Origin of the sequence: Campylobacter sp. P255, assembly GCF_003627915.1 — a bacterium.
Classification (GTDB): Bacteria; Campylobacterota; Campylobacteria; order Campylobacterales; family Campylobacteraceae; genus Campylobacter_D.
In genome coordinates, this window is record NZ_NREN01000003.1 from 1 (window position 1) to 57671 (window position 57671).

Consider the following 57671-nt stretch of genomic DNA (forward strand, 5'->3'; position numbering starts at 1 on the left):
TTGTAAGATGATAATATATCTTTAAAGATCTAGCTTAAAACTAGATCTTTAAAAACTAAGGAGTTATCTATGAATGTTTGCTTTTACAAGTGTAATTATGCTCCTTGATAGTTAATGTTTGGAAACTTAAACAAAAAATAAAAAATAAATCTAATAAAAATATAATCAAAATAACATCACATTTATGATGATTTAGCTTAAATTTTATTAATCATATATCTTTTAATTATACTCAACCATTAAAGTATTTTGTAAAGATATTAAATTAAAGCTGCGAGCAAGTTATTTGCTTACCATTTAAAAAAATATTTTGATTTTTTGATGTAGAAAATTTTGGTATATAAGCATAACCACTAAAAGGATCGATCACGATACACAAATGCTGATCTTGGTAATTAGACAACTTAATAACACAATCATTATCCAAAGAGCTTAATTTATCATAACTTCGGTTTGCATTTTTTAAAGGAGTATATAAACGACCATAATCATCAAAAATCAAACGTGTAGTTCCTTTGCAAGCACCTTCAAACAAAACCTTAACGATACCATAGCTTTTTTCGATATTGTACTTTACATTTGCTTTGAAATCATTCTGATTAATGACGCCACTTTGACCTGAATTCATTAAGATATTTGGATTAATCAAATCCACCGCTATTTCTCTATCTTTATTGATCATATGTTTTCCGATATTTGCATTTCCATCGCCATTTTTGTCTAAAAAAATAGTATAGGTTTGCTCATTATTAGTGGCTGATTTAGAACGTATAAAATACAACTGCCATTTTGCTTTATACCATTCTCTTTTTGCGATATTAAATTCTTTTACTCTAAAATCATTTTGTATTAATGCTAGATGTCTTGTGTATTTAATATCATTTAAAATTTGTTCAGCACCCAAACGTAGATAATTAGGCTTAAAATAAAAATATGATATTGAAAATAAAATCGAAAGTATAACACAGACAAAGACTAATTCCACTAGAGTAAATGCTGTTTTCATTTAATATGATAATAAATTCTATACCTACCCAAATCAACATATAAATCACTAGGATTTTTATCAGAATAAAGCTCTAATTTCCCTTCATTAATGCCATAAAATTGAAGTCTAAGTGCTAGTTCTTTATCTTGGGTGGAAATTTTTGTTATGTTTTGTTCTTTTAAAGAAGATGCTAAATTTTTTGCAATATGATAATCATATGCAAAATGTTTTTTTGGATCTTTTAGCAGATAATAAAACACTTGATTGAAAATAATGCCCACATAAAAAAACAACAAAAACACCAAAGAACATTCGATAAAAATTTTATGTTTTAAACGCAATTGCGGCATTCTAGAGCGATATGAGGACATTAAATAGCGAATTAACAATGGAGTACATACCACACAAAATGGTAAAAAATCCTCTAAAAACAATCTTTGTCTTATCGAAAATACTAGGCAAAAAATAAATGTCGTTGCACTAATAAACCACAAAAGTGGTTTATGGCCTTGTAAAAGTATCCTATAAACAACATAAAAAAAATAAAGAAATATCAAAGGCGAAAAGCATGCTGCAAAAATACCTAAGGTATCTAAAAAATACCCTTTAGGCTTACCACTTGCATCAAAGCCATAAAAACTCATTGCAACCGCAAATAAAATTAGTGAACAGGCTATGAGCAATTTGTCTTTTGTATAAATTGCATAAAAGAAAAAAGATAAATATAAAATTGCAAAATTACCATCTATAAATAATACCAAAACGAGTAAAAAATAAAACATAAGGTTTTTTTTGTATTCAAATAAAACCAAAATCAACAAAGTAAAAAAAATCACTATGCTAGATTCATTCACCAGTAAAGCACTAGCTACAGTACCTGGAAGCAATATAAAAAGTACAACAGATATCAATGCATCAAAAGAAGTTTTGGTATATTTTAAAGCTAGTATATAAAGCAAAACACAACTTAAAGAGTGTAGAAAAATAAAAGGGATTCTCAAGCCAAAATCATTTTGACCAAAAAGAACTGTACCTATTTTAGCGATCATAGCAATAAAGCTATGATCATAAAAATAAATTTGCGCCTCATTATAGCTTATGGAGAGGGTGTTTACTCCATATAATAAAGCGCAAAAATCAAAAAATAAAATGGCAGTTAAATACCTTTTCATTTTTATTAGTCAAGTTTTACAGGACCATTGCTTGCGTGCGATTGTAAAAATCTTAAAATTCTATTTTTTTCCTCATCGGTGATTTTTGCAAATCCTTGCATAGCAGATAAATACGCATCCCACTCTTCCATTAAATGCTCTTTTGGCTTGTGTGCTGCATGGCAACTTGTACAAGTATCGTAATAGGTTAGTTCTATTTCATCCCAAGCAAGAATTTCTTGATCGGTTAGATCCTTGCTCTTAACTAAAAATTCCATTTCATTGCTTGCATTTTTAGTATTCAAAGTAAGTAAAAGATAAATACCTTCTTTAGTAAAGGCTAAGCTTTTTGGGTTAGACTCAACTACTTCTCCTTTTACTTTTATCAAAGAATACTCACCTTCTTCTTTGATAAGCTCTACTTTAGATCCTTCATAAATTTGTCCTACGACTTTTTTACTAGCAGTATCTAAAAGATCTACTTTTTCATTGAAAACAAACATATCTTTAGCAAATAAAGCGCTGGCTAAAAAAGTTAAAGTTAGAATGATTTTCTTCATTATTAAGCTCCTATGATTTCAGGTGGTGTAGTTGAGTTATAAGGTTTTATAACTTCTTTTAATTTTTTAATACCAACAAGACAAGTATTTACACTAGTTGCTTGCGCCATGGTTGAAGTTGGTCTTGAACTAGTTAAAACATTTACATGGCCTGCATTACATCTTGGCTTACTATCACTTACATCTTCAGGATCATACCATGCGCCTTCTTGGATACTAATCACACCTTCCATGATATTATCAGTTACAAAGGCACCTGCTAAAAGCGATCCACGATCATTATATACTTCTACAACCTCTCCATGAGTAATACCAAGTTTTTTTGCATCGTTTGTATTAATCATTACAGGTTCTCTACCTTGAATTTTATACAAATCTCTTACCCAAGTATTATCAAGCTGAGAGTGTACTCTGTATCTTGGGTGTGGACTTACTAAATGGAAAGGATGTTTTTTTACTAATTTTTCATTACCTAGCCATTCAGCAGGTTCAAACCAAGTTGGATGTGCTTTAAAATCTTCTAGGTTGTATTTTTCAAATTTTGGAGAGTAGATTTGAATTTTTCCACTTTCTGTAGCAAGTTTATTCGCTACCGGATCTGCTCTAAATTCAGAGTGTCTTACAAAGTTGTATGCCTCTTTTGGCGTTTCAAAGTGAATAAAACCTTGCTTCCAAAAATCAGCAAATTCCATATAATAAGGACAATCACTTCTACCGTAAAAACCTTCAAGCCATTGTTGTTTAGTTTTACCACCGGTAAATTTTTTATGTTCTCTTTCGCCTATTCTTTTTGCTAATTCTTCAAAAATATCATAATCATTTCTACTTTCAAAATAAGGTTCGATTACTTTTTTCATAGCATAAACATAATCTTGCGAATAAGAACCACCAAAGCTGATATCGTCTCTTTCTAAAGTCGTAGTTGATGGTAGTACAATATCTGCCATTTTTGCCATAGGTGTCCACCAAGGCTCATGTACAATCAATGTATCCAATGTTCTTAGCGCTTTAATAAGCTCATTAGTATCTGGGTGGTGACCCAATACAGAAGCACCAACTACATACATCATTTTGATTTTTGGATAGGTAATTTCTTTACCTTTAAATTTCACAGTTTTACCTGGATTTAAAATCGCTTCTGAAACCCTACTTGCAGGAATATTCGTATCAAGATTATTTTTACCTTGTGGTAAACCTACTGGCAATCTTACACCAGAGAATGCTTGTCCACCACCTGAATAATGCATAGAAAAACCAAATCCACCACCAGGTAAGCCCACTTGACCTATCATTGAAGCTAACACCATTAAAGTCCAGTCTGCTTGCTCTCCATGGTGTGCTCTTTGCATTGCCCAGTTACCTGCTAAGAAAGTTCTGTTTTTAACAAAAGTATCTGCTAAAGCTGTGATTACTTTTTCTTCTACACCAGTGATATTTGCAGCCCAAGCCGGAGTTTTATCAATACCATCTGATTTTCCAAGTAAATAAGGCAAGAATTTATCAAAACCATCAGTATATTTTTCTATAAATTTTTTATCATACTTTCCACTTTTGTATAGATAATTCATCATACCAAGCATTAAAGCAACATCGGTATTTGGACGAATTTTAATCCACTCTGCATTTAAAATTTCTGCTGTTTGAGTATATTGAGGATCAATTGTGATAAATTTGATTTTTGATTTGCTGTATTTTTTATAATAATCATCATTGCCACGATTTGCAACTTTAAAATCAATTTGATTACATTTATAAAGATCAGCGCCCCATAAAACATACACTTGGGTATTTTCCAAAATAACCTCATGTGAAGTTTGTAATGAATAAACTTCCAAATCCCCTACTATACTAGCATTTACTTTACCAGCAGCACCATTACTATACTCACCATCAGTACCAATATGTCCACCTAAAGCGGTATTGAAAAATCTTCCTGCAACAGAGTTACAATTGTGCAATAAGCCTACATGTCCCCAAGCACCATAACTTGCGTTGAATAAATTTTCAATAGGAGTTTCTTTTAATTTTTGCAATACAAGCTCTAAAGCTTTCTCCCAACTAACTCTTACAAAAGGCTCTTTACCTCTTAATTTAGGTCTTTTTTTACCTTCTAAAAAACTTTTTCTTACACAAGGATATTTCACCCTAGTATCAGAATAAGTTCTATCAATGATCGCATCAGTGATAATAGAAGGATGTTTGTCAGATTGTTGTGGTGTAACTTTTACAAGTTTGCCCTCTGAATTTACTTCAGCCCAAATAGCCCCAAAATGTGTTGCGTGAGGAATTTTTTTAGTATCATAAAATTTAGTTCCTTCGCTCGCAGCCAACAAAGGATTTACTGAAGCAACTGCTGAAGTAGCAGCAAGTCCTTTTAAAAACTTTCTTCTAGTTAAACTCATAAGACATCCTTTCTTTAATAAAATAAAATTAAAATAATATTATAACATGTATATTTTATTTAAAGCTAAATTTTAATACTCCAAAAAAAGTCTATCCATTCTTTAGCTTCTTTGATGTAAAATTCAGGAATTAACAATGCCGATGGTTTATAAAAAACACTTGCAACTTTAAGTTCTAAGTGAGGGTATTTTTCCATTAAAACTCTTTTGATTTCTATCATTGTTTCACCGCTATCAATAATATCATCTACTAAAAGAATTTTCTTATATGTACTAAGATCAGGAATATTAAAAATTTTAATCGTATCTAATTTTTGCGTATCTTCATAATGGATTGAATTTAAAGAAAATAAATTTCTATTTCCCATACCTTCAGCTAAAAAATGCCCTAAAGTCATACCACCTCTTGCTATAGCAAGCAAAACATCTGGATTAAATTCTTCTTTAATTTTACGTGTAAAAGGGATAATTTCTTTTTGAAATTCTTCATAAGCATAATAATACATAATCACTTCCTATAAAAATTGTAATAAAAATACTAGCAATGAAATCGCACTTAAAACAATAATACCAAGATTAATTTTATCAAATTCTTTTTGCATAAGACGCATCAATAAATACGCAATAAAACCAAATGCAAAACCCGTAGTAATAGAATAAGTCAATGGCATCATAATAATAATAAAAAACGCACTCACTGCAATCGCTTTGTCTTTAAAATTAATACTTGCAACTTCCATAAACATCAAAACCCCAACAAGCACTAAAATAGGATAAATCGAATTTGCAGGAATAGCCTTAAACACAGGCAATAAAAATAAAGTAAAAACAAAACATATAGCAGTAACTAAAGCTGTAAGACCTGTTCTACCTCCTGCTTCTACCCCTGCTGAACTTTCCACAAAAGCAGTTACAGTAGAAGTTCCAACTACTGCACCCATAGCTGAACTTGCCGCATCAGCTCCCAAGGTCTTACCTAGTTTTTTCTCACCTTGTTTTGGATCATCAAAAATTTTCCCTCTTGAACCTACACCAGTAATAGTACCTACGCTATCAAATAATTGTGTCACAAAAAATGTCAATACTACTGGTATCATACTAAGTTCCAAAGCACCTTGGATATCAAGCTTACCAAAAATTGCACTTAAGCCATTATCTCCACTGATTATGGGTAAAGATAAAATTTGTTCTGGAAACTGCGCTCCATCAATACCAAAAATCCAAGCACACAAAGCACTCACAAAAACAGCTAAAATAAATGCTGCTTTAATTTTCCATGCCCAAAAAACAAAAACCAAAAACAAGCCAAATAGACCAAAAAGCACCTTAGTACTTGAAAAATCTCCCAAGCCCACCAAAGTCGCTTCGTTTTTAGTGATAATTCCCATTTGCACAAGACCCATAAAAGCAATAAAAGTCCCAATACCTGCTGATATTGCTTTTCTTAAGTCATTTGGTATACTTTTAATAACCCAAATTCTAAAATTAGTAAAAGATAATAAAGTAAAAATAACACCTGATAAAAATACCGCACCCAAAGCACTTTGCCAAGGAACTTGATAGGTATTACAAACACTAAATGTAAAGTATGCATTTAAACCCATACCCACACTCATAGCCACAGGAGTGTTAGAAAACAAAGCACTAAAAGTCGTTGCTATAATGGTCACCAAAGCTGTTGCAACAATCAAAGCTTCTAGTGGCATACCTGAATGACTCATAATATTTGCATTTACTGGTATGATATAAATCATAGCCAAAAAAGTAGCAATACCTGCATAAATTTCAGTTTTTACATCGGTTTTATGCTCTTTAAGTTTAAAAAAATCCATTTTTATCCTTAATATGTTTTTAACTCATTATACAAACTATCACGCTCTACAGCAATATAACCTGAACTTTGAATCATCTCCACAAAGGTTTTCATGCTAAGTCCATTTGAACTTTTTGCACCACCTGCGCTTTGTATGCTTTCTTTTTCTATAGTACCATCTAAGTCATTTGCGCCAAAATCTTGAGCCACCATAGCTAAATTTATACCCATAGTCGCCCAATAAGCTTTGATGTTTTTGATATTATCAAGCACTATCCTTGCAATAGCTAAAGTTTTTAAAATTTCTACTGAACCTAGAGGTTTTTTTCCTGTGATAAAACTATTATCTTGCTGCCAAACCAAAGGAATAAAAGCATTAAATCCACCCGTTTGGTCTTGAAGCTCTCTTAATCTAATCATATGGTTAATTCTATTTTCTCTACTTTCTATATGCCCAAACAACATAGTTGCATTACTCTGCTTGCCTTTTTCATGCCAAAGTTTGTGAATTTTTAGCCAATTTTCGCTACTTACTTTGCCGTGGCAAATTTTTTTTCGAACTTCCTCATCAAATATTTCAGCTCCACCACCTGGCATAGAATCTACGCCATATTCAAGCATTTTTTCAATTACTTCTTCATAACTCATACCAAAGGCTCTACTTAAAAAATCTACCTCTGCAGCAGTCAAAGCCTTAATATGTAAAAATGGATATTTTTCTTTAATCATTTTGAAAATTTCTAAATACCACTGCCACGATGTATTTTTATTGTGTGCTGAAACAATATGAATTTCTTTGGTATCTCTTTGAACCGTTTCATCAATAATTTTCATAATTTCTTCATGCGTCATAGTATAAGGATTAGGATTTTTTCTATGTGCTGAAAAAGCACAAAATTTACAAGTATCTGCACATATATTGGTAGGATTAATATGGCGATTGATATTAAAATAAACCTTTTTTCCATGTAAGTTTGTGCGAATTCTTTGTGCGTATTTACCCAAAGTAAAAAGCTCAAGATCCCAAAGCTTATTTGCCTCTTCTTCATTCAATCTTTCTTGATTTTCAAGTTTTTCTATAATTGTTTGCATATTTTTACCATATTTTAAATTTAAAACTACAATTATAATTTCTACTTACTTAAAATTTAATACAAAGTATTTTTGGTATGATATAAAAAACAAAAATAAGGAAAATTTTTCACATATGCAAATGCAAAAAATTCAAAAACTCAAAAATTCTTTAAAAGACTATGAGGCGTATTGCTCAAGGCTTTTTTTAAAACAAGGTTCCTTTAGCTTTTACCATTCTAAGGAAATTGATCGCTTTATAGAAGATGTTTATGAATTAACATTAAGTGATTTTTTTGATGATTTTTTTCCGCACAATGATAAAGTTCCATTTTGTATTATTGCTATAAAACAATACGCCAGAATGAACTTAAGCATAAAAGAAAATGTAGAATTACTACTTATATATAAAGACATTAAAGCATATAATATCAAGCCCTTAATGAAAGCATTTATTGCTTCATTAAACGATATCAATCTTAACATTAACTACCAAATTTGTGAGATCAATGGGCTTTATAATATCGCCAAAAATGAACTCAAACAAAATATCTTACAACACCGTTATATATGCGGATCTAAAATTTTATTCAAGCAAATCAAAGAAAAAATCAATCAAGCACAAGATGAACTTAAAGAAGATTTTGCATTAAAAATATTGCAAGAGTTTAACCCATTTATTCAACCTCTAATCAAACAAGAATTTGATATCAATAAAAATTTTGGCGGTTTAGACGAACAACTAGATATAGAAAATTTAAATATTTTATTTAAAGACTCACCTAAAAACTACATGTTAAATTTTATCAACGAAAAAGAGTTAAGCGAATTTAAGCTTGCGAGTGATTTTTTGTTTTCCCTCAAATGCGCTATGAATCTTTTAGAAGGTAAAAATACTAATTTGTTCTTAATACAAAACTCACAAGAGCTTGCTAGTTTAATGCAAAAAAAAGAAAAGAAAAATTTAGATCTTAAATCCATACTTATCCAAAAAGCCATGCAAAGCATGCAAACATGTGGAATTTACACACATTTTTTAGCAAGGTGTATCCAAGAAAAACACTATAAAGAATATAATTTTTACAAAGATCAAGATGATACATTGGACATCTTAGAACAAAAAGATCAACTAGATTTGATTTTAAACGAACTTTTGCAGCTAGATGATAAACCTTACAACTTTGACATTAAATTTGTTTTTGCTTTAAAAAGAGCACAAAATAATGGAGAAAATTTAGAATTATTTAAAAGAATTTTAGAAAGAAATCATTCTTATAGCATCTTAAAGCTTCTTGCTGATGCAAATATCTTAAAAGATTTTTGCAAACCTCTTACTCAAAGCAAATTTTTACTCGAAGAAGAAGGAATTTATAGTGCATTAGATAGGGCCTTGCTTTGCTTAAAATACTTTGAAGTAAAAAATTATGATTTTGAGAAAAATACACTTTTAATCATCAAACTCACTATAATTTTAAGTGCTATTCACGAAGAAAATGAAATTTCTTTAGCTAATATCTACAGAGCTTATGTAGGGAAATTTCAAGTAGAAAATGAACTTTTAGATTTTGGACTAAGATTATTTAAAAACTTTAACACTTTTAAAGATATCATAGAAAAAGAAGATATTTACAATTCTACTATTGTTTTAAATTTTATCTCTAAACTAAGCGACATTAAAACCTTAAAAATCCTACATCTTTTATCATTTTGTAATGCCAAAGCATTAAACATAGAAAATCATTTTTATTATAAAAGTTTAGAACGATTATTTCAAAATGCTCTAGAAGGCTTTGAAGATGAAAATTTGATTGATGAGAGTCAAAGAAGAGTTAAAAAAGAACAAACTTTAAAAAGAAGTAAAGCTTTTATAGAGCTTGATGAGCATACGCAAAACAATATTACGCATATTAAATCCAATCTCTTTTTTATTAAAAATAGCTTTGAAAAAATCATCAAAGTTACACAAATAGCACAAAAAGAAAATTTCATTTTTTGGCTTGACAATCAAGACAATTTTACTTTAGAACTAATCATGAATAGAAAAAATAATATTGAAAATATATTGAATGCCCTAAGCTCTTTAAACCTAATCTTTATGAGCTTTTTCGAGCTATTTGATGAAAAAGTTTATCTTAAATTTGAATATTCAGATATAGTAAGCGATAATCAAAAACAAAGTTTAGAAAATTTACTCAATGCCAAATTACATTTAAAAGTACAAAAAAAAGCAAAAAAACCAAACATTAAAAAAGATGAATTAAAATTAGATATGAATTATTCCAAAAGCTATGCCAAAATAACCCTAAACACCAAAGATCAAAAAGGTTTAATGGCTTATGTGATGGACGTACTTGCAAGATACGATATCATCTTAAGTGCGGCAAAAATTCAAACAATAAAAGAAAGAACGCGAAATGTTTTGATTTTGCATAAAAATGAAAGTTTGCAAGATCATAAAAATCAAATTCTTAAATCCTTAATAAGCGAGTAAAACATGTGTGGAATAGTAGGCTACATCGGAACAAAAGAAAAAAAACAAATCATACTAGAAGGTCTAAAAGAACTTGAATATAGAGGCTATGACAGTGCTGGTATAGCAGTGATGAAAGATGGGGAGTTAGATTTTTTTAAAGCGGTTGGAAAATTAGAAAATTTAGCTAACAAAACAGCTAATTTTAGTAGTGATGGTTTTGGACTTGCCATAGGTCATACACGTTGGGCAACCCATGGTAAACCTACTGAAATCAATGCACATCCACACTTAGGTCAATACTCTTGTGTAATCCACAATGGAATCATAGAAAACTACCAAGAATTAAAAACAAAACTCTCACAAGAAGGAGTTAGTTTTTTAAGTCAGACTGACACTGAAGTTATTGTGCATTTGTTTGAATATCACGCAAGCAAACTAGAACCTTTTGAAGCATTTCAAAAAACTATAGCTGAATTAAGAGGTGCTTTTGCTATATTACTTGCAAGTAAAAAAGATCCTAATACAATTTATTTTGCTAAAAATGCTGTGCCACTCATCATTGGTAAAAATGGCGATGAAAATGAATACTATTTTGCTTCTAGTGATGCGCCTTTAGTTTCTTTGGTGGATAAGGTAGCTTATCTTGAAGATGGGGAATATGGCTATGTTAATCCAAAAGAATGCAAAATCTGTAGCGGTCAAATTTGTATTCAACCTACTTTTGTACCACTTAGCCAAGATAAAAGCTTTGCGCAAAAAGATGGTTATAGATTTTTCATGGAAAAAGAAATTTACGAGCAAAGTAGAGTTTTAGGTGAAGTGCTTATGGGTCGCTTACAAGGTGATCAAATTGTATTTGAAGATATAGATGCATCACTGCTGCAAAATATAGATGAAATCACACTTTGCGCTTGTGGTACAAGCTATCATGCAGCATTAAGCGGTGCTTACTTACTTGAAAGACTTGCAAAGGTTAAAACCAAAGTAGAAGTTGCGAGCGAATTTAGATACAGAGAAGCCATTATAGGTAAAAACACTCTTTTTGTAGTGATCTCTCAAAGTGGAGAAACAGCAGACACACTAGAAGCCCTAAAAATAGCTAAAGCACAAGGAGTTAAAACTCTAGCAATATGCAACGTGGACAACTCCAATATAGTGCGCTTAGCTGATATATCTTTACTTACTAGAGCAGGCATTGAAAAAGGTGTAGCTTCAACCAAAGCTTTTGCTACTCAAGTTGCTACTTTATGGATGCTTGCGATCTATCTTGCACAAAAGGCAAACTTAGATATGAGTAAAGAAATCAAAGCTCTAAGAAGCCTACCTAATATCGTTAAGGTTGAACAAAGTCTACATGAAAAAGTACATAGAATTTCAAAAAGATACTTGCATGGCCATGGCTTTTTCTTTATAGGAAGAGATGTGTTTTACCCATTAGCACTCGAAGGGGCTTTAAAATTAAAAGAAATTTCGTATTTACACGCTGAAGGCTATCCTGCAGGAGAGATGAAACACGGACCTATTGCTCTAGCAGATAGTGAACTTTTTACCGTTGCTTTAATGCCACAAAATTGTCTTTATGAAAAAACCAAATCCAATGTCGAAGAACTTGCTGCGAGAGATTCTACTTTGCTTGCCATCTCTCCGCTTGACTTTGACTTGAGTGATGACTTTATTAAAACATCAAAACAAGAACACTATATGTGTGAATTTTTTGAAATGATGATAATCTTGCAACTACTAGCTCTAGAAGTTTCAATTAGGCTTGGTAATGATGTAGATATGCCAAGAAATTTAGCAAAAAGCGTTACCGTAGAATAATTTTTGTGTAGTTTTGAAAAAACTACACTTTCTTTTTTAATTTCCATAAATACTTCTTAAATTATAAGCAAACTTTAGGGTTTATTTGGTTTAAATATTACATCTTAATTTCAACACAAGGAAAAATCATGGAATATAGAATAGAACATGATACTATGGGAGAAATCAAAGTCCCTAACGACAAATACTGGGGAGCACAAACTGAAAGAAGTTTTGAAAATTTCAAAATCGGTTGTGAAAAAATGCCAAAAGTTTTAATCTATGCTTTTGCAAACCTTAAAAAATCTTTAGCTTTAGTTAATAATAAACTTGGTAAATTAGATGATGCAAAAAAAGATGCAATTGTCCAAGCTTGTGAAGAGATTGTAGCGGGTAAATTTGATGATAATTTTCCACTCGCAATATGGCAAACTGGCTCTGGCACGCAAAGCAATATGAATATGAATGAAGTTATAGCTAATCGTGCAACTGAAATCATGGGTGGAGATTTTAGAAAAGAAAAACTCGTTCACCCTAATGACCATGTGAATATGTCGCAAAGCTCAAACGATACTTTTCCAACTGCCATGAGTATTGTTTCAGTAGAACAAGTTGAAAAAAAACTCATTCCCGCTCTTGATGAGCTTATTGCAACTTTTGAAAAAAAAGTAAAAGAATTTGAAGGTATTATTAAAATAGGAAGAACCCATCTTCAAGATGCAACCCCTCTTACCTTAGCACAAGAATTTAGTGGATATCTTTCTATGCTTTTGCACTCAAAAGAACAAATCATTGCTTCACTGCCAACATTAAGAGAGCTTGCAATAGGCGGCACCGCTGTTGGAACGGGGTTAAATGCTCACCCTGAATTAAGCGAAAAAGTAAGTGAAGTATTAAGTCAAATTATTGGCACTCAATTCGTATCTAGTCCAAATAAATTTCATGCACTCACCAGTCACGATGCAATCAATTTCACACATGGTGCTATGAAAGGCTTAGCTGCAAATTTAATGAAAATAGCCAATGATATTAGATGGCTAGCTTCAGGACCAAGATGTGGCCTAGGAGAGATCAATATACCAGAAAATGAACCAGGTAGCTCCATCATGCCGGGTAAGGTCAACCCAACACAATGCGAAGCTTTAACTATGGTTGCAGTGCAAGTTATGGGAAATGATGCAGCAATTGGTTTTGCGGCAAGTCAGGGAAATTTTGAGCTTAATGTATTCAAACCTGTTATTATTTACAACTTCTTACAAAGTCTTGACTTACTAGCTGATGCAATGCATTCATTCAATATCCATTGCGCAGTTGGCATAGAGCCAAATAAAGAAAAAATAGACTATAATCTACACAATTCTTTAATGCTAGTAACTGCATTAAACCCACACATTGGTTATGAAAATGCAGCAAAAGTTGCAAAAAACGCTCACAAAAAAGGTATTTCTTTAAAAGAAAGCGCTATGGAACTTGGCTTAGTTAGCGAGGAGGATTTTGCTAAATTTGTAGATCCAACAAAAATGATAGGCCCAAAAAAATAATCCAAAGACTAGGGGTTTCCCTAGTCTTTTAAAGGTATAGTTATGATTTATGAAAATGATTATATATGGATAGAAAAAGAAGACTCTCAAATTCCTTGGGTAAAAATTTTTACCAAAGAATGCTACAAAGAACTTAGTGACTGCCCTACTTTTTTGCAAAATATACTCTTTCAGTGCACTCTAGCATGCGAAACAAGCTTTAGAGAATACTACAATCCAGAAAAAATCAACATAGCTTCTTTTGCAAACTATGTACCAAGAGTACATTTTCACATTATGGCACGTTTTAAAGAAGATGCTTTTTTTCCTGAATGCATGTGGGGGAAACAACAAAGAGAAATCAAGGATTTAAATTTACCTGATTTTGATGGATTTATTTCTATTTTACTTGAAAAAATAAAAAATATTCAAATTTAAGTCAAACTATATTTATAAAATTGAGTCAAGTTAATTTTATAATACTGTTTATTTTATAAATTTAGCATTTTTATTTCAAAAATGAATGATTTGTCAAAATTGTATAAAAACCAAATTATTTATTCTATTTAACTAAAATATCAAAAAAACAATAGGAAGGTTAACATATGAAACAACTGCTATTTTTATTTACACTTTGCTCATTTGCATTTTCCACACAATGTGAGGTTAAAATAGAGCAAATTCAAAAAGAAATAGCTTATGCTAAAAATTACAATCATCAAGAAAAAGCTTTAAGCTTAGAATTAGCCTTAAAAGAAGTTCAAGCAGATTGTGCAAAAGATCCTCTTTTTTATGATAAAAAATTAGAGGCTAAAAAACTTAAAGAGCAAGAGATAGAAAAAATCGAACAAGAATTAAAAGCATTAAAAAAACAAAAAGATTATATGAGTAAAACAGAATATAAAAACAAAAAACAAGCTTTAAAAGACAAAAAAGATAAAATCAAAAAAGAGATTGAAGAATATATCAACAAACTCTAGTTTAATTCCAAATTTGCCACCATTTTTTATTTTGCTGCTTTAATTTTTGCATTAAAATATCTTGATTTTTTAATGCAAACTCATTTTCCTCATCAAGTTTTAATAGCTCCTTTGTGCATTCTAAAGCCTGTTCGTATTCTTTTAACTGCTCTAAGCATTGAATTTTTCCCACCAAAGCATCGGTGTTTTCATTTACTATCTTTAAACAATCTTCATAACACTGCAATGCATCATGAAAATCACCTAAATTTCTTAAACACTCTGCCTTATAATAATGTGTCCAATTTTGATTTTCATCTAAATTTAAAGCCATATTAAGATATTTTATAGCCTCTTTAAAATCTTGCAAATACACTTTAACCGCACCCATAAAATGATAACACTCGTATGATTTTGGTTCAAGCTCACTTGCTTTTTTTGCCGCTTCAAAGCTTTCATCATATTTTCCTAAAAAGCTTAAAATTTGTGCTTTTTCTATCCAGTACTCCGCAACATCATCGGTTATTTTTAAACACTCATCGATATCTTTTAAAGCTTCATTGTATTTTTCAAGATTTCTTTTGCATTTTGCTCTATGAAAATACGACTCATCATCTTCTTCGTTACTTAAAACCACGCTATCATAACATTTTATAGCTTCTTCAAACATATAAAGATCTTCATAACAAAGCCCTTTATAATACTTTGCACCATTATGGTTTTTATCAATTTTTAAAGCCTTGTTTAGATCTTCTATAGCCTCTTCTTCTAAGCTTAAATTATATTTAGCAATTCCTCGCCAAAAATAAAGTTTAAAATTATTTTTATCCACCTTGAGCGCCACATCACAATAAGCTATCAGCTCTTCATAAGATTCAAGCTCTTTTGCACAATATGCCCTTTCAAATAATACATCTTTTAAATCAATATAATCTTTATATGTTTTTATAAGCTCATTATATTCATCCATAGCTTCTTGAAATCTTTCAAGCCTACTTTTAATCCAAGCCCTTTGTGAAAGAGAATTAACATAATCTTGAGTGCTATTTTCTTTTTTATAGTACTTTATAGCTAACTCACTATCTTCCAAAGCTTCCTCGTATTTTTCAAGATCTGATTTTAAATAAGCCCTATTAAAAAATACATCGGGATATTCTTTTTGATATTTTAAAGCTTTTTCATAACTTATCAAAGCTTCATCATATTTGTCTATCTCGTACAAACTATTGCCCAAATGGTAAAAACCATAAGGAACTGCGTGTTCAAGTTCTGCTAATTCTGATGGAGTAAAATCATGCTTTTTTGCTCTTTCTTGATAATATTTAGCTGCTAAATCAAAATCCTCTATAGCCTCTTCAATCATTTTTAGATTGATTTTAGTATTACCTCTATTAATGTAAGCTTGGGCATATTCTTCATAAAGTTCAATTGTTTTATCATAATATTTCAAAGCTTGCTCATAATCTTGTATATCATATAAAACCCTAGCCAATGCAAAACATGGATACTGTAAATTTTCATCTAAATCGATTGATTTTTTAAAGGCATCTATTGATAATTCTATCTTTTCTAAATCTTTATAAATATGCCCTAAAATCAAATACGCCATAGCATTTTCATTATCTAGCTCAATGGATTTTAAACAATCTTGCAAAGCCCCTTCTAAATCATCAACTTTACGCTTATTGTTGGCCCTTTTATAATACACATCAGCAAAACTCTCATCTTGCTCAATCATCTTAGTAAAAAATTCTATAGCCTTGGAGTAATTTTCTAAATTCTCATATGCTACTCCTTGATAATAAAAAATCTGCGAGGAATCAAAGCCTAAATCTTGACATTTTTTAAAATCAAGCAAAGCTTGCTTTGGATCAACACTAAGCAAGGCAATAGCTCTAGTATAATAGGCAATGTGATACTCTGGAGCTAAATCAATACAAATTTGCAAATCTTTTAAAGCTTTTGTATGTTCATCTAAAAGTATATAAACCCTGGCTCTATTAAAATATGCTAAATGATATGCATTATCTAAGGCTATGGTTTTATTAAAGGCTAAAAGTGCTTCTTGCAGTAAGTCTAATTTAAAATTACACAATCCTAAAAGATTAAACAAAAATACATTACTAGGATCAAATTCCGCAGCTATAGTTGCATCTTCAAGCGCTTCTTGAAATTTCAAACAATTAAATCTACAAAGTGCTCTGTTGTGGTAAGCTTCCAAAAGTAAACGCTCTTTATCTGCATCATCTATAAAAATCATCTTACCATCTTGCGCAAGCGTAATTTCACCCTTGCAAAAAGCAATAAGTTCGCTTAAAATTGTATCACATTTTTCAAATTCTGAATTTTCAAAATGCTCTTTTGCTAATTCTGATAACTCGGTGATTAAACTATCCAATCTCAAACCTAGTTTTATTTTTCTTTATTTAAGCTTTTTAGAAATTCTTCTATGTTGTATTTTGTTCTATAAGTTTCACTCATTAAGTGAATCAAAATATCACCTAAATCAAGTACAGTCCATTCTTCACTACTTTCTATATTTAGAAACTCTTCACCCTTGCTTTTAAGATTAGTTTTTAAATCATCAATCAAAGAAAGCGCATGCCTTTCTCCCATAGTAGTAGCAATCACTACAAATTTAACAAAATAATCCTTATCTTGCATATCAAAAGTTTCTATCAAATCTGCTTTTTTATCATCTAAAATTTGAACAATACTATTAATTCTTTCTTGCATTTTTTTCCTTTTGTTAAATATTTTTAAATTTAGAATAATAAAGCTTAACTTCTTCTTTGATTTGCTCGCAAACTTGTGTTGTTTGTAAGGTTTGCCTTATAAAAGAAGAAGAAATATCCACCTTGGTGTCCAAAGTCTTAAAGCGACTTGGTATAAAAATACCATCTCTTTTAGCTATCACAAATTCTACCAAATTTTGCAATCTTTCAAATTCGTGCCATTTTTCAAGACTTTGCAAATGATCAGCTCCCAAAATAAGATAAAATTGAGAAATTTCATAATGATTATATAAAAAATCAACGCTTTCTATGCTAGGTACTGGTCTTTTTTTAGTGATTTCAAAATCACTGATTTGAACCCTTTTTAAACTCCCCCAAATCGCATTGCACCATTTTAAGCGTCTTTGCTCATCTGCGGTAAATTCTTGCTTAAAAGGACTGATAAAAGTAGGCATGATTATAAGTCGATCAAGCTCTAAATTTTCTAAGGCATTTAAGACTATAGCATTATGTCCTAAATGAGGTGGATCAAAACTACCACCAAAAAGTGCGATTTTCATTAAAGTTTAACCTTTTTTTAGTAGAATTTTATCCACTTAATCATAAAAAGGAAATGAAAATGGCTGTAAAAGTTGCAATAAATGGTTTTGGACGCATTGGAAGATGTGTTGCAAGAATTATCATGAAGCGCGATGATATCGAACTTGTAGCGATTAATGATACCACTGATATTGAACTCACAAAATATCTTTTCAAATACGACACTGTTCATGGGGTATATGATGGTAGTGTTGAAAATGATGGTGATGATTTAATAATTGATAATAAAAAAATAAAAGTTTTAAAAAGTAGAAATGTAGCGGATTTAGACTTTGCAAAATATGGCGCGCAAATTGTACTAGAGTGCACTGGCGCACATTTAACCATAGAAAAATGTCAAGGATTTTTAGACCATGGGGTGCAAAAAGTTATCATGAGCGCTCCAGCAAAAGATAAAACTCCAACTTATGTTTTAGGGGTAAATGCTCACGAATACAAAGGCGAAAGTATTATCTCAAATGCAAGTTGTACAACTAACTGCTTAGGCCCAATTTGTAGAGTTTTACAAGATAATTTCGGTATAGAAAAAGGTTTAATGACAACTATCCATGCTTATACAAATGGTCAAAGCATTATCGATGCAAAAGCAAGAGATAAAAGAAGATCACGTGCAGCTGCTCAAAATATCATTCCAACTTCAACCGGTGCTGCAAAAGCTATGAAACTTGTTATGCCTGAGCTTGATGGAAAATTACACGGTCAAAGCATGCGTGTACCAGTAGCTGATGTGTCAACCGTAGACCTAACTGCAACTTTAAAGAAAAAAGTAAGCAAAGAAGAAATCAACGAAGCCTTTAGAATAGCAGCAAAAAGCAACTTAAAAGGCATATTATTAGTAGATGATGAAGAAAGAGTTTCAAGTGATTTTATTACTTGTTCTTATGGTGCGATCGTAGCAAGCGATCTTACTCAAGTGATTTGCGATGACTTTGTAAAAGTGGTTGCTTGGTATGATAATGAATGGGGTTATTCTTCTCGTTTAGTAGATATGGCAGTATTTATAGCAAAGGCTTAAGATGAGTAGTATTTTATCGATTAAAGATATTGATCTTGCAAAGAAAAAAGTATTTATTAGATGTGACTTTAATGTGCCTCAAGATGAATTTTTAAACATCACCGATGATCGTCGTATTCGTTCAGCTATCCCTACTATAAGGTATTGTCTAGATAATGGTTGTGCAGTTATTTTAGCTTCACACCTAGGACGCCCAAAAGAAATAGCTTCTAAATACTCCTTAGAACCAGTTGCAAAAAGACTTGCACGCTTAATGGCCAAAGAAGTCATCATGGCTAAAGATGTTATAGGCGAAGATGCAAAGAAAAAAGCAAGCGAGTTAAAGCCGAGTGAAATTTTACTTTTAGAAAATTTACGCTTTGAAAAAGGCGAAACCAAAAACGATGAAAACCTAGCTAAAGAACTTGCCTCTATGGCTGAAGTTTATATCAACGATGCTTTTGGAGTTTGCCATAGAGCCCATGCAAGTGTTGAAGCGATTACAAAATACTTTGACAATACACACAAAGGCGCAGGCTTTTTACTTCAAAAAGAAATAGAATTTGCAAGCAATCTCATCAAACATCCTGCGCGTCCTTTTGTGGCAGTAGTAGGTGGCTCTAAAGTAAGCGGAAAACTACAAGCTTTAACTAATTTACTTCCAAAAGTAGATAAACTCATCATAGGTGGAGGTATGGCCTTTACTTTCTTAAAAGCTCAAGGTTATGATATAGGAAATTCACTTTTAGAAGAAGACCTAATTGAAGAAGCAAATAAAATTCTCTTAAAAGGTAAAAATCTAGGAGTAAAAATTTATCTTCCTGTAGATGTTACAGCAGCGCAAACTTGCTCCCAAGAAGCAGTGATGAAATATACTCCTGTGCAAGAAATTCCAGCAGGTTGGATGGGACTTGATATAGGCCCTGCTAGTGTAAGATTGTTTAAAGAAGCACTTTCTGATGCTCAAACTATATGGTGGAATGGACCTATGGGGGTTTTTGAAATTGATAAATTTTCAAAAGGTAGTATAAAAATGAGTCACTATATCAGCGAATCTCACGCAACTACCGTAATAGGCGGTGGCGATACTGCTGATGTTGTAGCAAGAGCAGGTGATGCTGATGAAATGACTTTCATTTCAACTGGTGGAGGTGCTTCATTAGAGCTTATAGAAGGCAAAGAACTTCCTGGCGTAAAACCTTTAACGATAAAGGACAATGAATGATTTTTGCAGCAAATTTAAAGTGCAATCATACAAGATCAAGCTTTGAACTTTACGCTCAAGAATTAAATCAAAAACTCAACCAAGAAGATGAGGTTTTCATCTTCCCTCCTAATGTAGCTTTTTTAAAAAACAATTTTATCTTTCAACAAGGTGCACAGAATTTTTACCCTTGCGAAAATGGAGCTTATACAGGGGAAATAGGTAGAATTCACTTAGAAGAATTTAATATCAAAAGTGTTTTAATAGGCCATTCTGAAAGACGAGCGTTAAATGAAGATGAAAGCTTTTTAAAGGCCAAATTCGACTTTGCAAAAAATCTTGACTTTAACATCATTTATTGCATAGGCGAGAGTTTAGAAACTAAAAATTCCAAACAAAGCTTGGATTTTCTAAAAAAACAAATTGGCAATATTGATTTAACTTATGAAAAACTGATTATTGCATATGAGCCAATTTACTCAATAGGCACAGGAGTAAGTGCAGATCTTGATGATATCAACACCGTGCTTGATTTTTTAAGACAATCAACTCAAGCTAAACTTTTATACGGTGGAAGCGTAAATCAAAACAACATTAAGGCCATTTGTGCTTTAAAAAATTGCGATGGAGTGTTAGTAGGTTCAGCTGCATTAAAAGCGGATGAATTTTTCAATATGATACAAATAGCCAAAGGTTAAAAATGTCTTTAAGCAATGAAGAATTAAAAAGTATTTTAGAGCATAAAATTACTCTATTGGAAAACTCACACAAAGAAGAAAAAAATATCTCACTAGAAGCGGTTAGTTCTATCGTTAAAATTTTAGGCTTACCAAATGATTTTAGTGCTTTAGCACATAGATATTTTCAACTTCACACTCCGCCTAGTCTTATTTGGCTTCATTTAAGTGAGTGCACAGGATGTAGTGAAAGTTTACTTAGGACTTCATTGCCTGATTTTTTAGATCTAATTTTTGACTTCATTTCCTTAGAATATCATGAAACTTTTATGAGTGCAAGCGGGCATCAAGCAGAAGCTCACCTAGAAACAATTTTAGAAAAAAAAGATTTTCTTTTGGCCGTCGAAGGTGGTGTTTGTGCTATAGATCCTTTTTATTTAACCATAGGAGCACATGGTGAAAATGGTTATGAAATTTTACAAAAATGTGCTAAAAACGCTAAAACTATTTTTGCTATGGGAACTTGCTCAAGCTATGGAGGAATTCAAGCAGCACATCCAAACCCTACTAAAAGCATAGGAATTTCTAAAGTATTAGAAGAAAAAGTGATCAATATCCCGGGTTGTCCTCCAAGTGATGTTAACATTATTGCTACACTTTGTTTTTATATACTGTTTGAACAAGATATGAGTTTAGATGATCAAAATAGACCTTTAGCTTTGTATGGAAAATGTCTCCATGACTTATGCGAAAGAAAAGCAAAATTCGAAGCAGGAAATTTCGCTCAAAGTTTTGATGATGAGAATATCAAACAAGGCTATTGCCTTTTTAAAGTAGGCTGCAAAGGACCTTATGCTTACAATAATTGTCCTAAAGTTAAATTTAACTCCAAAACATCTTGGCCTGTTGCTGCAGGACATGGTTGTATTGCTTGCAGTGAAGAAAATTTTTGGGACGATTTTGGTTTTTATGAAAAACCCATGAGCAATGAATTTGCATATAATGACTTTTCTAGTATACTCGCCACAGAAGTAGTTCATAATGCTTCTATTAACGAACTTAATTCTAAAAATATCTTATTAGATTTAAGTAACGATAGCAGTGGAATTTTTTATTATAATGAAAATAAAAATAACTTTCTAGATTTTAGCTTTGAAGCTAACCCTAAGGTTTTTTTAAATCAATTTGCAAAAACTAAAATAGCGATGAGTTTAGTGCAAAATTTTCAAGAACAATTTCAGTCACATTATAACTTCATACAAGAAAATTATAGCGATGAAAGCATTACTAGCGCAAATGTATTGGACTTATTTTATTTTATATATCCATTTATCAGTGGGAAAAAGCTAGAAGCCATTGATGAATTTTTAGATCTTGCTTTAGCTTATAAATTTAAACACCCAAGTAAGTTTGACTTCAAAACCACCATTAACGATCAAGCAAAACTTGATGTATCTAAATCATTGCGTATGCCTTTAATCTACATCTTAGGTGGTTTAGATAAAGAAGCCATTGCTTTTGGATTGGTTTTTTCTTTAAAAGAACATTTAAAACAAGCTTTAAAAGCCTGTAAAAACCAGCATCAAAAAGATCAAATTCTCATACACTCTCATCATGAAAAATTATTAAAAATATTTTGGGATTTAACGAGTATTTAACGACTTAATGTTAAAATATTTATCTCCCTAATATTTGAAATTTGCAAAGTTAAAACTTTGCAAATTTTTGTTTAATTTTAAAATAAATTGCCGATATAGCTTTTAATCATGATTTGAAAGGAATAATATGCAAATTTCTAGCTACAATTCTCAAAATTTTTCCATGGATATAAAAACAAAAAACGGCAATCATCTTTCTTTTTCAATGTATGACAAAAAAGAGGCAAAATTTGACAGAGATGGTAACTCTGCTACTTTAAGCCTAAGAAATCAATTTGGCTTTTCATTTTCATATAGTGGAAGCAAGCTTTCAGAAGAAGAAATTGAAGAAATCAAAGAAGCTGTTGCAAAAGTACAACCTCAAATCGATGAGTTTATGAAAAACTCAAGAGTAGGAACTTTAAAACCAAAAGAAATTATAACTACTGCGATGAAGATTGGCAACGCTTTACCTGAACCAAAAGATGAAGAACATAAAAAAGCAACCTTACACGAATTATTTAATACCATGGATAAGAGTTTAAATAAAGAAATGGAAAAAACTGATCTTGCGGACATTAAAAAACAAATTTTCCAAGATAGCACAAAATTATTAGAAGAAATTTGGGAACAGTATAAAAGTCAAGAAGAGAAAGCAAAAGAGGAAGAAAACAAAGAATTTGGATTTTATGCATAAAAAAGGAAAACAAATGGAAGTAAAAGATATTTTAAAAAGCATGCTCGAACTCCAACAAAAACTTAATGATGATACCAATGGTATAGGTTGGGAAAATGGCTATACCAAAGAAGGAAAATTAATCAGCTTTAGAAGATGTATTTATATGGAGTGTGCCGAACTTGTAGATTCTTTTGCTTGGAAACATTGGAAAAGTATACATACGCCTGCAAACTGGGATAATGTACGCATTGAGATTGTTGACATATGGCATTTTATCTTGAGTTTAATCTTAGAAGAGTACAAAGAAAAACAAATCACTGATAAAAATTTTATCGCAGAAGAAGTTTCTTCTGTAACTTTTTTTGATGATTTTTGTAAAGAAACTCCTAATCCAAACGAGGCTGATGTCTATGGAATATTAAATGATATTGAACTTATTATCCATAAATGCAGTGGTTTTGATTATGATTTGGGCGAACTTTTAAGCGTGTATTTTGTATTAGCTAGAAAATGCGGTTTAAATTTCTTCGAGCTTTATAAAACCTATATTGGAAAAAATATCTTAAATCAATTTAGACAAGAAAATGGTTATAAAGATGGAAGCTATAAAAAAACATGGAATGGCATAGAGGATAATGAAGTTTTAAATCAAATTTTAAAACAAACTTTAGAGTATAATGCTATTTACCAAAAACTTCAAGAAGCTTACAATCAAATCAAATGAATATCTTTTACCTAAGCTTGCAAGATTTTCTTAGCAAGCCTTTTTTAAAATTTTCCATTTTACCTTTTCTTTTAAGTTTGCTTGTTTTAGCTTTGCTAGTTTTTTATACTTATGATGTCTTTTTTTCTTATATCGATAGTGCATTAAGTGGCTCTTTTATGGCATGGTTTTTTAGCTTCTCCATAGTGCAATTTTCACTTGCATTTTTAAGTGCAATTGGAGGTTTTTTTATTGTAGTTTTTGCTTCAGTATTTTTAACAATGCTAATTATTTCATTTTTAACACCTTATATTGTCAAAAAAATCAATCAAAAATACTACAATCATCTCATCAAAAAAGAAGTTCATTTTCTAGAAGTTCTACTTAAAAGCTTTAAATTTTTATTTATTTTTTGCTTGCTACTTGCTGTGGCAACTTTTTTACTGATTATACCTTTTGTTAGCATTGTAATTTATTATGCTGTTTTTTATTATTTATTTCATAAGCTCTTATTACTAGATGTCCTTAGTAATGTTTTAGACCGATCTTCTTTTGATAGTTTTTATAAAAACTCTTCGCCTTTGTATTTTAAAATAAGTACATTGGTATTTTTCACTTTATCAAGTATTCCTTTGTTTGGATTATTTTTGCAAGTATTTTATGTAATATTTTTAACACATTTAAGCTATCAAAAAATCTTAAATTTAAAAGCCAACAATAATGGATAAAAGAATAAAAACTTTTATCCAATCTCAAAAACTTCTCACCCTCAGCATGCTTGATGATGATGGAGGGGTATATTGCGCGAGTTGTTATTATGCTTTTGATGATAAAAATTTATCCTTAATTTTTGCTAGTGAAGAACACACTAAACATATTCAACTTGCTCTTAAAACTCCCAATGTTGGAGTTAACATAGCCTTGGATACTGATGTGATCAACCTCATCAAAGGCGTACAAATTAAAGCACATTTTCAAACTGCATCCAAAGAACAAGAAGCACTTTACTATCACGCTTTTCCTTTTGCAAGATTAGCCAAAGCTTCTATTTTTACTCTTAAGATACAATGGGCAAAATACACCGATAATAAAATTTTACTCTCCAAGAAATTAGAATTTTTTATTTAAAAAATGACTCAAAAAATAATATTTATTAATAAATTTAAATAATATTTATAATTTTTTAAATATTTTTTGAATAAAATCTTATTAATTAACCCAAAATATTACAAAGTCAGTATTGACTTTTCAAGGAGAAAATATGCTCTTTTCAGCAAAAAAGTATCTATTAGGTAATTTTTCAAACAAAATAGCCTTTTTAGTTTGTATCTTCGTTGTGGTGCTACTATGTGTTTTAGGTGCATTCAACTATGTTAAATCCAAGTCTAATAGTCATACTTTATTAGTTCAGTTTCAACAAAAAGTTGCTTTTGATGTAAGTAAAAGATTTGACCTATATGCAAGCGATAGACGCAATGTAATTCACTCATTAACAAAATATCTCAAAGAAAACAAAAATTCCCTTACACCAGAACAATATACCAGTTTGTTAAAATCTATCGGCGACTCTTTGGGTTTTGATCTAACATATGTAGGGTTTGAAGATGGAAGAATATTTAGATCAAATGGCAACAATCAAACACCAGATAGCGGATATGATCCAAGATCTAGAGGTTGGTATCAAGAAGCTAAAGAGAAAAAACAACTTGTCGTAACAGAACCTTATATTTCATCTAGTATGCAAAAACCTACCATTTCTTATGCTAGCCCTATTATAGAAAATGGTCAAGTAATAGGTGTCGTTGCAGCTGATTATGATTTGAAAAAATTCTCAGAAGAAGTTTTAGCAATCGGAAAAACACCTTATTCGCATGCAGCAGTTTTGGCAGCTGATGGTACATATTTATTTCATACTGATTCATCAAAAATTCTTACTTCAACCCAAATTAGTAAAGATATCATAGGAAGTTATTTTAAAACACCTGAAGGTGCAAACAAGACCCTTTCAAAAGATATTTTTAAAATACAAACTCAAGAAGAAGGCACCAAAGCTTTAATCTGCAATGGTAGTATTAATCCAAAATACACTATTTGTAGTATAGCAGATTATGATTTTTATAGTGATGCTGCAAGATCAACACTAATGGAGCAAATCATTATTTCCTTAATTGCTATTTTTATCACTATAGTGTTTATTAGAATGATTATTTCTTATAATCTCAAACCTATTACGATCATTTCTTCAGGTTTACATGATTTCTTTAATTATTTAAACCACAAAGATGCACATTCTCACCCTATTAAACTAAAAACACAAGATGAATTTGGGAAAATGGCAGATGAAATCAATGAAAATATCATGATCATTAAAGAAGCGCTTGCCAAAGATGCAAAAGCTATTGAAGAATCTGTTAATGTAGCTAAAAAAATAGAAACAGGTGAACTTGATTTACACATCACTTCCCATGCAAACAATCCACAAATTCAAGAATTAATAGAAGTATTAAATAGTATGCTTGCAACCTTGCAAAGAAAAATTGGTAGCAATTTAAATGATATTCAAGCTGTATTTGATAGCTATCAACACTTAGATTTCACCGCAACCATTGACACTCCAAAAGGTGATGTTGAAAAAGCTATCAACAGTCTTGGAAACGAGATCAAAAACATGCTTTTACAATCACTCAATCAAGGCGAATTACTCAACCAAAAAGCTGAAGCATTAAAACAAAGTATGCAAGAACTTACCAACGATGCCACCCACCAAACCTCTTCTTTACAAGAAAGCGCTAGAGCATTAGAACAAATGAATTCGGCTATGAGTGAAATTTCTATTAAAGCACAAGATGTAGTAAAACAAAGCAATGACATAAAAAGCGTAACCACGGTGATTTCAGATATTGCTGAGCAAATTAACTTACTAGCTTTAAATGCTGCTATTGAAGCTGCTAGAGCAGGAGAGCATGGTAGAGGTTTTGCTGTAGTTGCCGAAGAGGTAAGAAATTTAGCTGAAAGAACACAAAAATCTTTAGGAGAAATCGAAGCAAATACTAATATCTTGGCTCAATCTATTAGTGATATGGGAGAAGCAATCAAAGAAGAAGCAGATGATATTAGTCAAATCAACGAATCTGTTGCTACCATAGAAAAACTAACTCAACAAAATTCACAAACAGCAATACAAACCAATAACATTGCAAATGAAGTGGATTCTTTAGCACAAGATATACTCAGTGAAACAAAGAAAAGAAAGTTTTAAATTTATAAAAGATGCCTTATGGCATCTTCGTATTAAGAAAAGTGAGGTTTAATTTGCTCTAACCAAGTATCAATTCTACTTTCAGTTAGATCTTCATGGTTATCATTATCTAAAGCTAATCCTACAAATTTATCACCTTCTACTGCATCGCTTGATTCAAAAGTATAACCACCTGTAGAAACAGCACCTACCAAATTTGCACCCGCAGCTTTTAAAGCCTGAGCTAATTTTCCCATAGCACTGCAGTAAGTATCTGAATAACTTTCGCTATCACCCATACCAAAAACTGCAACTGTTTTACCACTAAGACTTAGTGATGAAAAATCAAATCCGTCCCAATCATCTTGAAGATCTCCACTTCCCCAAGTTGAAGTACCACAAATTAATTTATCATAAGAATTGATTTTATCTGCATCAATATCTGCGATATTAAATACATCTGAAATTCCTAATTTTTGTGCAATCATATTTGCTGCGCCTTCTGTGTTGCCCATAGAGCTACCATAAATTACTGCTACTGACATTTAACATCTCCTTAAAATTTGATTATTAATAGTATAGGGAACTAATTTTAACAAAGTTTTGTTATTTTCACATAAAATATGTCTGATTTCTTTATGTTGAGTGAAATTTTTATTTCTTGGATACACAATATAAAATCGCTCAAAAGAATTTTCTCTTATAAAACTTAAAGCCATTTCAATATCTTTTTTATTATCATCATAAAATAAAGGCATTATAGCCATTTTATTATCAATAACAATCATCTTGCCCCAAATATCTACTTTAGCTTTTACATTGCTTCTACATATTTTCTCATATACAAAACTTTCAAAGCCAACTTGTGGATTTAATATAAATTCTGACGATAAAAATACATGCTGAATCATCTTTGCCATAGTATATTTTGGACTTTTATCATCAAGATTTAACTGCGCTAAACTACCTTCCATAAAAGCTTTGATGATTTTATGTGAGTAAGGACAAAAGTATTTTATCTTTGTTCTTTTTATAGCAAAACTTTTACACATGCTTTGAATTTTTAATTCAAAAATATTTCTTATACTGCTAGCTTTTTTAGCATAAAAATAAGACACCTTTAAATCATTATCCACCAAAGCATTGTATAAATTTAAAAATATATCATTAATATACTCTTGCTTTAAATCCTTAAAAATAACAGGAACAAGATCTCCTTTTGCATTAAAGCCAAACATACTCAAGCCTTTTTCATACATTCATAGCTTTGATCTAAACCAAATACCTTACAATACTCACAATAAACACAACTCACGCTTCTTTTGGCGCATACTAAAGGTATATTGCGCTTTTTTGCCTCTGTTTTGATTTTTTTCATAGTATTATGATTTAAAAAGCTAGTCAGCATAACTATGCATTCGGTATTTTGAGGGATAGGCTTTCTATTAACCCTATTTTCATTTCTAGCATCCCAATGCTCTATGTTTTTTGCACCTAAATTTGTCAAAACCGCCTTAATTGGAGTGATTTCATCCGCACCGATAACCAAAACTGACATTGAGTTTTCCTTTTATAAAAATGATAATTGTTATTATAATTTATAAAAGATAAATTTTAACTGATACTCAATATCAATTTTAAAATTATATATTATGAGTTTGCTCAAAGATATCCGTGTGTAAAATTTCCTCCAAGACCACCGTTGCATATGAGCCTTTTTGCAAGAAAAACTCTAAGGTAAAATGGGCTTTTTCCTCATCATAGTAACTTTTACAATCTTGCAAATAAGACCACATAAAGCGTCTTGATCCTTGCATTTTATCTTTAAATTCATAAGCAAAAGAAAAAACTTCATTCTCTAGCTTTTTCGCTAAACCATCACCAGCTTCAAACGCTTTTGATCCTAGTAGCAACCCCATTGCGCTAATATCTCTTCGGTAAAATCTTTCCAACTCACTTGATAAATCTTCACATATAAAGCACTTGCCAAATGGATAATGCCCCAAAACATCACCCTTTAAAAGTTTAAAAAATTGTTTTTGTTGTTTTAAGCTTTTAATTTCATCCTTACCTAATGCATAAATTTGTTGCAATTCTTTTTCATTAAAATCATTGACAAAATGTGAAAGTTCAATTCTTTTACTTAAATATCTATTGAAAAGTTCACTTTGAAAAGCAGAAATTAAAAATTCTTGCATTTTTTTATTTTTGATTTTTTTACCTTTTAAAATCTCTAATCCTTGCAAGAAATTGTCTTGAAATTTGCCAAAACGCTGATACCCAAAATAATTAGCATAGCCTTGCTCTTGGATATTTTTAAAAGCTTGATCAATTTTTAATGCATCTACTTTGGAAACTTTTTTTAATCTTATAAAAAAAGAATTTCCTTTTAAATGCCCTATTCTAAGCTTATTATCATGATAAAAACTGTCTAAAATTTTCATTTTATCATGTTTAAAATTTTTCAAACTCTCTTCGTATTTTTTAGGCATAGAGATATATTGAAAGGTCAAACCCTGCTTGTCTTTTAGACCACTATAGCCAAAATCTCTCATCTTAATACCGCTATGTTCACTCAAAATTCTCAAAGCTTCACTTGTACTAAGATCTTTTTTTTGTAAATGCAGTACTAAATGTTCCCCTTTACCACTAAATTCATATAGCGGTCTTTCTCTAACCACAAAATCACTGCTATTTTTTGAAAAATGCACATTAATTGGGGTGTGCTTTAAACTATATAAGGGTTTAAAAATGATGTTCTCTTCCATAAAATTTATACCTTCCTGTGGTTGTTTTTGCAAAAATATTTAATTTAACTCTATGTTTTTTGGCTAAATTTTGTATCAATGCTTTATGTTTTTTATCAAATGCGAATAAAATTTCATATTCTTCCCCACTATTTAAACTTAGTCGGTCTATTTTTTTTAGAAATTTTACACCAAGATGATTTAAAAATAACATTCTCGAAAGATCTTTATTTAAACCATCTGAAATATCCATACTTACTCTTACTTTTTTTGCAATATCATAAAAAAAATTTTGTCTTAATTTAGGCTTTATAAAACGGTGTTTTGAATGCAATTTTCCACCTCGAAGTAAAATATTTAAACCTTTTAAACTATCTCCTAATTTTCCACTAAAAGCAAGCAAATCTCCTCGTTTTAAACCTTTCCTAAAAATTGCCTTTTGATTAACTTTTGAAATAATAGTAATACTAATATTAATCTTATCGCTAGCAGTTGTATCACCGCCTATGATTTGCACTCCAAATTCTTTAGCAGTATCCAACAAGCCTTTTTGTAAAGACTTAATTTGTTTCATATCTAAACACTTTGGCAAAGAAAGACCCAAAAGGGCGTATTTTGGAGTAGCATTCATCACGATAGCATCAGAGATATTCACTAGCATTGCTTTTGCGCCAATTTGCTCTAAACTCATCCAAGAACGCTTAAAATGAATATCCTCGCAAAACAAATCCTTAGAATAACAATATCCATCTACAATAGCACCATCATCACCATTGATAGAATTTGCAAAAGCACTTATGATTCTTTTTTCTTTATCCATGTGAATATTTTATACAAAAAGCATTTAATTTTATATAATAATCAAATTTTTATAAGTTTAAAATGTATATAATGGAAAATAATAGCAAGGATAAATTATGCAAATAACTTTAAGAATTTTTCGTTTTGATAAAAACAGTGATTATCTAGCCTACTATAAACCCTATGTTTATGATAGCAAAAACTTTAACAGCGTTTTTGATATCTTAACACAGGTAAAAAAAGATGATATATATTTTGACTTTGAAGAAAATCCAGAAAGTTGCATTAAAGTCAATCAAGTTTCCATTAGACAAAGAAGAAACCTAAACAATATCATCGAAAGATTTGGCAATGAACTTATCATAGAACCGCTAGATACCAAAAGGGCTATAAAAGATTTGATCATGGATAAAAGCGATTTTTTAGAAAAGCTAGAGCTTTTTAAAGATCTAATTGACACTCACGATGTAGAGTTATACAAACAGTATGATTTTTTATATTATACAAGCGAAGTGAGAGAATTTTTACCTGAGTATTTAGGTGATAGTTTCTTTATCTTTGCATACAAAATGCTACTAAAATATCCAGAAAAAACACCACAATTTCTTAAACTTGTAGCAGATGAAGAAAAAGGAATTTACTACCATACAAAATTTAAAAATTTCATTTCTTCTAATGAGTTAGATTATGAATCCTACATCAATGAACTAAAAATGATGCTTGTAAAAACAGGCCTTGCAAGAAGTATTTTTTAAGGAATGAAAATGTATAAAATCTACACCAATAACAACAATGACTTGTTTTGTTATTTTGATATTATCAAAAATGCTTTAGATATAGTCGGCGTTGAAAGTTCACTTTGCGAAAAACCCTTAGGAAAAAATTATTTTATTATTGATTATGATCCAAAAGATATCTTAGATGAATATTCTAGAATGATGAATGAAGACAATATCGCAGCATGTGAGTATGGATCTTATGAAATTATGAGCAAAATCGAACCAATTCAATATGCTCCAAGAATATTTTTAGATCATCTTAAACAAGAGCATATTAAACACTTTTTTGATCAATTTAATATAGGTGTATATCAAGGATTTTCAGACGCGGAGTGCTCTTTGGAATTGGCCCAAATTCTCAAGGCTAATACGATTGATTTTGAAAGAAAATACAAAAGCTGTGGTTATAGTTTTTTAAATTTAAACACGGAGCTAGCATATAAATGTGCCGCCTCTATTGTGCTAGATGCATATGATAGCGGATGTGATTTTTTAGTAGTGGAAGACTTTTACTCTTTTTATATGTTTGATAAATGCGCAAAAGAACTACAAGTAAGCTCAAATAGAAATTTTGAAGATTTTTATATTTTAAGCTTTGCAGAACTTGCAAATTTAGCCCTAGGTATAGTACCATACACTTTAAAAAAACATAAATTAAAAGTGAGTTTAATCAATGAAAATCGCTCTTGAATGCAAAGATTTAATTTTAGAAAAAACTCTAGAAGTTGCTTTAAAAGATTTTTTAGTTTTAAAGAAAGATTGTGATTTTTTAGTATGTGATGAAAAAATTAACACACAAAAGCCACAATTTATCATCAATAAAAAATCCAACTTCCTAACCTTACCTTTTAGTATGGAAGAGTTACTCAATGCTTTAAATGATTTTAATGCAAGCTTGCAAAATATTGCCTACAAAATAGCAATGCGTGAGAAAAAAATCATGAATCAAAAATGCGAAGCTATCTTAGAACAATTACGTCAAGAAAGTCACGAAAAAATCGATGCATTGTTTGATCTTTACAAAGCAGAACTTAAAAATCTCATCAAAGAAGAAAGCAATAATGCGTAAAAATCCAGAATATCAAAGTGTAAAAGATTTTTTAAATTCCTATAAAGAAAAAGAAAAGAAAAAGTCTAACGCCAAAAAAATACCTAAAATTTACACTAGCATAGAAAGCGGAATTTACAAGGGTAAAAAAATTCTACTTCCTAGTTTAGATACCACAAGAAGCACCAAAAGTATAGTAAAATCTTGTGTTTTCAATGTCTTACGTTTTTCATTGCAAAATAAGGTTTTCATAGAAGCTTTTGGCGGAAGTGCTTTAATGGCACTAGAAGCAAGAAGTAATGGCTGCTTAAAAAGTTATGCTATAGAAAAAGACAAAAAAGCTTACGAGATTGCTTCCAAAAACGCTTCTAGTATTGATCAAAATACCATTTGTTTTCACGATGATACTTTCAAAAAAACTCCTCAAATCATTCAAAATTCTCAAGAGGATATCATTTTATACCTTGATCCACCTTTTGATATTAGAGAAGGTTTTTTTGACATCTATCAAAAAACACTTCAGTTAATAGAAAACATCTCAAACACCAATGTAAAAATCATCATCATAGAACACCATAGCACTTTTAAAACACCTGCTGCTATACAAAATTTTGAAAAAAATAAAGAAAGAAAATTTGGCTCAACTACTCTAAGTTTTTATAGTCTTACTTGATTTTGGAACTTTTTTTGCTTTAATCTTATGTAAAAGCATAGATTAAAGGAAGAATCGATGAGAATATTATTTTTAAGCTTAGCACTAAGTTTAAGTGTTTTTGCTGCCACTATTAAAGAACTTACCAATGTAGTAGGTGTTAGAGATAACCAACTTATAGGATATGGTTTGGTTGTGGGTTTAAATGGAAGCGGAGACGGCACAAGTAGTGAATTTACCCTACAATCAATCTCAAATATGCTTCAAGGTATGAATGTAAAAGTTAGCCCAGGCGATATAAAATCAAAAAACACAGCAGCTGTAATGGTTACAGCAAAACTTCCTGCTTTTGCAAGAAGCGGGGATAAACTTGATGTAAGCGTAGCTTCTTTGGGTGATGCAAAGTCTTTACAAGGTGGCACCTTGTTAATGACAGCTCTAAAAGGGGTTGATGGTGAAATTTATGCAGTAGCTCAAGGCTCCTTAGCTATAGGTGGACTTAGCCCAAGACCAGGTGCTACAGGGACGCATTCAACCTCAGCAAATGTAATCAATGGCGCAGTAGTTGAAAGAGAAATACCTCAAAATTTCAGTCAAACAGATGATCTGATTTTAAGCTTAAAAGATGCTGATTTTAAAACAGCAAACAATATTGAAAGAGTTTTAAACACAATCTTTGATGCAGATATTGCTAAAGCATTAGATTCAAGAACCATTAAACTTACTAAGCCTGAAGAATTTTCTCATGTTGAATTTATGGCAAGAGTATTAGAGCAAGATATCGCTTATACTCCTGAAAGTAAAGTGATTATTGATGAAAGAACTGGAACTATCGTAGCTGGTGTAAATATAGAAGTTGAACCTATATTAATCACCCATAAAGATATCACGATAAAAATTGATCCCAACAATACTGTAGCTTTAGGACAAAATGAAATCGATATGAAAGATGGTGGAATTTTAGATCCTGTATCTAATACTTTAAAAATCACAAACAACAAAACAACCGTAGCAAACATAGCAAGAATGCTTAATAAACTTGGCGCAGCTCCAAATGATATCATAGCTATTATGCAAAATTTAAAAAGAGCTGGTGCAATTAGCGCTGAATTAGAGGTAATATAATGAGAGTGGATAATTACTTAGCGAGTAAAAATTATAGCAGTGAGCTTTATGAAAGCATTACCAAAAACAACAATAGCTACAAAGCTGCTAAAAACTATGCAGATAGTGCTTTTAAAAATGATTTAACTCATATACAAGCATTAAATGATGAAGATAAAGCTTTAAAAGAACAAACTGATGCTTTTGAAGCTTTTTTAATCAAAAGTGTTTTGGATATTTCTTTAAAACAAGAAAATTCTTTATTTGGAAAAGATGCAAGCGATGAAATCTATTCATCTATGTATAATGATACTATGAGTAAAGCATTAAGCGGGGGGTTAGGTTTTTCAAAATTATTATTTGATTATTTAAAAGAAAGGGGTTAATTTATTTTTTAAGTGTCGATATAGTTCTTAGAGTTTTTCAATAGAACTGGAGGCTTAAAATGATAAACCCTATACATCAAAGTTATGTAGCTCAAGTCGCTACTAATGATATAAACAAAACAGAAAACAAAGAAAATAACAAGGCAAAAGAAACTCAAAAGGCAGAAGAAAGTAAAGCATCTATCATTGCTTCTCAAATTAAAAATGGCGAGTATAAAGTAGACCTACAAGCTACTTCTAAAGCAATAGCAGATTCTTTATTATAGTTTTTATCCTTTTTTGGGTTAGTGCCTAAGAAAGGATAAAAAATGGTTAAACAATACTTAGACGAAACAAATTCTATTTTAGAAAAACTCATCAATCTTACTCTAGAAGATATTGCTCAAATTCAAACTGCTAACCACAAACATGTAAGTCAAAGCATTGAAGATAAAACTAAACTTGTAAGTGATTTTCAACTTGCTAAAAAAAATCTTGATAAAGCCCTAGTAGATCTTAGCAATCAAGGCAACAACAAAGGCTTAGATGAACTTTTAGATGAAGAAGATAAAGAAAAATTAGCACTCTTAAAGCAAAATTTAAATACCTTGCACCAAAAAAACAAAGAATACGCTAAATTAGTACTCATCATTAAAAACTTTTATGACAATCTTTTAAACACGATGTTTGAACAAAGTGGAACAAATAATGCTTATGGAGATCAAAAAACTATTCCAGATTCACTATTTAAGATCAATGTTTAAAGGTTAAGATTATGGGAATTTTTGACAGTTTATATACAGGAGTTAGCGGTATTAGAGCTGCTGAACTTCAAATCAACACCACAGGCAATAACATCGCCAATGCAGATGCGGTTTTTTACACTAGACAAAGAGCTGTACAAAGTTCTGGAATGTCCATTGATAGAGGTGGCTTACACTTAGGAACAGGAACGCAAATTGACACCATCAAAAGATTGCACGATGAGCATTCTTATTATGAGTTAAAAAACGCCTCCACTCAACAACAATACACCAATTACTTGGGGCAAATTCTACAAGAGGCAAGCCAAAGATTTCCTGATATGCAAGGCACTGGTATTTTGCAAGATTATAAAAACTATTATGATGCTTGGAACAACTTCGCTTCTAATCCAAGTGATGGTGCTAGTAAAATTGATCTTGTTGAAAGTGCAAATGTACTCACAAGAAACATACAAAAAACCTTGCAAGATCTTAATAAAATGCAACAAACTGTTAATGAAGAAATTAGACAAACTGTAGATGAAATCAACAACATCGGTCAAGAAATCGCAAATATCAACAAACAACTTGAAAACGAGGAAGTTTTACCAACTGATAATGCCAACCAACTTAGAGATAAAAGAGATGAACTTGAACTTAGACTTTCAAAACTAGTTAATGCAGTCGCCTGGAAAGGAAAAAGCTCTCAAGATAGCACCTTAGAATCAACCATGACAGATTCAGGAAGATATTATGACTTAAGTATTCAAGGTTTTAGCATTGTCAATGGATCTAGTTTTCACCCTTTAAAACTAGACAACAACAATCCTAATGGTTTTTACCAAATTTATTATGAAGTCAATGATGAAAATCGCTATGATTTAACAGGTAAAATTTCAGGTGGACAACTAGGAGCACAACTAGATCTTAGAGGTAGAAACTATGATGGCAATCATGACACTTACAGTGATGGAATTTTACAAGATTACAAAGATATGTTAAATACTTTTACAAAAACACTCATCACACAAACTAATAATGTCTACGCTCAAGCAGCAACTGACAAGGTAAACTCAGACAATCTAAATGGTCTAAAACCTGATACATCTTTGATGAGTTATGATAAAAACATTCAAGCAGGTAGTTTTGATATTATCATATACGACAATGAAGGTAAAGAAGCAGCCAAAAGAACCATAAAAATCGATGTCAATACCACCATAGAAGATGTGATCAAACAAATCAATGCTGATATCGATGATAATAAAGATAGTAAACCAGGCAATGATTTAGATGATTATTTTAAAGCCTTTTACCATTATGATGGTCAAAGCGATAGTGGAAATTTCCAAATCAATGGCTTAAAAGAAGGCTATAAAATAGCTTTTAAAGACAATGGAACTAATTTTCCTGGCGCTTTGAATGTATCTTCGTTTTTTAATGGTCAAGATGCAAATGATATTAATGTCAACTCAAGCATTAGAAACGATCCAAATAGCCTAAAAGCAAGCTCAAATGGTGTTGATGGTAATAACGATGTAGCAAATGCAATGTTGCAACTACAAACCCAAAAAGTTAATTTCTACAACAAAGATGGCACTGTAGACACCATGACTTTAGATGGTTATTATAGAAAATTTACAGGTCAAATTGCTTCAAATGCAGAAAGCAATAATTTTGCACATGCAACCAACACAACCATTTTTAACACAGCATATGCAGAGTATCAATCCAAAAGCGGAGTAAATACCAACGAAGAATTAGCAGCACTTATACAATACCAAGCAAGCTACGGTGCTGCAGCTAAAATCGTAACCACTGTTGATCAAATGCTTGAAACCTTACTTGGCTTAAAATCTTAATGCATATTAAAGCTCTTTTAGATGAGGCTATCTTAAGCAAAAACACTCAAAAAGAGCTTTTTTCTTATCCTGATCCTTTGCAAATTGCAAGTATTTATAAAGACGAAAGTATTGCTTTAATTTGTGCCTTATTTGCATATGGAAATGCCAAGAATATTGTCAATTTTCTAAAAAAGCTTGACTTTTCCTTACTACAAAAAGCCGATGTTGACATCATCAAAGAATGCAGTGCATTAAAATATCGCTTTCAAAATTCTCAAGATATCGCACAAATTTTTATCACACTCAAGCGTATAAAAAATGAGGATAGCATTGAAAATATTTTTACCCAAGGCTATCAAAAAGAACATGATATTATTCAAGGTATTCAAGCCTTTATGGAAAAAGTTTACAAAGTTAACTCTTACCGAAGTTATGGCTATGAATTTTTCTTCTCTAAAGAATTTAACTACCCCAAATCACCTCTAAAACGCTACAATATGTATCTTAGATGGATGGTGAGAAAAGACGAGCTTGATTTAGGATTATTTAAAAATATCAACAAAAAAGACCTACTTATACCCTTAGATACCCACACACATAAAGTTTCATTGAAACTTAAGCTTTTAAAGCGTAAGATTTATGACTTCAAAAGTGTTATGGAACTTACGCAAAATCTTAGAAAACTAGATCCTACCGATCCTGTTAAATATGATTTTGCTTTATATCGAATCGGACAAAATAAGGAAAGCTTATGGAGCTTGAATTAACTTACTATGTGATTTTATTTTTTGTTGCTGCTTTTGCAGGTTGTGTAGATGCTATCGTAGGTGGTGGTGGGCTTATTACCATACCTGCTTTATTTGCCTGTGGCATTCCCCCGCATTTAGCCTTAGCTACCAATAAACTTCAAAGTACCTTTGGTTCATTTACCGCAGTACTAGCTTATAGAAAATCCATGCATATAGAAAAAATAGCTTTAGGAATTTTATTTACTGCTATTGGTGCTGCTATTGGAACTTATGCAGTTTTACTTATTGATCAAGATGCTATAAAAATTGTTGTTTTAATCTGTCTTATTTTGATCTTTTTTTATACAATTTTCAAACCCGATCTAGGACATATTCACAATAAAGCTAAAATGAGTACCACAAGTTTTCAAATCATCTTTGGTTTATTGCTCGGTTTTTATGATGGTTTTTTAGGTCCTGGTACTGGTTCTTTTTGGATTTTTGCTTGTGTGATATTTCTTGGTTTTAGCATGAAAAATGCTAGTATTAATACCAAAATTTTAAATTTCACTAGCAATATCGTAGCTTTAGCTGTATTTTTGTATTCTTATGAAGTGCTTTGGAAAGTTGGAATTTTAATGGGTATAGGTCAAATTCTAGGAGCTTTTATAGGATCAAAATTAGTCTTAAAAACTCAAGGAACTTTTATCAAAAAGCTTTTTTTAACTATAGTTGCTCTAACCATAATCAAAGTTGCTTATGATTATCTTGCTTAAAAAGCTTGATTAATTTGCCACATAGGCAAGAAAACACCTAAAGCCAAGATCAATATTAAAATCGCCATAAAAACAGTCATCAAAGGTTCCAATAAAGAAAAAAATTTTTGAGTATAACTTTCTTTTTTGTATTCATAAAATACTGCAAGCTCATAAGTGCTTTCATCTAACTTTGAACTTTTTAAAGCTAACTTTAGCATTCTTATAACAAAAGGCTCGAAAAATTTAGTCTTAAAAAAAGCTTGATCCATACTAAGACCTGATTCAAAAGATGTTTTTACAGCATACATAGTATTTTTAAAAAATGAATTTCTTATACTTTCGCAAGCTAATCCAAAAGCCCTTTTGACATCAACACCTGATTTTGATAAATAAGAAAAGACTAAAAAGAAGCAAAATTGTTCCTGATAAAGCATGATTTTTCCAAAAATAGGCAAATAAAAAAGCAATTTATGAAAATACAATGCCTTTCTACTTAAATACACTGCAAAAATAAAGCATAAAAGAAGTATTGCAAAATAAATGTAGTATTGATTAAAAAAATCCCCTATATGAAAAAGGATTTGTGTAATTTGTGGCAAATCAAGCTCTAGCTGTGCAAATAAGTTTTTAAATTCAGGTAAAACCAACACCATCAAAACAACAAAAGCTAAAATGATACAAGCAAACACAAACGATGGATAAGCCATAGCTTTTTTAAATTGTTTAAGGTTACGAAGATGTTTTTCTTTTAAATCAATAATAATACCAAAAGCTTGATGTAAATCACCCTTACCTTCACAAATTTTTAAAATAGCACATTCTCTAACACTTAATACATTGGCAAAGGCTTGATCATAAGTGCTTCCATTGCTTAATTTTTGATAAATAATATTAAAAATTTGCGCCACTTGTTTTTCATAATTTGAGCGTGAAAATTCTAAAATAGCTTCTTGCAGGCTCAATCCCGCTTTTAACATCATATTTAAATCTTTTAAGATAAAAATCAAATCCTCATCTTTAAATTTATATTTTACCGCACCAAAATACTCTTCAATACTTATAATTTCAAAATGTGATTTTAAAGCAATCATTCTAGCTTCATATAAATTATTTGCTTTAATAATGCGTTGTTTTGACTTTTCTTTGACAATATAATTAATAATAAATTTTTTCAAATACTTGTCTTTTTTAATTCTTCTATGCTTATTAAACCGCATTTTGCCTTTTCTAAAGCATCAAAACCTAAACCAACAAAACCATTCTTTAAAGCATATTGCAAAATACCTTCATAACTTGAGTTATTTTCTATCATACTTTTGATATTTTGATCTAAAAACAAAAACTCTGCCACCATTAAGCGACCCTTATAGCCGCTATACATGCATTTAGCACATCCCTTTGGCTTATAAAACATTCCTTTTATAGTTTGATTTTGAAAGCAAAATGTTTCAAAACTAGCTTCTTTACATTCACAAAGCTTTCTAAGTAAACGCTGTGCTATGATCAAATTAAGAGAATAAGCGATTAGGTATTCTTTTGCACCCATATGTTTCATTCTATAAACTGCTTCCAAAGCACTGTTAGTATGCAAAGTACTTAACACCAAGTGCCCACTCAAAGAGGCTTTTAAAACTATATCTAAACTTTCCTCATCTCGGATTTCACCCACCATGATCACATCAGGATCTTGTCTTAAAACCGCCCTTAATGCCTTATGAAAATCAAAATCCGCCTTAGAATTTAAAAGAATTTGCTGGGCGTGCTGAAGTTTATACTCTATAGGATCTTCTAGAGTGATAATTTTCTTATCGCGATCAATTTCATTTAAAATAGCATGCATAAAAGTACTTTTACCACTTCCTGTAGGTCCACAAAATAAAACCAAACCATAAGGAGCTTTTATATACGTTTTTAATCGAAGCAACCGATCTTTTGCGATCAGCAACTGATCTAATTTAAATTGTTGTTCATCTTGCTTTAAAATCCTAAAAACAACCCCCTGTCCATATAATAAAGGCATAATAGAAATTCTAAAATCATACTTTTGTTCTAACAATATCTTACTAAAGCTTCCATCTTGTGCTTGTCTTTGTTCGGCTACATTCAACAAAGCAACAATCTTTATATGAGTCAACAAAGCTTGAAAAGATCGTAAATCAAAATCAAGTATTTTGGCTAGATTTCCATCTATTCTATATCTTATTAAGGCTTTATTTTCTAAAGGCTCTAAATGAATATCACTTGCTTTTAAAAAACACGCATAAGATAAAATTAGTTCCAAAAACTGCTCTAATAAAATCTCATCTTGATTTTCATCTTTGCTTAAATGAAGCTCTAAGCGATCAAGATAGTTTTGAAATTTGATTAAAAATTTCACTTTTTCTAGAAAAAATTGAAAAAGTGTAAAAACACAAAGATGTATTTTGATAATTTTCAAACGATGTAAATTTTGTATTTTTTCCAAAACTTCTTCTTCCAAAGGCTTAAAAGAAGCTATACTAACACTTTCTTCATCTTCTTTAAAGCATAATATTTGATATTGCTCTATTAATGAAAGAGGCAAGATGTTAAGGTATTTTTCTAATTCCATATTTTCATGTAAATCTAGATAAGACATTTGATTTTCTAGTGCTATTTGCCTTAAAGTAGATTCATCTAAAAGTTTAAAATCTTGTTCAACTATAGCATAATTCAATTTTCATATCCTAGAAGTTTTTCATACTCTTTTTTAGCTTTTAGAGCATCTTGATGTTTTCCTAGTTTTAATTTAGCATTGATAAATATCAACCATGCATCTTTTTCCAAAAGCTCAAAGTCATTTGCCTCTATAGCCCAAAAAATAGCCTTATTATAATCTTTATTTTGATAGAAAAACTTAGCCAAATTTAAAGCGTTCTCATAACTTGGATGATGAATAAATTTTTCATAAAAAACATTTTGCTCAAAACTTTCATTTTGAATATCCATTGCATTCACAAAGGACAAATAAATAAAAAGGCTAAAACATATCATCTTCATGCGTAAATCCCAAATCTTTCAAGCTAAGTATTTTTTTATCTGCTTTTATCAAACTTGGTTTGATAATAAACACTATTTCACTAGTATCTTCTAAATTTTGTTTTCCTTGAAACAAAGCACCAAAAATTGGAATTTTGGACAAAGCGCTTACTTCGTTATGATTACTAATGGTATTTTTGCTAATTAATCCACCCAAAATCAAAGTTTGCCCATCATCAACTTCAACAACGGTTGAAAGCTTTTTTTGTATAGTATCAGGCGCAATATTTCTTGGCTTATTTTGACGATGGTTATCAACGCTATATTTAAAATCACTCAAACTTGGGTTAATCCTAAGCATAATTTTATGATCATCTGAAATTTCTGGTAAAATATTAAGTAAAATGCCGACAAAAATAGAATAATTATTATAAGTTTCACTAATAGTTGTGCCATTTTCAGTCCCTTTGGAACTTTCTTTTACTTGATAATTAATCGTATCTCCTATAGAAATAATAGCTTGCTGATTATTAAGCGCCATAAGTTTTGGATTAGAAAGCACAGTAGTTTTACCATTTTCTTGTAATAAATTTAAAATAGCTTTAGTTTCAATATTTGATTTTAGATTAATATTTCTTACACCGCCTTTATTGATTATAAAGTCATCCTCATCACCATTTAGTCTAAAGGCCAGCTCTTGCCAATTAATCCCACTTGAATGAGAGTGATTTAAATGCACTGCAACTATACTCACATCAATTAAAACTTGCTTTTTAAGCCTTTTGTTTAAATCACTAAGATATTTTTCAACCCTTTCAAGCTCATATGGCGTAGCATTTAAAGTAATAATTCCTGCATTAGTGTTGATGATGGGTCGGGTTGAATTTTCATCAAGTAAACTTTGAATTTCTTCTGAAATTTTTTCCCAAAAATCAAACCTATCAGTACTAATGACTAAATTATCCGCCTCTTTTGCGTTATCATAATCTCCTTGTCTAGGCCTTGAATCCACTGAAGCCTTGGTGATGCTTTGCCCCTCGCGAATGGAGCTAATATAATGAATTTTAAAAGTTTTTACTTGTCTTCCATAAATTTTTAGAACATTTTTAGTGTATTCATACGCAAGATTATTTTCTTCTAGTAGAAGTTTAAAAATTTCTCTTAAAGAGAGTTTTCTAATATGTAAATAGTTTTGATCATGAAGTAATTTTCCCCTAGCAAGCTCATCTTTAATAATAAGACTAAAACCACATTCTCTACCTAATTCATTTAAAATTTCAAGTAAAGAAGTTTTACTTTCAACGCTAATATCAAAAAATCGCTGTTTACATTCACTTGCTAAAACATCTGTATAAATTAAAAAGCTAATAAATAAAAATATTATTTTTTTCATACAAATCTAAAACCATTCGTTTTTCTTCCTTTATCAATACAACTTGAGAATTTTTTATCTCAGCAATCTTAAAACCATCAATATTATCATTTAAAGCATACCATTTATTGTCAATCTTGACTTTATTTGAAATAATCGCTTGCAAAGAAAAATTAGATTTTATTTTTGTAGTTTTTTGAAAAAAGGGATCTTGAATTACAGTCAAATCAAGACCATCGTAGCAGTCTTGATTTAAAAATAAATGGTTGGCGTGTAAGACACCAACCATCGATAAACTCATCATAAGAAATCGCAACAATTTTAATTTTCGTTACTAAAATCAGCACTTGCTAAACGCTTTAGTTGTCTATAACGGCGTTGTGCATCTGCTTTATTTCTTTCGAAAAATTCCTTAGCTTGTTCAGGATTAGATTTTTTCAATGAAGTATAACGCACTTCATTCATTAAAAAGTTTTCATATAAATCCCAATCAGGCTCTTTAGAAGAAATTGTTAAAGGATTTTTTCCTTCTGCTTCTAAACGTGGATCGTAAATATAAGTTGGCCAATATCCACATTTTGTAGCAAGTTCTGCTTGATTACCTGAATTTCCAAGCCCACCTTTGATACCATGAGCAATACAAGGAGAATAAGCAATAATCAAAGAAGGCCCATCATATGCTTCAGCGGCCATTACTGCTTTTAGCAATTGTGCATAATTTGCATTAGAATTTACTTGAGCTACAAAAATATAGCCATAAGTCATAGCAATTTGACCTAAGTCTTTTTTCTGCACTGGCTTACCTGCAGCAGCAAATTGTGCCACTGATCCTGTTCTTGAAGACTTTGAACTTTGCCCACCAGTATTTGAATATACTTCCGTATCAAGTACTAAAATGTTAACATTTTCACCACTTGCTAAAACATGATCAAGCCCACCATAACCAATATCATAAGCCCAACCATCACCACCAAAAATCCAATGTGATTTTTTACTTAAATAGCTTTTTAATTCTAAGATATCATTCACTGATTTAATTTGTTTATTTTCTTCTAGCAATGGTACTATTTTATCTCTTAATTCTAGTGAGATTTTAGAGTCTTCTTTATTTGCAATCCACTCTTTATATAATGCAGAAAGTGCATTAGGAACTTCTTGCATGCTTTCATTCATAATATGTTCGATTTTATGTCTTGTGGTTTCAGTTGCTATTTTCATACCCAAACCAAACTCTGCATTATCTTCAAACAAAGAATTACCCCATGCAGGTCCATGTCCGTTTTTGTTGCTTTTTCTATATGGAGTCGAAGGAGCTGAGCCACCATAAATAGAACTACAACCTGTCGCATTGGCAATAATCATTCTTTCGCCAAATAATCTCGTGATTAAAGTGATATAAGGAGTTTCCCCACAACCTGGACACGCACCATGGAATTCAAATAAAGGCTGCGCAAATTGAATACCTTTAGTATTTTCTCTATTTAAGATATTATCTTTATAGCTTACTTTTTTGAATAAATAATCCGCATTGTCTTGTTCACCATGATCAAGCTCTTCACCTAGCGGCACCATTACTAAAGATTTTTCTTTAGTTGGACACTCATGCACGCAAAGCTCGCAACCTGTACAATCAAGTGGTGAAACTTGAATTTTAAAGTTTAATTTCTGATCTTTTACACCTTTAGCATTAAGACTATGCTCTTTTACACCCTCTGGAGCATTATTTAACTCTTCTTCATTAATCAAGAATGGTCTAATAACTGCATGCGGGCACACTGAAGCACATTGATTACATTGAATACAATTAGCCTCAATCCATCTTGGCACCATAACCCCAACGCCTCTTTTTTCATATTCAGTAGTTCCATGCTCAAAACTACCATCTTCATAGCCCAAAAATGCCGAAACTGGCAAATCATCACCTTTAGCCGCATTCATAGGTTTTGCGATTTTTTCAACAAATTCAGTACCTTTATAAGCTATGGTTTCTTCTTTTGTCTCATCTGCTAAATTTGCCCAAGAAGGATCAATGTCAACTTTTACAAGTCCATCTGCACCTACATCAATGGCTTTATAGTTCATTTCAACTATCGCATCGCCTTTTTTACTATACGATTTATATGCAAATTCTTTCATGTATTTTTGTGCATCTTCAAAAGGAATGATATTAGCTAGTTTAAAAAATGCTGATTGCATGATTGTATTTGTTCTACTACCTAAACCTATTTCTCTAGCTAATTTTGTAGCATTGATGATATAAAAATTGATTTCTTTTTGTGCTAAAACTCTTTTTACTGCATTTGGAATTTTCTTAACAGTTTCTTCTGCACTCCAAATACTATTTAAAAGGAAAGTTCCACCTTTTCTAATGCCAGCTAAAACATCATAAATTTCTAAATACGCAGCCACAGAGCACGCCACAAAATGCGGAGTAGAAACTAAATAAGTTGAAGTAATAGGCTTTTTAGAAAATCTCAAGTGACTTCTTGTGTAACCACCTGATTTTTTAGAATCATAAGCAAAATAAGCTTGCGCATAAAAGTCTGTTTTATCCCCTATAATTTTAATAGAGTTTTTATTTGCACCTACAGTACCATCAGCACCAAGGCCATAGAATAAACATTCTATAGTGCTTTCATCACCTAAAGAAATTTTTTCTCCCACAGGCAATGAAGTAAAAGTTACATCATCATTAATTCCTATGGTAAAACCATCTTTTGGATTAGCTTGATTTAGGTTTTCAAAAACCGCTAGAAGTTGAGCAGGATCAACATCTTTTGAAGAAAGTCCATATCTACCACCAACGATCAAAGGTGCCTTTTCTTTGCCATAGTATGCAGTTTTTAAGTCTAAATAAAGTGGCTCACCTAAACTTCCTGGTTCTTTAGTTCTGTCTAAAACAGCTATTTTTTCAACACTTTGAGGCATTACATCAAACAAGTATTTCAAACTAAATGGTCTATATAAATGGACTTTTAAAACTCCTACTTTTTCACCTTTGCTATTGAGGTAATCTACAACTTCTTTTAAAGCTTCAGTCACCGAACCCATTGCAACCACAATGCGCGTTGCATTTTTATCTCCATAATACACAAAAGGCTTGTATTCTCTTCCTGTGATTTTTGAAATTTCTTGCATATATTCATTAACAATATCAGGAATAGCTTCATAGTATTTATTTGCCAATTCTCTTGTTTGGAAATAAATATCATCATTTTGTGCCGTACCTCTTGTTTTTGGATTTTCCGGATTTAAACAGGAATTTCTAAACTCCAATAAAGCCTCACGGTCAAGCAAACGATCAAAATGTGCATAATCCATTACTTCAATTTTTTGAATTTCATGAGAAGTTCTAAAACCATCAAAAAAATGCATAAAAGGCACTCTGCCTTTAATGGCTGCTAAGTGAGCTACACCTGCTAAATCCATACTTTCTTGCACAGAATGTGAGCAAAGCATAGCAAAACCTGTTTGTCTTGCAGCATAAATATCTTGATGATCCCCAAAAATAGAAAGCGCTTGAGAAGCCAAAGCTCTAGCTGCTACATGGATCACACCAGGTAAAAGCTGTCCTGCTATTTTATACATATTTGGTATTTTTAATAAAAGACCTTGAGAAGCAGTGTAAGTAGTTGTTAAAGCACCCGCTTGCAAAGAACCATGAACTGTTCCTGCTGCACCCGCTTCACTTTGCATTTCTACAACTTTAACCGGCACTCCAAAAAGATTTTTTTTACCCTGAGAAGCCCATATATCAGTATAATCAGCCATAGGAGAACTTGGAGTGATAGGATAAATTCCAGCAACCTCTGTAAACGCATAAGCAGCATATGCTGCTGCTTCGTTACCATCCATTGTTTTCATTATTTTACTCATCTAATTATCCTTATCATTAAAGTAATTACTTAAAATCATTAGCTACTTTATCTTGAATTGTCTTAAACAATGATAAAAATTTTTTATTATTTCTATGTAAGAAGTTGGAGTGTGAAGTTATCGGATATTTTTTATATACTCTATTGCTTCATAGGTATTATCAAATAATAAAGTTTTAAATTGGCGCAAACTTTCTTTACTCTCATAACCACTACTAACTGCCACAGGTGTAATACCCGCTTCAACAGCCGCCATAATATCCAAATGAGTATCACCAATCATAAATGCATTTTCTTTGTCTTTAGATAATTTTTCCAAAGCTAATAAAATAGGTTCAGCATGTGGTTTAGGATGAATTACATCATCTCTACCTATAATAACTTTAAAATACTTACCTATCCCCAAATGATCTAGCAATGGTTTAGAAAATTTAGAACTTTTAGTCGTCACAACAGCTAAATCAGCAATCAAACTTGCTTCTTGAACACTTTTTTTTGCAAAGGTAAGTAAAGATGTTTGTTTTATATAAATTTGCTGATATACACTTCTATATGCATTGATATACTCGCTTGTTTTTTCCTTTTTGACTCCAAGTTTTTCAAATGCTACATCTAAAGGAAAACCTATCAATGATTTGATGACCTCATGATCTCTCAATGGCTGATCAAATGCTCTAAAAGCAGCATCAAAACCATCTAAAATGGCACTTGTAGAATCTATCAAAGTGCCATCTAGGTCAAATAAAATTGTTTTTCTTAGCAAATTTTACTCTTTAATGAAAAATTTTGCTTCAACGCGTCTATTTTGAGCACGACCTTCTTTAGTATCATTACTTGCTTTTGGCATATCATAACCATAACCTTTGGTAATTATTTTTTCTTTAGCTACGCCTGTTTTTTCAAGTTCTTTTGCTACAGCATTTGCACGCTCTAAGGAAAGTTTTTGATTGTAAGCTTTAGGGCCTGTATTATCCGTATGTCCTTCTAAGATAGTATAATATTGTGGATTTTCCTCTAAAACCTTACCTACTTCTTGAATTTGTTTAGCAAATTCTAAATTAATACTACTCTGATCAAAACCAAAATGTCCTTCAAGAGCTATTGTTTTCTCACATCCTATATGATCAAGCAAGGCGCCTTTTCTTGGTTCTGGACAAGATTTTTCGATTTTTTTTGCTTGAACTTTTTGCACAAGTGGTTGACTTGTGGTTTGCGGTGCTTTTGGAGTGTTATTACCAAAATAAAAACTTAAACCAATACTAGAAATCAAATTATGCTCACCGTTGTTAAATTTAATCTGATCTCTTGCTTCCACTCTTAAAGCTAAATCCTCTCCAAGTGCAAACTTCAAACCTGCGCCATATTGAGCAAACATACCACTTTTGTTTTCATACGCCCCATGACTCAAATACTCATAACCCGCACCCAACAAACCATACAAATAAACATGATTTGCTAAATCAACACCTTTAATTGCATTGGTGTAAAATCTTGATACACTAGTACTTGTATGTGTATTATCACCTGGATGGTTGTATTTTGCATTATCATTATATTCTATACCAAGCTCTGCTTGATCTATCCATAAATCATCATAATGATAACCAAATCTCAATCCCACTCCACCATAGTTTTTAAGATCTAAATTTCCTTCTGGAGTTGTATAGTTAAAAGTTGGAGTGATTTCTATTTTACTAGCATCAAAAGCAAATAATACAGTAGCTAAACTTACCAAACTTATAATTTTCTTCATAGAATTTCCTTTGGAAAATAAATAAAATGCAGATTATTATATAGCAAAGAAGATTAAAATAAAATAAGCCCCTTTGGGTAGGGGCTTAAATTTACTACAAAAAGGAGGTTTCCCTGATCGGACTTTGAAATTATAAAAGTATATTCTAAACAAAAAATCCTTTGATTTTAAACAAAATAAAAATATAAGAAAAAAAATTGTAATTTATGGAAAATGGAGAAAATTTGGATCCATAAAAAGGATCCAAAGAGAATTAACGTTTAGAGAATTGTGGACTTCTTCTTGCTTTTCTGCGACCGTATTTTTTACGTTCAACAGTTCTACTATCTCTAGTAAGAAGTCCTTTTGGTTTTAATAACGCTCTAAAATCTGCATCCATAGCAGCTAAAGCTCTTGAAATACCATGTCTTAAAGCTTCAGCTTGAGCGCTATAACCACCACCTAGGGTAGTCGCTTTAATATCCATAGAAGTTTCTTGTTTAGTTACTAATAAAGGCTGAACTACTTTTAATTTTATAGCTTCATGTCCGCCAAGCCAAGTGTTTAAATCCATACCATTAACGATGATTTTACCACTACCAGCTTTTACCCAAACTTTAGCTACAGCGGTTTTTCTTTTACCTGTTGCGTATGTTGTTGCCATGATTATTTTCCTTTATTAGCAATTTGAGCAGTATGAGGATGTTCGCTACCTGCATAAATTTTTAATTTTTTAAGCATAGCTCTACCTAGGTTTGTTTTAGGTAGCATACCACGAACTGCTAATTTATATAACTTAACTGGATTTTTTTCTAATAAATCACCAAATTTTTCGCTTTTAACGCTTCCAAAATACCCTGAATGTCTGTGGTATAGTTTATCTTCTGCTTTATTTGCACCTGTGAAAACTGCTTTAGAAGCATTGATAATGATTACATAATCTCCACAATCAACATTTGGAGTATAGCAAGGTTTATTTTTACCTCTTAAAATAGTCGCTACTTCTGTTAAAAGACGACCAAAACGCTTTCCTTCAGCGTCTAAAACGATCCATTCGCGTTTTACTTCGTTTGGCTTTGTTATCTTTGTCATCATCTTACCTTTGCCAAAAATTTTTTTAAAATGAGATTATAATTATTTTAGCTTAATTAATACTTAATTTAAGAATATTTAAAGTTTAATTTTCTGCTATAAAACACAATACAATATTATAATATCGCATTGAAATTGCAATGATGAAGTTAAAAACAAAAATTTATAAGCCAATATACCATAAACAATAAAGCTCATATTCGAATAATGTGCTAAATTTCCACTATCTCCACTTTATCCTTTAAAACATACACTAAAAAAGCCTTAGTAGAAATCTTGGCCAAGATTTTTTCTATAGCTTCTTTGTAAAGCAAAACTTGCTTTTTATGCTCGTTTAAATTTAAGCCTGTTTTATAGTCTATAATGATAGCTTCATTATCATCAAGTGCAAGCATATCAAGCTGTTTTTGTTCGCCTTTATAAGTGATGATTTGCTCTTTTAGTAGCTTTTTACCCACTAAAAGCGCGTTAAAGTTCTCATCTTTTAAAAGCATGGTGAGTCTTTTAAAAAGCTCATTAAAAGCTTCATCATCTAAGTAAAAACGGTATTTTCTATACACCATTTGCTTGCAAAATTCAAAATTACTTTTAGTGTTAAAGTCAAAATATTGCAAAAACTCATGCAAAGCTAAACCAAAATGTATTTGCGTGCTTGAAAGATGACTTTTTACTTTGACTTCTTGTAAATTTACCTTTTGAAATTCTTCAAAGCTTTCTAGTTGCTCTAAATTTTCTAAAGTCTCATTTGTTTGAATAAGCTGTTCTTCTATAGCACCTATTTGCTTTTCTTCATAGTCTTGAAAATAACTCTTAAAGGTTTTAAAGCTCTCATCATTTTTTATGATAAAAAGAGAGTTTTTAGCTCTAGTAAGGGCTACATATAGACAATTTATCTCATCTTCTGCTTGAAGTTTTTCTCTTTTAGCTAAAAAGGTATTATAGTTTTCATCTTCAAGGTATTTTCTAGCACTGTGTCGGTATTTTACTTCCCAACCTTGCTCTAAATCATACTCAAACATCAAAGTTTCATTATCCGGAGCTTTTTTACTAAGTCTATCAAGTACGATTAAATTTTCAAATTCAAGCCCCTTAGATTTATGCACGGTCATAATGCTCACCCCATCATCTTGAGCCTGCAAAGATTTTAATCCACATGGAGCAAATAAAAAATCAAAGAAATTATCAAAAGTACTTGCATACTCTAAATACGCAATGAGATTCACATCACTTAAGTCAAGTTTTAAAACATGCGCTAGGTATTTTAAAATCTCACCTACACTTCGGTTTAAATCAAGCGTAATAAACTCGAGTTCTTTTTCTAAAATGCTACTTGCAAAGTACAAGCTAAACTCATCTTTAAGTACGCAAGCCTTTGCATACTCAAAAAGCACTCTTACGCTAATACAATCCATCAAAGCTACATTGCTTTGCGTATAAGCTTTAATGTTATTTTCTTCAAGAAATTCTTTCATTAAAGTAGCATCTTTGTTAATCCACACCAAAATGCAAATTTCACTAAGCCTTATACCTTTTTCTAAAAGCTTTTGGATGATCTTTAAAACTTCTTTTCCACTTGCTTCATGTAAAGAACTTTTTGGCGGGATATGATTTTGTAAAACCTCTACATATCCACCTTCTTTAATGCTTTTTTGTAAAGTAAAGCTAGGGTTTAAAAAACTATCAAAAAATTTATCTTTAAAAACTTCATTTACATAATCAACAATGATCTTTTTACTGCGATAATTAGTATCTAAGTGCTCTAATTTAATTTGTGGAAAGTCTTTTAAAAGCTTATCAAAAAGCTCTTTTTTACCCCCTCTAAAACCATATATGCTTTGCTTTTTATCGCCCACATAAAAAAAGCTTCTGTTTTTTTTCACACCCTCGCCTGAAACAAGTTCAGCGATAATAGGCTTTAAAATTTGATACTGCAAAACATTCGTATCTTGAAATTCATCGATCAATAAATGCGAAATATAACCATCAAGCCTAAAATAAATTAAATCCTTATTAGCTTCATCACTAATTAACTCATAAGTTTTTAAAGCTATATCCGAGAAAGTTAATGCATTTTGCTTAACACTGCTTTCATTTCTTGCTTCTTTAAAGTGCTCCAAAAGCTTTGCAAGCATACTAATGCGATAATTTTCCATTTGAGTAAAATACTCTTTTGCACATTGTAAGAATTCTGCTCTTTTTTGTAAAAATTCACTATCGATGATTTTTACAAAATATTTTTTATCTAAATCACAGATGATAGGTTTGGCAAAAAAATCTTCTATATTTTCAAATTCAAAATTTTTTTGATAATTTTTATCTGTACTTAAATTTTTTGCATAAGCTATAAATTCATTTAAACTTTTTTCTAAAGAAGTTTTATTTGGAAAATGTACATTTTTTGTAGAATTAATCTCACAAGATCTTTCATATAAACTTTCAAGATTTTGCAAAAAGTCACTCTTGCTTTTTGTCTGAACAATATAATAAGCCAAAGCTCTTAGCTCTTCTTCATTTAACCTAGCAATGAAATTTTTATAACTATCTTGACTTTCTATAATGTCAAAATCACTCATAAGACCTAAATTTAAAGCAAAAGAACGAATGATTTGCGAAAAAAAGCTGTCAAAAGTGTAGATATTGAGCTTAGATCTTAAAAATTCCTCTTTGTATTTTTCTCTTAAAGCTATAAGCTCATCTTTGCTTTTACCTAGCATTTTCATAAGCTCATTACACTCTGCTTTATTTTCTCCATTTTCAAGCACATCAAATTCCAAAAAGGTTTTAAAAACCCTTTCTTTCATTTCACTTGTGGCTTTATTAGTAAAAGTAAGGGCTAAAATTTCATTGATCTTAGCTCCCATTAAAACCAAAGCTACAAAACGCACGCTTAATGCAAAGGTTTTTCCGCTTCCTGCGCTAGCTTCTAAAGCCAAAAAAGGTTCAAAATGATAACTCAAAGCTTAAACTCCTTTTTATAAAGCATAGCATAAGGGCTATAGGTATTGTCGTTTTTTTGATTAAAAAATTCTTTCTCCAAAGGCTCCTTAGCTAACTCATTAAGCAAGTCTTTTAATTCTTGCACACTCTTGCTTTTGGAATTTTCATGTATGATTTTGATATTTTTAAGATCGTAAAAACAAGCTTTTGTGTTTGATGGAGCATTTTGACTTTCTAATAAAAACTTATAAAAAGCAAGTTGATAAGACTTTTCATCTGCTTTACCACTTTTATAATCTATAATCAATCTTTCATTGCCATTATTATCTACTCTATCTAAAAAACCTATAGCACGAATTTTCACTCCATTTTCTGCAGTAAATTCTTTTTTTGGTGGCATAAATTCACATTTTTCCACCACATATCCTTGCTTAAAATGTTCATTTTCAAGAATTTGAAATTCTTTAAATATAGTTTGTATTAGAGCTAAGTTAAGCGCATCAACTCGGTATTGTTTAATGTTTTTTACCACTTGCATAAAAACTTCATAATCAAAATGATTTTTTGACTTTTGTGTATAGTAAAGCTCTAGTGCCTTATGGATGAAACTTCCTAATTCATTTGCCCTAAGTGTATCATCTAAGATCTTTGGTTCTTTTAATCCTAAAACATATTTATAATAATAATCCAAACCATAATGTACAAGAAGATGAAATCTTGAAAAAGAAAGGTCATTTTGAAAATAATCATGCTCTGCTCTAATGCTTACAATAGGATCAAGATTAAACATACAAGGGTGAGTTTGAAAGTATTTCACATAAGCATTATTACTATAAGTCTTATCTTCATAAAGTGGAAATTCGAGTTCACTTAAAAATCTTGATTTGATTTTTTCTTCATTTTCCACATAAGTAATTCCCACCAATTTTGCTTTAGCTATTAAAGTGTAGTAATAGTGCCTTTGTAAATTTTCTCTTTGCGCATGAGTAATAAGCCCTGCTTTTTTGCGAATTTCATTGTTTAAAAATAACTCACTTGAAACTCTTTTTGGAATAAACTCATCATTAAAATCAACTATAATTACTCCATCATATCTAAGTCCCCTACTTTCTAAAAGCCCCATTACAGTGACTTCACCACCCCCAACACTACTTAATTTTATACTATCAATTTGCATAAAAAATAATTCTAAAATCTGAGCCAAACTTAACGCATGAGTTCTGATAAGCTCTTTGATGAAAATCAACTCTTGCTGAATATAATTTTTCAATTCATCGTTGCCATCTTCTAGTAAGCAATAGATTAGATTTTCAAAAAAATCAAAAGAAACATTCTCATCAAAAAGTTTTTTAAACTCTGCAAAATCAATACTAGAAGGGAAAAAATGAAAATTACACCAATGCTTATTTAAATTCCACTTCTCATAAAAATTCTCATTTTCTTCATATTCAAATTCCTCATCCTTAGCACCCTCATACAAGGATTTTAATCGATGATAAAAAGCTGTATTCTTAATACTTTCACCACTTGCATAGTTTAAAACATTATTTTTATCATATAACCTCAAAATATCTACAAATTTCTCATCAGGAGTGATCACCACGATATCTTTTGCACAAATACCCGCTTTTAAAAATGTATTGATTTTTTCAAAAACAAAAGCTGCTTGTAATGATCTTAAATTAAAACTTTTATAGCTAATTTGACTTTCTTTCAAAAAACACTTTTCTTCTAAAATTATTTCATGATTTAAATCAAAACAATAAACATGATCTATTTTTAAATCAATACCTTGCAAAAAACTAAGCGTACTTAAAAAATCTTTATTAAATCGAGTACAATTAAATCGTATCTTAATAGGTAATATTGCTTTAATTTTTAGCAAAATCTCTACTTCAAAAGCATTCAAAAAGCCTTGAAAATCAAAAACAATCTCATCATAATTTTTTAAAAAATCAACATTGATTTCATAATCAAGTGGCAAAGAAATATCATCGTATAAATTTTGCTCTTTTAACAAGGTAAGATAATTCTTAAAAAGTTCTTCTAAAATTTGCAAATGTTCATCATACTGTGCATAAGCATCATGAAATTTCAATGCGGCAATATCTTTTTTTTCTAAACTTAATTCTTTAAAAAAGCTAAACAAATATGCATTGTTTTTTAAAAAAGCAAAGAAATTACTTGGTATTTTTAAACTCTGCTCTAAATTTTTAGTTTGCTCGCAAGCTTTTTTCATTAAAAGCAAACATTCATAATGCGAGGCTTGAAAAGAAGGAGAAAAAACCACTTTTTGCATGAATTCAGCCACACTAATAGCCGGATCCACTAAGATATCATCTTGTAGCTTTTCCTCATAGTATTTTCTCAATGCTCTCAAAGAACTAAAAATAAAAAGCTTCATCATTTAGTTTGGAGAAAAAATTTAAAAAATCCTACACTATTTTCATTTTGAGTAATTTTTAAAAGCACCTGCCAAGCACCTTTTTCTTTAGCATCAAAACTAAAAACTAAATCATTAGCTTCTATTTTCACTTCTAAATTTTTATCATCAACACTAGTATGTGGACGTGAAAGCAATGCTTGAATTTGAAGTTGATTAAGATCGTAGTTTTTTAGATTATCTACTGTGATTCTAAACTCATTCTCTCCTTCGTTGATATAGTAAATTTGACTTTTTTTACGCGTAAAACTTTCTCTATCTTTAACACTTAATTTAAAATTTTCATCAAAAGCTTTTTGCCTATTTTGAATTTCATTATAGTTTAATTCTACATTTTGGTAAGAATCAAAATAAAAATTATCTTCATACACAGGAGCTTTACTTGCTATAATGACAGTCACAATACAAGCAATTACAATAAGCCCTAAAGAAATCAAAATACCATAAGGCCAAAATGTTTTTTTACTCTGCATTTATCTTCTCCTTTTAATTTTTCTTTGCACCAACATCAAAATCGCAACACATAAAAATCCATAAATCAAAATACGCATAATATTTAAAGTATCGCGATTAGAATTTCCATAAAAAGGTTTTATATTAAAATGACTTGCCACTTGATCCGCAATATCTGCATAACCATTTAAAATAGCCGCATTGTAAATATCTTTTTGCTTAGGATTAGCAAGTATAGGCAAAATCGTACCTTTTTCAGGATAAGGACTTAAAACACCTTCTTTATCAAAAAAAGCTAAAGCATCATCACTTGCAAGTATATCAACTTTGTGTGAGGCCTTAGAAAAAACAAGTAAAATATACGGTTTACTTAAATTAGCTTCATAATTTTTTAAACTTTCAAAATCTTTACTATCGCTTAATGCTAAAGCAATATTTACACCAGTTAGATCAAGAATTTGTTTAGAGTTTATAGTAATATTTTGTTCTATTGCAGGATTTAGGATATTATCATTTAGTAAAATTTCAGCATGCAAGAAGTTAGCAAAACAAATCATAATGGCGGTTATAAAACCGCCTTTAAAAATCTTTTTCATCCTATATAAAGATGATTTACAGTTAAAACTGACCAAGCAGTAATCCCAGCTGCAACCACTAGTCCAGCTATAATTAAATACTCAAGAACTTTTGTCATAATCATTCCTTTATGATGATATGTTCTTCTCTTTTAGAGTCAAACATTTTAATTTGCTCTGGATTTTCTATTTTGTAAGGTTTTTGCATTACTTCTTGCTGTGTTTTAAGTCCCCAAATAGTAAGTCCTGTTAAAATTGATAGCAATAAAACTGTCGCGATCAACATTCCACTTACACCCGAAAGTGCAAATACACATCTATTTGAATTTTCCATCATTCACCCCTTGAAAGAGAAATTACATATTCACCTACTGCCTCTTTTTGAAGTTCATTTAATAAACCATTGTTAAAATGAGGCATCATACCTATACTTCCTGCTTTACCACGGTTTAAAACATCTACAACAAAAGCAGCACTACCGTATTTTGTTAAATCTGGAGCCACTAACTGTCCATCAATAGTCCCTGTACCATTTTCCCCATGACATACTGTACAAGTTGCAAAAAGCTCTTTTCCTTTTGCTACAAGTTGAGGGTTATCTGTCTTTTTAATCGCTGAAATTTCAGAAGCAACATACGCAGCAATTGCTGGAACATCAGCTTCATCTATGCCATTATCAGCCGCACCCAACATTTCTCCCATAGGATAATTCAAGCCCTTTGAACCTTTTGTGATAATCTCTATAAGTCCTTCTTCAGAACCCCACACATTAAGGTTTTGTGCTTTACCGTTAATACCATCACCTGTGATACCATGACAAGAAGAACATTGAACTAAGAAAATGTTTTTACCCATTTCTTTTTTATCTTGTGCACTTAAATTTGCGAATTTTTGTGCAAATTTTTCATTATGGGCTTGAACTGCTTTATTGTATTCACCTATTTGTGAATAGCTGTTTAAAGGATATCCCCAAAGAAAATACCAAATACACCATACTATCGCTAAGAAAAACACAACAGCCCAACCAAGTGGCACAGGATTTTTATACTCTCCTATGCCATCCCAAGTGTGCTCGCTTAATTCACCTTCGCTCTTGTCTTCTTTCATACTTTTATACAATCTTCCTACCACAACTAATGTAATTAAAATGATAAGAATTGCTCCGATAAAAGATAATAAGTTAACATTATCTTGTAAATTCAACCATTGCATTAAGCACTCCTTTTATTTTGCTCTAAAACACTATCACTGATTTCATCATGCAATGCCAAATCAGCATATTTTTCATAGTTTCTTCTACCTGTTTTTTCAGATTTATACAAATGAAACCAATAAGAATACAAAACTACCACCAAAAATACTACAAGAGCAAAAAAACCATAAGCTTGTAGCTCTCTTATTAGTTCTAAATCCATAGTTGTT

At 30.9% G+C, this 57671-nt stretch carries 58 protein-coding genes; 25 read left to right on the forward strand and 33 right to left on the reverse strand.

The genetic code is table 11. The annotated features are described in order from the left end of the window. Positions 1-265: 265 nt before the first annotated feature. The 7 genes from CKA54_RS02055 to mqnE all read right to left on the reverse strand — a co-directional run bounded on the left by CKA54_RS02055 (position 266) and on the right by mqnE (position 8006). On the reverse strand, positions 266-1006 hold the full coding sequence (locus CKA54_RS02055; protein WP_120759563.1) for a Tfp pilus assembly protein FimT/FimU: 741 nt from the start codon (positions 1004-1006) through the stop codon (positions 266-268). Further along, on the reverse strand, positions 1003-2160 hold the full coding sequence (locus CKA54_RS02060) for a phospholipid carrier-dependent glycosyltransferase (RefSeq protein WP_120759565.1): 1158 nt from the start codon (positions 2158-2160) through the stop codon (positions 1003-1005). The genes CKA54_RS02055 and CKA54_RS02060 overlap by 4 nt, the downstream gene beginning before the upstream one ends. Before the next feature lie 5 nt (positions 2161-2165). After that, positions 2166-2699 carry a hypothetical protein gene (locus tag CKA54_RS02065; RefSeq protein WP_120759567.1) on the reverse strand — a complete coding sequence of 178 codons (534 nt, stop codon included), beginning with the start codon at positions 2697-2699 and terminating at the stop codon, positions 2166-2168. Between the two features lie 2 nt (positions 2700-2701). Continuing rightward, on the reverse strand, positions 2702-5101 hold the full coding sequence (locus CKA54_RS02070; RefSeq protein WP_120759569.1) for a molybdopterin guanine dinucleotide-containing S/N-oxide reductase: 2400 nt from the start codon (positions 5099-5101) through the stop codon (positions 2702-2704). Positions 5102-5166: 65 nt separating this feature from the next. After that, positions 5167-5607, reverse strand: a complete 441-nt coding sequence (locus CKA54_RS02075; protein WP_120759571.1) for a phosphoribosyltransferase — start codon at positions 5605-5607, stop codon at positions 5167-5169. Positions 5608-5616: 9 nt separating this feature from the next. Continuing rightward, entirely contained in the window at positions 5617-6933 is a 1317-nt protein-coding gene (locus CKA54_RS02080; protein WP_120759573.1) for an NCS2 family permease, read from the reverse strand. A gap of 8 nt (positions 6934-6941) precedes the next feature. Beyond that, a complete protein-coding gene (gene mqnE / locus CKA54_RS02085) occupies positions 6942-8006 on the reverse strand; it encodes an aminofutalosine synthase MqnE (protein WP_120759575.1) in 1065 nt (354 codons plus the stop codon). Between the two features lie 115 nt (positions 8007-8121). Here mqnE and CKA54_RS02090 point away from each other — a divergent pair, with 115 nt between their 5' ends. The 5 genes from CKA54_RS02090 (at position 8122) to CKA54_RS02110 (ending at position 14758) form a co-directional block, all read left to right on the forward strand. Next, the gene (locus tag CKA54_RS02090; RefSeq protein WP_120759577.1) at positions 8122-10476 is read left to right on the forward strand and encodes a nucleotidyltransferase; all 2355 of its coding nucleotides are present in this window, start codon (positions 8122-8124) and stop codon (positions 10474-10476) included. 3 nt (positions 10477-10479) lie between these two features. Next, positions 10480-12279 (forward strand): glutamine--fructose-6-phosphate transaminase (isomerizing), encoded by a 1800-nt coding sequence (glmS, locus tag CKA54_RS02095; RefSeq protein ID WP_120759578.1) that lies wholly within the window; start codon positions 10480-10482, stop codon positions 12277-12279. 128 nt (positions 12280-12407) lie between these two features. Next, positions 12408-13799 carry a class II fumarate hydratase gene (gene fumC / locus CKA54_RS02100; RefSeq protein ID WP_120759580.1) on the forward strand — a complete coding sequence of 464 codons (1392 nt, stop codon included), beginning with the start codon at positions 12408-12410 and terminating at the stop codon, positions 13797-13799. 42 nt (positions 13800-13841) lie between these two features. Further along, a complete protein-coding gene (locus CKA54_RS02105) occupies positions 13842-14216 on the forward strand; it encodes an HIT family protein (RefSeq protein WP_120759582.1) in 375 nt (124 codons plus the stop codon). Between the two features lie 167 nt (positions 14217-14383). Further along, positions 14384-14758, forward strand: a complete 375-nt coding sequence (locus tag CKA54_RS02110; protein WP_120759584.1) for a DUF1090 family protein — start codon at positions 14384-14386, stop codon at positions 14756-14758. A gap of 1 nt (position 14759) precedes the next feature. Here the strand turns inward: CKA54_RS02110 and CKA54_RS02115 are convergent, their stop codons facing one another. Genes CKA54_RS02115 through nadD form a run of 3 tightly spaced genes read right to left on the reverse strand, consistent with a single transcriptional unit; the run spans position 14760 to position 18032 of the window. Beyond that, entirely contained in the window at positions 14760-17135 is a 2376-nt protein-coding gene (locus tag CKA54_RS02115; protein WP_120759586.1) for a tetratricopeptide repeat protein, read from the reverse strand. A 14-nt stretch (positions 17136-17149) separates the two neighbouring features. Then, positions 17150-17473, reverse strand: a complete 324-nt coding sequence (rsfS, locus tag CKA54_RS02120) for a ribosome silencing factor (RefSeq protein ID WP_120759588.1) — start codon at positions 17471-17473, stop codon at positions 17150-17152. 13 nt (positions 17474-17486) lie between these two features. Continuing rightward, positions 17487-18032, reverse strand: a complete 546-nt coding sequence (gene nadD, locus CKA54_RS02125; RefSeq protein ID WP_120759590.1) for a nicotinate (nicotinamide) nucleotide adenylyltransferase — start codon at positions 18030-18032, stop codon at positions 17487-17489. A 59-nt stretch (positions 18033-18091) separates the two neighbouring features. Here nadD and gap point away from each other — a divergent pair, with 59 nt between their 5' ends. The 9 genes from gap to CKA54_RS02170 all read left to right on the forward strand — a co-directional run bounded on the left by gap (position 18092) and on the right by CKA54_RS02170 (position 27225). Continuing rightward, a complete protein-coding gene (gene gap / locus CKA54_RS02130) occupies positions 18092-19087 on the forward strand; it encodes a type I glyceraldehyde-3-phosphate dehydrogenase (protein ID WP_043019482.1) in 996 nt (331 codons plus the stop codon). A gap of 1 nt (position 19088) precedes the next feature. Then, complete coding sequence (locus CKA54_RS02135; RefSeq protein WP_120759592.1) at positions 19089-20291, forward strand: phosphoglycerate kinase; 1203 nt, start codon at positions 19089-19091, stop codon at positions 20289-20291. Further along, a complete protein-coding gene (locus CKA54_RS02140; RefSeq protein WP_120759594.1) occupies positions 20288-20968 on the forward strand; it encodes a triose-phosphate isomerase in 681 nt (226 codons plus the stop codon). The genes CKA54_RS02135 and CKA54_RS02140 overlap by 4 nt, the downstream gene beginning before the upstream one ends. Before the next feature lie 2 nt (positions 20969-20970). Beyond that, on the forward strand, positions 20971-22605 hold the full coding sequence (locus CKA54_RS02145; RefSeq protein WP_120759595.1) for a hydrogenase small subunit: 1635 nt from the start codon (positions 20971-20973) through the stop codon (positions 22603-22605). A 127-nt stretch (positions 22606-22732) separates the two neighbouring features. Beyond that, complete coding sequence (locus CKA54_RS02150) at positions 22733-23281, forward strand: ATP-binding protein (RefSeq protein ID WP_120759597.1); 549 nt, start codon at positions 22733-22735, stop codon at positions 23279-23281. A gap of 13 nt (positions 23282-23294) precedes the next feature. Beyond that, complete coding sequence (locus CKA54_RS02155) at positions 23295-23987, forward strand: dUTP diphosphatase (RefSeq protein WP_120759599.1); 693 nt, start codon at positions 23295-23297, stop codon at positions 23985-23987. Continuing rightward, positions 23984-24694, forward strand: a complete 711-nt coding sequence (locus CKA54_RS02160; protein ID WP_120759601.1) for an EI24 domain-containing protein — start codon at positions 23984-23986, stop codon at positions 24692-24694. The genes CKA54_RS02155 and CKA54_RS02160 overlap by 4 nt, the downstream gene beginning before the upstream one ends. After that, a complete protein-coding gene (locus CKA54_RS02165) occupies positions 24687-25094 on the forward strand; it encodes a pyridoxamine 5'-phosphate oxidase family protein (protein ID WP_120759603.1) in 408 nt (135 codons plus the stop codon). The genes CKA54_RS02160 and CKA54_RS02165 overlap by 8 nt, the downstream gene beginning before the upstream one ends. A gap of 133 nt (positions 25095-25227) precedes the next feature. Then, positions 25228-27225, forward strand: a complete 1998-nt coding sequence (locus CKA54_RS02170) for a methyl-accepting chemotaxis protein (protein WP_120759605.1) — start codon at positions 25228-25230, stop codon at positions 27223-27225. Positions 27226-27257: 32 nt separating this feature from the next. Here CKA54_RS02170 and fldA read toward each other — a convergent pair whose 3' ends face one another. From fldA to CKA54_RS02195, 5 genes are all read right to left on the reverse strand, one after another. Further along, on the reverse strand, positions 27258-27749 hold the full coding sequence (gene fldA, locus CKA54_RS02175) for a flavodoxin FldA (protein WP_120759607.1): 492 nt from the start codon (positions 27747-27749) through the stop codon (positions 27258-27260). Further along, positions 27750-28463, reverse strand: coding sequence for a hypothetical protein (locus tag CKA54_RS02180; protein WP_172586658.1), 714 nt, complete (start codon positions 28461-28463; stop codon positions 27750-27752). Then, positions 28445-28762: a DUF2325 domain-containing protein gene (locus tag CKA54_RS02185; protein WP_120759610.1), complete on the reverse strand. Its 318-nt coding sequence runs from the start codon at positions 28760-28762 to the stop codon at positions 28445-28447. Before CKA54_RS02185 ends, CKA54_RS02180 begins: the two co-directional genes overlap by 19 nt. Positions 28763-28847: 85 nt before the next feature. Beyond that, positions 28848-29981 carry a tRNA pseudouridine(13) synthase TruD gene (gene truD / locus CKA54_RS02190; protein ID WP_120759790.1) on the reverse strand — a complete coding sequence of 378 codons (1134 nt, stop codon included), beginning with the start codon at positions 29979-29981 and terminating at the stop codon, positions 28848-28850. Further along, positions 29950-30771: a thiamine-phosphate kinase gene (locus CKA54_RS02195; protein ID WP_120759612.1), complete on the reverse strand. Its 822-nt coding sequence runs from the start codon at positions 30769-30771 to the stop codon at positions 29950-29952. The genes truD and CKA54_RS02195 overlap by 32 nt, the downstream gene beginning before the upstream one ends. Positions 30772-30868: 97 nt before the next feature. On the opposite strand from CKA54_RS02195, the gene CKA54_RS02200 reads away from it, so the two are divergent. Genes CKA54_RS02200 through CKA54_RS02250 form a run of 11 tightly spaced genes read left to right on the forward strand, consistent with a single transcriptional unit; the run spans position 30869 to position 38791 of the window. Further along, positions 30869-31507 (forward strand): DUF5644 domain-containing protein, encoded by a 639-nt coding sequence (locus CKA54_RS02200; RefSeq protein WP_120759613.1) that lies wholly within the window; start codon positions 30869-30871, stop codon positions 31505-31507. Between the two features lie 9 nt (positions 31508-31516). Beyond that, on the forward strand, positions 31517-32221 hold the full coding sequence (locus tag CKA54_RS02205; protein ID WP_120759615.1) for a hypothetical protein: 705 nt from the start codon (positions 31517-31519) through the stop codon (positions 32219-32221). Next, on the forward strand, positions 32205-32600 hold the full coding sequence (locus CKA54_RS02210) for an ornithine carbamoyltransferase (RefSeq protein WP_120759616.1): 396 nt from the start codon (positions 32205-32207) through the stop codon (positions 32598-32600). The genes CKA54_RS02205 and CKA54_RS02210 overlap by 17 nt, the downstream gene beginning before the upstream one ends. Next, positions 32593-33252 (forward strand): RsmD family RNA methyltransferase, encoded by a 660-nt coding sequence (locus CKA54_RS02215; RefSeq protein WP_120759618.1) that lies wholly within the window; start codon positions 32593-32595, stop codon positions 33250-33252. The genes CKA54_RS02210 and CKA54_RS02215 overlap by 8 nt, the downstream gene beginning before the upstream one ends. A 57-nt stretch (positions 33253-33309) precedes the next feature. After that, positions 33310-34356, forward strand: coding sequence for a flagellar basal body P-ring protein FlgI (locus tag CKA54_RS02220; RefSeq protein WP_120759619.1), 1047 nt, complete (start codon positions 33310-33312; stop codon positions 34354-34356). After that, positions 34356-34721: a rod-binding protein gene (locus CKA54_RS02225; protein ID WP_120759621.1), complete on the forward strand. Its 366-nt coding sequence runs from the start codon at positions 34356-34358 to the stop codon at positions 34719-34721. Before CKA54_RS02220 ends, CKA54_RS02225 begins: the two co-directional genes overlap by 1 nt. A gap of 59 nt (positions 34722-34780) precedes the next feature. Further along, a complete protein-coding gene (locus CKA54_RS02230; RefSeq protein ID WP_047208039.1) occupies positions 34781-34987 on the forward strand; it encodes a hypothetical protein in 207 nt (68 codons plus the stop codon). Positions 34988-35029: 42 nt separating this feature from the next. Then, a complete protein-coding gene (flgN, locus tag CKA54_RS02235) occupies positions 35030-35464 on the forward strand; it encodes a flagellar export chaperone FlgN (RefSeq protein WP_039662981.1) in 435 nt (144 codons plus the stop codon). Between the two features lie 11 nt (positions 35465-35475). Beyond that, a complete protein-coding gene (flgK, locus tag CKA54_RS02240; protein ID WP_120759623.1) occupies positions 35476-37305 on the forward strand; it encodes a flagellar hook-associated protein FlgK in 1830 nt (609 codons plus the stop codon). After that, positions 37305-38054, forward strand: a complete 750-nt coding sequence (locus CKA54_RS02245; RefSeq protein WP_120759625.1) for a TIGR02757 family protein — start codon at positions 37305-37307, stop codon at positions 38052-38054. The genes flgK and CKA54_RS02245 overlap by 1 nt, the downstream gene beginning before the upstream one ends. Beyond that, on the forward strand, positions 38039-38791 hold the full coding sequence (locus CKA54_RS02250; protein ID WP_120759627.1) for a TSUP family transporter: 753 nt from the start codon (positions 38039-38041) through the stop codon (positions 38789-38791). Before CKA54_RS02245 ends, CKA54_RS02250 begins: the two co-directional genes overlap by 16 nt. Here the strand turns inward: CKA54_RS02250 and CKA54_RS02255 are convergent. From CKA54_RS02255 to CKA54_RS02340, 18 genes are all read right to left on the reverse strand, one after another. Next, positions 38788-39948, reverse strand: coding sequence for a type II secretion system F family protein (locus CKA54_RS02255; RefSeq protein ID WP_172586659.1), 1161 nt, complete (start codon positions 39946-39948; stop codon positions 38788-38790). The genes CKA54_RS02250 and CKA54_RS02255 overlap by 4 nt on opposite strands. After that, entirely contained in the window at positions 39945-41468 is a 1524-nt protein-coding gene (locus CKA54_RS02260; protein WP_120759631.1) for a GspE/PulE family protein, read from the reverse strand. The genes CKA54_RS02255 and CKA54_RS02260 overlap by 4 nt, the downstream gene beginning before the upstream one ends. Further along, positions 41465-41791: a CDC27 family protein gene (locus CKA54_RS02265; protein ID WP_120759632.1), complete on the reverse strand. Its 327-nt coding sequence runs from the start codon at positions 41789-41791 to the stop codon at positions 41465-41467. The genes CKA54_RS02260 and CKA54_RS02265 overlap by 4 nt, the downstream gene beginning before the upstream one ends. Beyond that, entirely contained in the window at positions 41772-43163 is a 1392-nt protein-coding gene (gene mshL / locus CKA54_RS02270) for a pilus (MSHA type) biogenesis protein MshL (RefSeq protein WP_120759634.1), read from the reverse strand. Before mshL ends, CKA54_RS02265 begins: the two co-directional genes overlap by 20 nt. Then, positions 43135-43446, reverse strand: coding sequence for a hypothetical protein (locus CKA54_RS02275; RefSeq protein WP_143297920.1), 312 nt, complete (start codon positions 43444-43446; stop codon positions 43135-43137). The genes mshL and CKA54_RS02275 overlap by 29 nt, the downstream gene beginning before the upstream one ends. 17 nt (positions 43447-43463) lie before the next feature. Continuing rightward, the gene (nifJ, locus tag CKA54_RS02280) at positions 43464-47018 is read right to left on the reverse strand and encodes a pyruvate:ferredoxin (flavodoxin) oxidoreductase (RefSeq protein ID WP_120759637.1); all 3555 of its coding nucleotides are present in this window, start codon (positions 47016-47018) and stop codon (positions 43464-43466) included. A 117-nt stretch (positions 47019-47135) separates the two neighbouring features. Beyond that, positions 47136-47780, reverse strand: a complete 645-nt coding sequence (locus CKA54_RS02285; RefSeq protein WP_120759639.1) for an HAD family hydrolase — start codon at positions 47778-47780, stop codon at positions 47136-47138. Between the two features lie 3 nt (positions 47781-47783). Beyond that, positions 47784-48770, reverse strand: a complete 987-nt coding sequence (locus CKA54_RS02290; protein ID WP_120759641.1) for an OmpA family protein — start codon at positions 48768-48770, stop codon at positions 47784-47786. A gap of 253 nt (positions 48771-49023) precedes the next feature. Further along, on the reverse strand, positions 49024-49413 hold the full coding sequence (gene rpsI / locus CKA54_RS02295; RefSeq protein WP_039617655.1) for a 30S ribosomal protein S9: 390 nt from the start codon (positions 49411-49413) through the stop codon (positions 49024-49026). A 2-nt stretch (positions 49414-49415) separates the two neighbouring features. Then, a complete protein-coding gene (gene rplM, locus CKA54_RS02300) occupies positions 49416-49841 on the reverse strand; it encodes a 50S ribosomal protein L13 (RefSeq protein WP_039617653.1) in 426 nt (141 codons plus the stop codon). 212 nt (positions 49842-50053) lie between these two features. Then, positions 50054-52798 carry a RecB-like helicase gene (locus CKA54_RS02305; RefSeq protein WP_120759643.1) on the reverse strand — a complete coding sequence of 915 codons (2745 nt, stop codon included), beginning with the start codon at positions 52796-52798 and terminating at the stop codon, positions 50054-50056. Continuing rightward, on the reverse strand, positions 52795-55182 hold the full coding sequence (locus tag CKA54_RS02310; protein WP_172586660.1) for a PD-(D/E)XK nuclease family protein: 2388 nt from the start codon (positions 55180-55182) through the stop codon (positions 52795-52797). Before CKA54_RS02310 ends, CKA54_RS02305 begins: the two co-directional genes overlap by 4 nt. Beyond that, the gene (locus CKA54_RS02315; protein WP_120759647.1) at positions 55182-55694 is read right to left on the reverse strand and encodes a FixH family protein; all 513 of its coding nucleotides are present in this window, start codon (positions 55692-55694) and stop codon (positions 55182-55184) included. The genes CKA54_RS02310 and CKA54_RS02315 overlap by 1 nt, the downstream gene beginning before the upstream one ends. Continuing rightward, a complete protein-coding gene (locus CKA54_RS02320; RefSeq protein WP_253254846.1) occupies positions 55695-56306 on the reverse strand; it encodes a hypothetical protein in 612 nt (203 codons plus the stop codon). Then, positions 56267-56368, reverse strand: coding sequence for a hypothetical protein (locus CKA54_RS02325; protein ID WP_120759651.1), 102 nt, complete (start codon positions 56366-56368; stop codon positions 56267-56269). The genes CKA54_RS02320 and CKA54_RS02325 overlap by 40 nt, the downstream gene beginning before the upstream one ends. A 2-nt stretch (positions 56369-56370) precedes the next feature. Beyond that, positions 56371-56583 carry a DUF4006 family protein gene (locus CKA54_RS02330; RefSeq protein WP_120759653.1) on the reverse strand — a complete coding sequence of 71 codons (213 nt, stop codon included), beginning with the start codon at positions 56581-56583 and terminating at the stop codon, positions 56371-56373. Continuing rightward, positions 56583-57461 (reverse strand): cbb3-type cytochrome c oxidase N-terminal domain-containing protein, encoded by an 879-nt coding sequence (locus CKA54_RS02335; protein WP_120759655.1) that lies wholly within the window; start codon positions 57459-57461, stop codon positions 56583-56585. Before CKA54_RS02335 ends, CKA54_RS02330 begins: the two co-directional genes overlap by 1 nt. Continuing rightward, positions 57461-57664 (reverse strand): cytochrome c oxidase, cbb3-type, CcoQ subunit, encoded by a 204-nt coding sequence (locus CKA54_RS02340; protein ID WP_120759657.1) that lies wholly within the window; start codon positions 57662-57664, stop codon positions 57461-57463. Before CKA54_RS02340 ends, CKA54_RS02335 begins: the two co-directional genes overlap by 1 nt. Between the last annotated feature and the right edge of the window lie 7 nt (positions 57665-57671).

Excerpts from the sequence above, each read along its gene's own strand:
- fumC (WP_120759580.1), top strand. The coding sequence starts at position 12,408 with ATGGAATATAGAATAGAACATGATACTATGGGAGAAATCAAAGTCCCT.
- CKA54_RS02150 (WP_120759597.1), top strand. The coding sequence starts at position 22,733 with ATGCAAATTTCTAGCTACAATTCTCAAAATTTTTCCATGGATATAAAA.
- CKA54_RS02055 (WP_120759563.1), bottom strand. The coding sequence starts at position 1,006 with ATGAAAACAGCATTTACTCTAGTGGAATTAGTCTTTGTCTGTGTTATA.
- CKA54_RS02135 (WP_120759592.1), top strand. The coding sequence starts at position 19,089 with ATGAGTAGTATTTTATCGATTAAAGATATTGATCTTGCAAAGAAAAAA.
- CKA54_RS02335 (WP_120759655.1), bottom strand. The coding sequence starts at position 57,461 with ATGCAATGGTTGAATTTACAAGATAATGTTAACTTATTATCTTTTATC.
- CKA54_RS02215 (WP_120759618.1), top strand. The coding sequence starts at position 32,593 with ATGCGTAAAAATCCAGAATATCAAAGTGTAAAAGATTTTTTAAATTCC.
- CKA54_RS02110 (WP_120759584.1), top strand. The coding sequence starts at position 14,384 with ATGAAACAACTGCTATTTTTATTTACACTTTGCTCATTTGCATTTTCC.
- CKA54_RS02340 (WP_120759657.1), bottom strand. The coding sequence starts at position 57,664 with ATGGATTTAGAACTAATAAGAGAGCTACAAGCTTATGGTTTTTTTGCT.
- gap (WP_043019482.1), top strand. The coding sequence starts at position 18,092 with ATGGCTGTAAAAGTTGCAATAAATGGTTTTGGACGCATTGGAAGATGT.
- CKA54_RS02220 (WP_120759619.1), top strand. The coding sequence starts at position 33,310 with ATGAGAATATTATTTTTAAGCTTAGCACTAAGTTTAAGTGTTTTTGCT.
- rsfS (WP_120759588.1), bottom strand. The coding sequence starts at position 17,473 with ATGCAAGAAAGAATTAATAGTATTGTTCAAATTTTAGATGATAAAAAA.
- glmS (WP_120759578.1), top strand. The coding sequence starts at position 10,480 with ATGTGTGGAATAGTAGGCTACATCGGAACAAAAGAAAAAAAACAAATC.
- CKA54_RS02070 (WP_120759569.1), bottom strand. The coding sequence starts at position 5,101 with ATGAGTTTAACTAGAAGAAAGTTTTTAAAAGGACTTGCTGCTACTTCA.
- CKA54_RS02180 (WP_172586658.1), bottom strand. The coding sequence starts at position 28,463 with ATGTATGAAAAAGGCTTGAGTATGTTTGGCTTTAATGCAAAAGGAGAT.
- CKA54_RS02225 (WP_120759621.1), top strand. The coding sequence starts at position 34,356 with ATGAGAGTGGATAATTACTTAGCGAGTAAAAATTATAGCAGTGAGCTT.
- CKA54_RS02330 (WP_120759653.1), bottom strand. The coding sequence starts at position 56,583 with ATGGAAAATTCAAATAGATGTGTATTTGCACTTTCGGGTGTAAGTGGA.
- CKA54_RS02060 (WP_120759565.1), bottom strand. The coding sequence starts at position 2,160 with ATGAAAAGGTATTTAACTGCCATTTTATTTTTTGATTTTTGCGCTTTA.
- nifJ (WP_120759637.1), bottom strand. The coding sequence starts at position 47,018 with ATGAGTAAAATAATGAAAACAATGGATGGTAACGAAGCAGCAGCATAT.
- CKA54_RS02090 (WP_120759577.1), top strand. The coding sequence starts at position 8,122 with ATGCAAATGCAAAAAATTCAAAAACTCAAAAATTCTTTAAAAGACTAT.
- mshL (WP_120759634.1), bottom strand. The coding sequence starts at position 43,163 with ATGAAAAAAATAATATTTTTATTTATTAGCTTTTTAATTTATACAGAT.
- CKA54_RS02230 (WP_047208039.1), top strand. The coding sequence starts at position 34,781 with ATGATAAACCCTATACATCAAAGTTATGTAGCTCAAGTCGCTACTAAT.
- CKA54_RS02200 (WP_120759613.1), top strand. The coding sequence starts at position 30,869 with ATGCAAATAACTTTAAGAATTTTTCGTTTTGATAAAAACAGTGATTAT.
- fldA (WP_120759607.1), bottom strand. The coding sequence starts at position 27,749 with ATGTCAGTAGCAGTAATTTATGGTAGCTCTATGGGCAACACAGAAGGC.
- CKA54_RS02165 (WP_120759603.1), top strand. The coding sequence starts at position 24,687 with ATGGATAAAAGAATAAAAACTTTTATCCAATCTCAAAAACTTCTCACC.
- CKA54_RS02310 (WP_172586660.1), bottom strand. The coding sequence starts at position 55,182 with ATGAAGCTTTTTATTTTTAGTTCTTTGAGAGCATTGAGAAAATACTAT.
- CKA54_RS02145 (WP_120759595.1), top strand. The coding sequence starts at position 20,971 with ATGTCTTTAAGCAATGAAGAATTAAAAAGTATTTTAGAGCATAAAATT.
- CKA54_RS02140 (WP_120759594.1), top strand. The coding sequence starts at position 20,288 with ATGATTTTTGCAGCAAATTTAAAGTGCAATCATACAAGATCAAGCTTT.
- CKA54_RS02065 (WP_120759567.1), bottom strand. The coding sequence starts at position 2,699 with ATGAAGAAAATCATTCTAACTTTAACTTTTTTAGCCAGCGCTTTATTT.
- rplM (WP_039617653.1), bottom strand. The coding sequence starts at position 49,841 with ATGACAAAGATAACAAAGCCAAACGAAGTAAAACGCGAATGGATCGTT.
- CKA54_RS02170 (WP_120759605.1), top strand. The coding sequence starts at position 25,228 with ATGCTCTTTTCAGCAAAAAAGTATCTATTAGGTAATTTTTCAAACAAA.
- CKA54_RS02325 (WP_120759651.1), bottom strand. The coding sequence starts at position 56,368 with ATGACAAAAGTTCTTGAGTATTTAATTATAGCTGGACTAGTGGTTGCA.
- CKA54_RS02250 (WP_120759627.1), top strand. The coding sequence starts at position 38,039 with ATGGAGCTTGAATTAACTTACTATGTGATTTTATTTTTTGTTGCTGCT.
- CKA54_RS02155 (WP_120759599.1), top strand. The coding sequence starts at position 23,295 with ATGGAAGTAAAAGATATTTTAAAAAGCATGCTCGAACTCCAACAAAAA.
- CKA54_RS02195 (WP_120759612.1), bottom strand. The coding sequence starts at position 30,771 with ATGGATAAAGAAAAAAGAATCATAAGTGCTTTTGCAAATTCTATCAAT.
- CKA54_RS02245 (WP_120759625.1), top strand. The coding sequence starts at position 37,305 with ATGCATATTAAAGCTCTTTTAGATGAGGCTATCTTAAGCAAAAACACT.
- CKA54_RS02080 (WP_120759573.1), bottom strand. The coding sequence starts at position 6,933 with ATGGATTTTTTTAAACTTAAAGAGCATAAAACCGATGTAAAAACTGAA.
- CKA54_RS02210 (WP_120759616.1), top strand. The coding sequence starts at position 32,205 with ATGAAAATCGCTCTTGAATGCAAAGATTTAATTTTAGAAAAAACTCTA.
- CKA54_RS02265 (WP_120759632.1), bottom strand. The coding sequence starts at position 41,791 with ATGAAGATGATATGTTTTAGCCTTTTTATTTATTTGTCCTTTGTGAAT.
- flgK (WP_120759623.1), top strand. The coding sequence starts at position 35,476 with ATGGGAATTTTTGACAGTTTATATACAGGAGTTAGCGGTATTAGAGCT.
- CKA54_RS02185 (WP_120759610.1), bottom strand. The coding sequence starts at position 28,762 with ATGTCAGTTTTGGTTATCGGTGCGGATGAAATCACTCCAATTAAGGCG.
- flgN (WP_039662981.1), top strand. The coding sequence starts at position 35,030 with ATGGTTAAACAATACTTAGACGAAACAAATTCTATTTTAGAAAAACTC.
- CKA54_RS02205 (WP_120759615.1), top strand. The coding sequence starts at position 31,517 with ATGTATAAAATCTACACCAATAACAACAATGACTTGTTTTGTTATTTT.
- mqnE (WP_120759575.1), bottom strand. The coding sequence starts at position 8,006 with ATGCAAACAATTATAGAAAAACTTGAAAATCAAGAAAGATTGAATGAA.
- CKA54_RS02275 (WP_143297920.1), bottom strand. The coding sequence starts at position 43,446 with ATGATGAGTTTATCGATGGTTGGTGTCTTACACGCCAACCATTTATTT.
- CKA54_RS02290 (WP_120759641.1), bottom strand. The coding sequence starts at position 48,770 with ATGAAGAAAATTATAAGTTTGGTAAGTTTAGCTACTGTATTATTTGCT.
- CKA54_RS02160 (WP_120759601.1), top strand. The coding sequence starts at position 23,984 with ATGAATATCTTTTACCTAAGCTTGCAAGATTTTCTTAGCAAGCCTTTT.
- CKA54_RS02075 (WP_120759571.1), bottom strand. The coding sequence starts at position 5,607 with ATGTATTATTATGCTTATGAAGAATTTCAAAAAGAAATTATCCCTTTT.
- CKA54_RS02315 (WP_120759647.1), bottom strand. The coding sequence starts at position 55,694 with ATGCAGAGTAAAAAAACATTTTGGCCTTATGGTATTTTGATTTCTTTA.
- CKA54_RS02105 (WP_120759582.1), top strand. The coding sequence starts at position 13,842 with ATGATTTATGAAAATGATTATATATGGATAGAAAAAGAAGACTCTCAA.
- nadD (WP_120759590.1), bottom strand. The coding sequence starts at position 18,032 with ATGAAAATCGCACTTTTTGGTGGTAGTTTTGATCCACCTCATTTAGGA.
- rpsI (WP_039617655.1), bottom strand. The coding sequence starts at position 49,413 with ATGGCAACAACATACGCAACAGGTAAAAGAAAAACCGCTGTAGCTAAA.